Raw genomic sequence first — 55,114 nt, 5'->3', positions numbered from 1 at the left:
GCCGGCTGGCATCGCTGCTCAAGGAACTGGAGGCGGCCGGCGTCAAGTGCGACGAGGAAGTCCTGGCGGCCGATCGCTTCGATCCGAAATACCTGAGTAAAATCGTTGACTAATTTGATCCGGGTTCTATATAGTTGACCGCAACAGTAGGTTATTTGTCAGGAGTACGGAATGCGCCTCACCACCAAAGGACGATTCGCGGTCACCGCCATGATGGACCTCGCCCTGCGCGGCGACGACGGACCGGTGGCGCTGGCCGGCGTCAGCGAGCGGCAGAAGATTTCCCTGTCCTATCTCGAACAACTGTTCGGCAAGCTGCGCCGCTTCAAGCTGGTCGATAGCGTGCGCGGGCCGGGCGGCGGCTACTGCATCGCGCGGCCGCTGGCCATGGTCACGGTGGCCGACATCATCCGCGCCGTCGACGAGCCGCTCGACGCGACCCAGTGCGGCGGCCGCGAGAACTGCCAGGACGAGCATCGCTGCATGACGCACGACCTGTGGTCGACCCTGAATGCCAAGATGTACGACTACCTTTCTTCGGTTTCGCTCGCCGACCTCGTCGCCCGCCAGCGGGAGAAGGAAGCGCAGAATGGTGCCGCAACGGTTCTCGAAGACCGGCGGGCCGGCCCGCATCCGCGGCCGCGCAACACGCGCGACAAGGTGGCCGCCGTCGTCTGAGCTGCGCCATGTTCCAGCCCGCCTATCTCGATCACAACGCCACGACGCCGCTCGACCCGACGGTGCTGGCGACCATGCTGCCGTGGCTGGAAAGCCGCTACGGCAACGCCTCGAGCCGCCACGAGTACGGGCGCGCAGCGCGCCGGGCGATCGACGAGGCGCGGCAGCAGGTGGCGGCGGCGGTCAATGCGCACCCGACCGAGGTGGTATTCACCAGCGGCGGCAGCGAGGCCAACAATCTCTTTCTCAAGGGCGCCGCGGCTACCCTCAAGCCGGGCCTGCTGGCGGTCAGCGCCGTCGAGCACCCGTGCATCCTCAAGCCGGCGGCCCAGTTGGCGCGCAGCGGCTGGCAGGTGCGGACGGTTGCGGTCGACGCTGCCGGAAGGGCCGATTTCGCGGATTTCGCCGAAGTTGTCGCGGCGCACCCGAAGCTGCTGTCGATCATGCTGGCCAACAACGAAACCGGCGTCGTGCAGGACGTTCCGGCGCTGGCGACGGCTGCCCGGGCGACCGGCGGCTGGTTCCACAGCGACGCCGTGCAGGCGCTGGGCAAGCTGCCGCTCGATTTCCGGGCGCTGAATGCGGCCGGCGTCCATGCCATCACCGTTTCCGCGCACAAGGCCTACGGGCCGAAGGGTGCCGCGGCGCTCGTGGTCGACAAGCGGGTCGAACTGCAGCCGCTGATTGCCGGCGGCGGGCATGAGCGCGGCCTGCGCTCGGGCACCGAAAACGTGCCGGCCATCGTCGGCTTCGGCGTGGCGGCGGAACTTGCCGCCCGGCGCGTTGCCGAACTGCCGCATCGCCTGAGGGCGCTGCAGCAGCGTCTGGAAAGCGGGCTGGCGGGGCAGGGGGTGAGGATTTTCGGGGCCGGCGCCGAGCGCCTGCCCAACACGACCTACTTCGCCCTGCTGGATATCGATGGCGAAACGCTGGTCGGCAAGCTGGATCGCGCAGGCTTCGCGGTGGCCAGCGGTGCGGCGTGTTCGAGCGCCAACCCCGAGCCGTCGCATGTGTTGCGGGCCATGGGCGTGGTGCCGGAAGTGGCGCGCGGTGCGGTGCGGGTCAGCCTCGGCGCCGGCAACACGGAAGCCGACATCGACGAATTCATCAATGCCCTGCGGGTTACGGTCGGACGCCTGCAGGGACTGACGGCGGTGGCCGTCTGAAACAATCCGATAGCATCAACATTTAAGCGAGAAACGAGATGAAACTCCCCATCTACCTGGACTATTCGGCAACCACCCCGGTCGATCCGCGCGTCGCGGAAAAAATGATTCCCTACCTGTGCGAGCTGTTCGGCAATCCGGCCTCGCGTTCGCACAGCTTCGGCTGGGTCGCCGACGCGGCGGTCGAGGAGGCGCGCGAGCAGGTCGCTGAACTGGTCAATGCCGATCCCAAGGAAATCGTCTGGACCTCCGGCGCCACCGAGTCCAACAATCTCGCCATCAAGGGCGCCGCCAACTTCTACGCCGGCACCAAGGGCAAGCACATCATCACGGTCAAGACCGAGCACAAGGCCGTGCTTGATACCGTGCGCGAAATGGAGCGCCAAGGGTTCGAGGCGACCTATCTCGACGTCCAGGACAACGGCCTGCTCGACCTGGAAGTCTTCAAGGCGGCCATCCGTCCCGATACCGTGCTGGCCTCGGTGATGTTCGTCAATAACGAAATCGGCGTCATCCAGCCGATCGCCGAGCTGGGCGAAATCTGCCGCGACAAGGGCATCATCTTCCACGTCGATGCGGCGCAGGCCACCGGCAAGGTCGACATCGACTTGAGCAAGCTCAAGGTCGACCTGATGAGCTTCTCGGCGCACAAGACCTACGGCCCGAAGGGCATCGGCGCGCTCTACGTGCGCCGCAAGCCGCGCGTCCGCCTCGAGGCGCAGATGCACGGTGGCGGCCACGAGCGCGGCTTCCGCTCCGGCACGCTGGCGACGCACCAGATCGTCGGCATGGGCGAGGCCTTCCGCATCGCCAAGGAAGAAATGGCCGAAGAAAACAAGCGTATCAAGGCCTTGCGTGACAAACTTCTGAATGGACTTCAGGATATCGAGGCGACCTATGTCAATGGTGACCTGACCCATCGCGTGGCGCACAATCTCAACATCAGCTTCGCCTACGTCGAGGGTGAATCGATGATCATGGCGATCAAGGATCTGGCGGTGTCGTCCGGCTCGGCCTGCACCTCGGCCAGCCTGGAGCCGTCCTACGTGCTGCGCGCCCTGGGGCGGGACGACGAATTGGCGCACAGTTCGATCCGCTTCAGCATCGGCCGCTTCACGACGGAGGAGGAAATCGATTATGCAATCAAATTGTTGCATGCGAAAGTTGGCAAGTTGCGCGAACTTTCGCCGCTGTGGGAAATGGTGCAGGAAGGCGTCGATCTCAGTACCGTCCAATGGGCTGCGCACTAAGGAAATTCAAGGAGAAACAACATGAGCTATAGCGTAAAAGTCATTGATCATTATGAAAACCCGCGCAACGTCGGTTCCTTCGGCAAGGAAGACGACGGCGTTGGTACCGGCATGGTTGGCGCCCCCGCTTGCGGCGACGTGATGAAGCTGCAGATCAAGGTGAACAAGTCCGGTGTGATCGAGGATGCCAAGTTCAAGACCTATGGTTGCGGCTCGGCCATCGCCTCGTCGTCGCTGGTGACCGAATGGGTCAAGGGCAAGACGGTCGATCAGGCCCTGAGCATCAAAAATACGGAAATCGCCGAGGAACTGGCGCTGCCGCCGGTTAAAATTCACTGTTCGATTCTGGCCGAGGACGCCATCAAGGCGGCCGTGGCCGACTACAAGAAGAAGCACGGAGAATGAGCATGGGCGTTACCTTGAGCGACAAGGCGGCGAAGCACGTCGCCAACTACCTGACCAAGCGTGGCAAGGGCATCGGCCTGCGCCTCGGCGTACGGACCAGCGGCTGTTCCGGCATGGCCTACAAGCTGGAGTTTGTCGACGAGGTGAGCCCCGAGGATCTGGTGTTCGAGAGTAACGGCGTCAAGGTCTTCGTCGACGCCAAGAGCCTGCCCTATCTCGACGGGATGGAACTCGATTTCGCCCGCGAAGGCCTGAACGAAGGTTTCAAGTTCAACAACCCGAACGTGAAAGACCAGTGCGGCTGCGGCGAATCGTTTAACGTCTGATGGATCTCCGGGCCGACCACTTCGCCTTGTTCGGATTGAACCGTGGCTTCCGGCTCGATCTCTCCGACCTCGATTCCCGCTACCGCGACATCCAGGCGCGGGTGCATCCCGACCGCTTCGCCGATGCCGGCGAAGCCGAACGCCGGGTGTCGATGCAATGGGCGACGCATGCCAACGAGGCCTACCAGACGCTGAAGAAGCCGCTGGAACGGGCGAAATATCTGCTGCACCTGGCCGGGCACGACATCCAGGCGGAAAGCAACACTGCCATGCCGGCCGATTTCCTGATGGAGCAGATGGAATGGCGGGAAGCGGTGATGGATGCTCGCAACGGCGGCGACCATCACGAACTCGAACATCTGCACAACCGCCTGCGCGGCGACATCAACGGTCGCTACGCCGAACTCGGCGAACTGCTCGATGACGCTGGCGACCACGCGCAGGCGACCGATCGCGTCCGCCGCCTGATGTTCCTCGAAAAACTCCTGCACGAAATCGACGACGCGCTGGCGTCGCTGGAAGAATAAAAATGGCCTTGTTTCAAATTGCCGAGCCGGGCGAGTCGGCGGCACCCCACGAGCACAAGCTGGCGATCGGCATCGACCTCGGCACCACCAATTCGCTGGTCGCCACCGTGCGCAGCGGCATCGCGGTCTGCCTGAACGACGAGCAGGGGCGGCCGCTGCTGCCGTCGATCGTCCGCTACCGCGCCGACGGCACCGTCGACGTGGGCTACGACGCGCAGACCCGGCAGGCGGTGGACCCGCGCAACACCATCGTTTCGGTCAAGCGCTTCATGGGGCGCGGGCTGAAGGATATTTCGCACGTCGAATCGATGCCCTACGACTTCGTCGAGGCGCCGGGCATGGTCAAGGTCCGGACCGTGGCCGGGGTGAAAAGCCCGGTCGAGGTGTCCGCCGAAATCCTGAAGAGCCTGAAGCTGCGCGGCGAATCGGCGCTCGGCGGCGACCTCGTCGGCGCCGTCATCACCGTGCCCGCCTATTTCGACGACGCGCAGCGCCAGGCCACCAAGGATGCCGCCCGGCTGGCCGGCCTCAACGTCCTGCGCCTGCTCAACGAACCGACCGCTGCCGCCATCGCCTACGGGCTGGACAACGCGGCGGAGGGCGTCTATGCGGTCTACGACCTGGGCGGCGGCACTTTCGACATTTCCATTCTCAAGCTGACCAAGGGTGTCTTCGAAGTGATGTCCACCGGCGGCGATTCGGCGCTCGGCGGCGACGACTTCGACCACCGCATCTTCTGCTGGGTCATCGAGCAAGCCAGGCTGCAGCCGCTGTCGCCGGAGGACGGACGGCTGCTGATGATGCGCTGCCGCGAGGCCAAGGAATTCCTGACCAACAATCCGGAAGCGCCGATCACCGCCCGTCTGTCCACCGGCGAAATGGTCGATCTCAAGCTCGATGTCGCCACTTTTGCCGGCATCACCCAGACGCTCATTTCGAAGACCATCCAGCCGGTCAAGAAGGCCTTGCGCGACGCCGGCCTGCGCGCCGAGGACGTCAAGGGCGTCGTCATGGTCGGCGGCGCGACGCGCATGCCGCAGGTGCAGAAGGCGGTCGGCGATTTCTTCCGCCAGGAACCGCTGACCAACCTCGACCCGGACAAGGTGGTCGCACTCGGCGCCGCCACCCAGGCCAACCTGCTGGTCGGCAACAAGACCGGCAAGGACGACTGGCTGCTGCTCGACGTCATTCCGCTGTCGCTCGGACTGGAAACCATGGGCGGCCTGACCGAGAAGGTCATCCCGCGCAACGCGACGATCCCGACCGCGCGCGCCCAGGAATTCACCACCTTCAAGGACGGCCAGACGGCGATGGCGATCCACGTCGTCCAGGGCGAACGCGAGTTGGTGTCCGACTGCCGTTCGCTGGCGCGCTTCGAGCTGCGCGGCATTCCGCCGATGGTGGCCGGTGCCGCGCGCATCCGCGTCACCTTCCAGGTCGATGCCGACGGCCTGCTGTCGGTGGCGGCGCGCGAGCAGACCACCGGCGTCGAGGCCAGCGTTACCGTCAAGCCGTCCTACGGCCTGTCCGACGACGAAATCGCCGGCATGCTCAAGGATTCGATGGAACACGCCCGGGACGACGCGATGAACCGGGCGCTCAAGGAAGCGCAGGTCGAGGCGCTGCGCATGATCGAGGCGACCGAGGCGGCGCTCAAGGAAGATCCGCACCTGCTCAGCGAAGCCGAAATGGCGAAGATCGTCGCCACCATCGGCAAACTGCGCGAAACGATGGCCGGCGACAACCGCCGCCTGATCAACATCGCCATGGATGACCTCGGCTACGAAACGCAGGCTTTCGCCCATCGCCGCATGGACCAGAGCATCAAGAAAGTGCTGTCGGGCCGCAAGGTCGACGACATCAAGATGGGAGAAGAGGCATGACGCAAATCATCGTGCTGCCGCACGTGGAGAACTGTCCTGACGGCGCCGTGATCGAGGCGGAAGAGGGCAAGTCGATCTGCGAAAACCTGCTGGAAAACGGCATCGAGCTCGAACACGCCTGCGAGATGTCCTGCGCCTGCACGACCTGCCATGTCATCGTGCGCGAGGGCTTCAATTCGCTCGACCCCGCCGAAGACGAGGAAGAGGACCTGCTCGACAAGGCCTGGGGGCTGGAGCCGAACTCCCGTCTCGGCTGCCAGGCCCTGGTGCGGTCGACCCCGCTGGTGGTCGAAATTCCGAAGTACAGCATCAACATGGCGAAGGAGGGCCACCGCAAATGAAATGGACCGACATCAACGACATCGCCATCGAACTGAGCGATGCGCGCCCGGATACCGATCCGCTCAAGGTCAACTTCGTAGACCTGCGCGACTGGGTGATGGCACTGCCGGACTTCGACGACGACCCCAAGCACTGCGGCGAGAAGATCCTGGAAGCCATCCAGCAGGCCTGGATCGACGAGGTTTCGTGACGAGCGGCGTATGAAAACCCGCGATTTTCCCGGGCGCGGCAGCCAGCTCAACGTTCTCGGCGGCCCGTTGCTGACCTGCTCCGACCGCCCGCTGACCGGCTTTTTCCGCGACGGCTGCTGCAATACAGCGGATGAGGATTTCGGCAGCCATACCGTCTGCGTGGTGCTGACCGCCGAGTTCCTGGAGTTTTCAAAGGCGCGCGGCAACGATCTGTCGACGCCGCGCCCTGAATTCGACTTCCCCGGCCTGCAGCCCGGCCAGCGCTGGTGCCTGTGCGCGGCGCGCTGGCTGGAAGCCTACAAGGCTGGCAAGGCGCCGCAGGTGTCGCTCAACGCCACCAACCAGTTGGCGCTGGAAATCGTGCCGCTGGAAGCGCTCAAGCAGTTCGCCGTCGACCTGCACTGAAGCCGCTACCGCCTGCTGCGGTCGACCGCTGAAAAACGGCGATTTTCAGTCGAACAGGTTGAGCAGCGAATCCAGTCCGCCGAAATTGATCGCGACATCTGCCTTGGCGCGGGTCGCCGGCTTGGCGCGGAAGGCGACCGAAAGCCCGGCCTGGGCCATCATCAGCAGGTCGTTGGCGCCGTCGCCGCAGGCAATGACCTGATTTTTGTGCAAACCCAGCTCGTCGGTCAGGCGGGCCAGGTGATGGGCCTTGGCGGCGGCATCGACGATGTCGCCGACGACGCGGCCGGTCAGCTTGCCGCCGGAGATTTCCAGTTCGTTCGAGGTGGCGAAGTCGAAGCCGAGCTCGATGCGCAGGCGCTCGGTGAAATAGGTGAAGCCGCCGGACAGGATGGCGGTGCGCAGGCCGGCATTTTGCGCCGCTTCCAGCAACTCGCGGGCGCCCGGCGAAAGCAGCAGGCGCTCGCCATAGACGCGCGCCAGCACCCGGGCATCGAGCCCGCCGAGCAGGCCCAGCCGGCGGCGCAGGCTTTCGCGGTAGTCGATCTCGCCGCGCATCGCGGCTTCGGTCACGGCCGAGACTTCGGTCTTCTTGCCGGCGAAATCAGCCAGCTCGTCGATACATTCGATGGTGATCAGCGTCGAATCCATGTCGAAGGCGATCAGGCCGAAATCCGAAAGTTTCCTGCCGGCTTCGACGAAGGCCCAGTCGAGCCTTTCGGCGTCGATCAGCGGGATCAGCGCGTCGAATTCCGGCGTGCGAACGGCATCGGCGACGCGTACGACCTGCGGCGGGCAGGGCGTTGCGGTCGACGCGCCGGTGGCGGCCAGAATGCGTTCGAGCAGGAAGGTGGGCAGCGCGCCGCCCTGGATGACCAGATTCATTGCCGGGGAATCAGCCCAGCCGTTCCGGCAGCACGTCGCGCAGCAGCACGGCGGCGTCGCGAATCATCTTTTCGGTGGTTTCCCAGTCGACGCAGCCGTCGGTGACCGAGCAGCCGTACTTTAGCTGGCTGAGGTCGGCCGGAATGGGCTGATTGCCGGCTTCGATGTTGGATTCGATCATGACGCCGAGCAGCGACTTGTTGCCGTTGCGGATTTGGTTGACCACGTCGGCCATGACCAGGGGTTGCAGTTCCGGTTTCTTTGAACTGTTGGCGTGCGAGCAGTCGACGACCAGGTTGGCCGGCAGCTTGGCTTTGACCATGGCCTGTTCGGCGACGGCGACTGAAACTGTGTCGTAGTTCGGCTTGCCGTCGCCGCCGCGCAGCACGACGTGGCCGTAAGCGTTGCCGGCGGTGCGCACGATGGCGACGCGGCCGTCGTTGTTGAGACCGAGGAACGAGTGCGGACGCGAGGCCGACAGGACGGCATTGGTGGCAACCGTCAGGTCGCCGCTGGTGGCGTTCTTGAAGCCGACCGGGGTGGACAGACCGGAGGACATTTCGCGATGCGTCTGCGATTCGGTGGTGCGAGCGCCGATGGCGGTCCAGGTGATCAGGTCGCCGTAGTACTGCGGGCCGTATGGGTCGAGCGCCTCGGTACCGGCAGGCAGGCCGAGTTCGTTGACCTGGAGCAGGAACTCACGGGCTTTCTCCATGCCGATATTGACCTGGAAGGAATCGTCCATGAACGGATCGTTGATATAACCCTTCCAGCCGACGGTGGTCCGGGGTTTCTCGAAATAGACGCGCATGATGATCTGTAGCGTGTCGCCAACTTCGTCGGCCAGCTTTTTCAGGCGACGGGCATAGTCGAGGCCGGCCACCGGGTCGTGGATCGAGCAGGGGCCGACGACGACGAACAGGCGGTGGTCCTTGCGGTCGAGGACCTTGCGCAGCAGGTTGCGCTCATGGCTTACCGTCCTGGCGGCCTTTTCGGAGAGCGGCAGGCGGCCATGCACCTCGGCCGGGGTCGGCATGGCGTCGAACGCGGTTACGTTGATGTTTTCGAGTTTCTGGGTCATTTGGTCAGCTCGCGAATCATGTCCTTCACTGCGGCGACCTTGTCGTTCAGGGTCGGGCAATGGCGTAAAAGTGAAATTTTATCCTGTCCGGCCAGCTTATAGCTGCGGTTCTTCTGAATCAAATTGATGATCCTGATCGGCTCGATAGGCGGATTCTTCGCGAACTCGGGGCCGAACTGCAGGGAGATCTGGTCGTTGGTGGCATCCAGCTTCTGCACCAACAGCGGCTTGACCAGCAGGCGCAGGCGATGCGTGGCGAGCAGCGATTGCGCCTGCAGGGGCGGTTCGCCGAAACGGTCGATCAGTTCTTCCTGCAAGGCGTCGATGTCTTCGGCGCTTTCGCAGTTGGCGAGGCGCTTGTAGAGGGTCAGGCGTTCGTGGACGTCCGGGCAATAGCCGTCGGGCAGCAGGGCCGGCGTGCGCAGGTTGATTTCGGTGCCGATGCCGAGCGGCTGCGTGAGGTCGCCGGCTTCGAGGTGCTTGCCCTGCTTGAGCGCGGCCACCGCCCGGTTGAGCATGTCTGTGAACAGGTTGAAGCCGACTTCCTGCATCTCGCCCGACTGGTTGTCGCCCAGCACTTCGCCGGCGCCGCGGATTTCCAGGTCGTGCATGGCGAGGAAGAAGCCGGAGCCGAGCTCTTCCATCATCTGGATCGCTTCCAGGCGCTGTTTCGCCTGCTTGGTCATCGCCTTCTCGTCCTGCACCAGCAGGTAGGCGTAGGCCTGGTGGTGCGAACGGCCGACACGGCCGCGCAGCTGATGCAACTGGGCGAGGCCGAATTTCTCGGAACGGTTGATCAGGATGGTGTTGGCGTGCGGGTTGTCGATGCCGGTTTCGATGATGGTCGTGCACAGCAGCAGGTTGGCGCGCTGGCCGGTGAAGTCGCGCATGACGCGCTCCAGCTCGCGCTCGTTCATCTGGCCGTGGCCGATGACGATACGCGCTTCCGGCACCAGTTTTTCGAGCTTTTCACGCATGTTGTCGATCGTGTCGACCTCGTTGTGCAGGAAATACACCTGGCCGCCGCGCTTGAGTTCGCGCAGCACGGCTTCGCGGATGATGCCGTCGGAGAAACGGGAAACGAAGGTCTTGATCGCCAGGCGTTTCTGCGGCGCGGTGGCGATCACCGAGAAGTCGCGCAGGCCTTCCATGCTCATCGCCAGCGTGCGCGGGATCGGCGTCGCGGTCAGGGTCAGCACGTCGACCTCGGCGCGCATCGATTTGAGCGTCTCCTTCTGCCGGACGCCGAAGCGGTGTTCCTCGTCGATGACGACGAGGCCGAGACGGTTGAACTTCACATCCTTGCCGATCAGCTTGTGCGTGCCGATGATGATGTCGATCTTGCCTTCGGCCAGTTCCTGCAGGGCCTGCGCCGACTCCTTGGCGGTCTTGAAGCGGGAAATTTCGGCGATCTTGACCGGCCAGTCGGCGAAGCGGTCGGCGAAGGTCTGGTAATGCTGTTCGCAGAGCAGGGTGGTCGGGCACAGCACGGCCACCTGCTTGCCGCCAGCCACCGCACAGAAGGCGGCGCGCAGCGCGACTTCGGTCTTGCCGAAGCCGACGTCGCCGCACACCAGCCGATCCATCGGCTTGCCCGAGCGCATGTCTTCGATAACGGCGGCGATGGCCTGCGCCTGGTCGTTGGTTTCCTCGAAGCCGAAACCGTCGGCGAAGGCCTCGTAGTCGCTTTCCTTGAAGGCGAAGGCGTGGCCCTGGCGGGCGGCGCGCGCGGCGTACAGCGCGAGCAGTTCGGCGGCGGTGTCGCGCGCCTGCTCGGCCGCCTTGCGCTTGGCCTTTTCCCATTGCCCGGAGCCGAGCGTGTGCAGCGGTGCGGCATCCGGATCGGCGCCGGAGTAGCGCGAGATGACGTGCAGTTGCGCCACCGGCACGAATAGCTTGGCGTCGTTGGCGTAATGCAGTTCGAGGAATTCCTGCTCGCCGAGGCCGAGATCCATGCGCACCAGGCCGCGATAGCGCCCGATGCCGTGGCTTTCATGCACCACCGGGTCGCCGACCTTGAGTTCGGTGAGATCCTTCAGCCAGTTGTCGAAGGTGGCCTTTTTGGCCGCCTCGCGCCGGGTGCGGCGCGGCGTGCCGGCGAACAGTTCGGTTTCGGTGATGAAAGCCAGATCGTCCAGCGCGAAACCGCCGTGCAGCGGGCCGATGCCGAGCGCCAGCCTGGCATCGCTCGCCAGAAAGCCGGCCAGATCGACGCTGGCGACGGGTTTCAGGCCGTGTTCGGCGAACATTGCGGCCAGCGTTTCGCGGCGGCCGGCGGTTTCGGCCACCAGCAGGACGCGGCCCGGGAAGCCGGCGAGGTGGTTTTTCAGCGCGCCGAGCGGGTCGTCGCTCCTGCGGTCGACGGCGATATTGGGCAGTTTTCCGGTCGCTTCACCATTTTTGCCCGCCATGGCCAGTCGACCGTAACCCTTGGCGGCCGTGAAAAACGCTTCGTCGGTCAGGAACAGCTCTTCCGGTGCCAGTAGCGGCCGCGCCTTGTCGCCCTGCAGCAAGTTGTAGCGCGAGCGGGTGTCGGCCCAGAAGGCGGCGATGGCAGCCGGCGCGTCGCCGTGGGTGACGAAGACCGCGTCGTTCGGCAGGTAGTCGAAAATGCTCGCCGTTTCGTCGAAGAACAGCGGCAGGTAATACTCGATGCCGACGCTGGCGATGCCGGTCGAAATGTCCTTGTAGATGCCCGATTTCGCCGGATCGCCCTCGAATCGTTCGCGGAAGGCCTGGCGAAAATGCGTCCGCCCCTTGTCGTCCATCGGAAACTCGCGCGCCGGCAGCAGGCGCACCTCCGGCACCGGGTAAACGGTGCGCTGGGTATCGACGTCGAAGGTCTTGATGCTCTCGATCTCGTCGTCGAACAAGTCGAGCCGGTAGGGCAATTGCGACCCCATCGGGAAGAGGTCGATCAGCCCGCCGCGGACCGAGTATTCGCCGGGCGACACCACCTGCGTGACGTGGGCGTAGCCGGCCAGCGTCACCTGGCTGCGGAACTTCTCGGCGTCGAGCTTCTGGCCCTTTTTGAACTCGAAGGTGTAGGCCGCCATGAATTCCGGCGGCGCCAGCCGATTGACTGCGGTCGACGCCGGCACGAGGAGGATTTCCACCTCGCCCTGCAGCGCGGCCCACAGCGTGGCCAGGCGCTCGGAAACCAGATCCTGATGCGGCGAAAAGTGATCGTAGGGTAGCGTTTCCCAGTCCGGCAGCAGACGCACCTTGAGGCCGGGCGCAAACCACGGGATTTCATCCAGCAGCCGCTGCGCGTCGGAGGCGCTGGCGGTGACGACGGCCAGCGTGCGCCCCTTGTTCCGGCCGGCCAGTTCGGCCAGCGCCAGCGCATCGGCGGACCCGGCCAGAGATGGCAGGTCGATGCGGGCACCGGGCTTGGGCAGGGCAGGGAGGGAAAGCAGGGTGCGGGGCAGTGACACGGCGGGGAGGAAGCGAGGTGGGGCGACGATTATAGCCGCTTCGCGCCGGTTGCCCGAGGCACGCCCTTGCAGGCCGGAGACCGCGATGAAATACTTGAACGGGTATCCGGCTCATGAATTCTGGCATTGCGCATGAACGACCTGCTTTCCTATCGCTTACTCGCTGATGCCGTGCTCGCGCTGCACGTCGCCATCGTCGTGTTCGTGGTCGGCGGCCTCGTTCTCGTCATCGTCGGCAACCTGTTTGGCTGGCGCTGGGTCAACGCCCCGTGGTTCAGGCGTGTCCATCTCGCCACCATCGCCGTCGTCGTCGCCGAGGCCTGGCTGGGCGCGACCTGTCCGCTGACAACGCTCGAAATGTGGCTGCGCGCCCAGGCGCGGGCAACGACCTACGAAGGCAGTTTCATTGAATACTGGCTGCAATGTCTGCTCTATTACGACGCCCCGGCCTGGGCGTTCGTCGTGGCCTACACGTTGTTCGGGCTGCTGGTGGCGGCCGCGTGGTGGCGCTTCCCGCCGCGCCGGCGCCGTCATCGGGATTAAAGGGGTTTGGCTCGGATCAAGTGTTGCCCTGTCGCGGTCGACACCCAAAATATGGCAAAAACCGCTTCCTGTTTTGGCAACAGTCAAGCCGCCTGAGCCAGACCAAAATGCACTTCGACGTCAAAAGGACGAGTTCTGATCGTTTTCGGAAGCGCGGCGAAGGCGGCTCAGACCGCCTTTGTTCGCTCTTGGGTCGCCAACGCCGGAAAAGTCCATCCCCGGCCGGTTCATCATGGCTAAAATCTGCCAATCCGATGGCGGATCGGCTCCAAAGTCAAACAAGGAGAATCCCTTGAAAATCCACTGTTTGTTCCCCGCGCTGCCTGTCTTTTGTTTAGTTGTCGGGCTGGTCGCCAGTCCGACTGTCACAGCGGCGGATGTGCCGTTGGTCGTGCCGGCGGAAAGCACGATTCCCGCCGGCCCGGAGGGGGATGCCATTCGTTTGGGCAGGCAGTTGATGAACGACACGCGCAAGCAGTTGCCACGCAACGTGGGCAATGGGCTGAACTGTTCGAGTTGCCATATCGCCGGGGGAACGCAGGCGAATGCCGGCCCGTATGTCGGGCTGACGGCGCTTTTCCCGATGTACAACGCGCGCGATGGCCGGGTGATTTCCTTGCAGACGCGGATCAACGATTGTTTCGAGCGCTCGATGAACGGCCATCCGCTGGCCTGGGATGCGAAGGAAATGAATGCGATGCTGATGTACATCCGCTGGCTGTCCACCGGTGTGCCGGTCGGCAGTCAGGTGGCCGGGCGCGGCATGGGGCAGGTGGATCCTTCGCTGAAACCGGATCGGGCGCGCGGGGCGACGATCTACGTAGCGAAATGCGCCAGTTGTCACGGCCTGCAAGGGGCGGGCACACCGGATGGCAGCGGTGGCTATGTATTCCCGCCCGTTTGGGGCAAGCAGTCGTACAACACGGGCGCCGGCATGGCACGAACCGAAACGGCGGCGGCTTTCATCAAAAGCAAGATGCCGATGGGCCAGCCGGATTCCTTGAGCGATCAGGATGCCATCGACGTGGCCGATTATGTGGCGCATCAGCCACGGCCGGTGTTTGCCGGGGGCAAGCCGGACGCGCAAGCCAAGCGCCGCTGATTGCCGGGAGCGTAGGGATGCTCACGGCAACTGGAGGGCAGGCCCTGTGTATTCCGCAATCAGGACAATGTCGCTGGCTGCAACGGCGGAAAATGCGCTACTGGATAGCGCAAAAACGAGCACGGCGAAGTCAAACCATCGTTTCATAACGCCTCCGTTTTGCGATAGCCGGATCATTTTGGGTAGCATCGGGTTGCACCCTGTCGCGGTCGACCACAGAAAAAGGGCAAAAACCAAAACCGCGCCTTATGCGCCCAGATGCACCGGAATCCGCCGCGGCCCGAGGGCATGGCCGTCGCGCCCGAGCACCTTGCCGAAGCGGCCGGCGATGGCGGTCTGGCAGTGCGGGCAGCGGCCCTCGGGGTCGAGGTCGTAGCGGCGGATGTCGTACCAGTCGCGAACGATCAGCGCGGCCTTGCAGTTCGGGCAGAAGGTGGTGCCGCCTTCGCTGTCGTGGACGTTGCCGGTGAAGACGTGGTGGAGGCCGGCGTCGAGAGCGATGCGGCGGGCTTGGGTGAGGGTGGCGGGTGGCGTCGGCGGCAGGTCGTCCATCTTCCAGTCGGGGTGGAAGGCGGTGAAGTGGAGCGGCACGTCGGGGCCGAGTTCCTTGTAGACCCAGGTGGCCAGTTCGTTGATCTCAGGCGCGCCGTCGTTCTGGCCGGGGATCAGCAGGGTGGTGATCTCCAGCCAGCAGTCGGTTTCGTGATGGATGTAGGCGAGCGTGTCGAGCACCGGCTGCAGGTGGCCGACGCAGAGCTTGTGGTAGAACTCCTCGGTGAAGGCCTTGAGGTCGACGTTGGCGGCGTCCATGACGGCGAACAGTTCGCGCGCCGGTTCGCGGTAGATGTAGCCGGCGGTGACGGCGACGTTGCGGATGCCCTGTTCGCGGCAGGCGAGCGCGGTGTCGATGGCGTATTCGGCGAAGATGACCGGGTCGTTGTAGGTGTAGGCGACGGCGTCGGCGCCGTAGCGTTTGGCGGCGGCGGCGATGGCTTGCGGGCTGGCCTCGTCCATCAGGCGGTCCATGTCCTTCGACTTGGAAATATCCCAGTTCTGGCAGAAACGGCAGGCGAGGTTGCAGCCGGCGGTGCCGAAGGAGAGGATGCTGCTGCCGGGGTAGAAATGGTTGAGCGGCTTCTTCTCGATGGGGTCGATGCAGAAGCCCGATGAGCGGCCGTAGGTGGTGAGCTGCATGGCGCCATTGACCATCTGGCGCACGAAGCAGGCGCCGCGCTGGCCTTCGTGCAGCTTGCAGTCGCGCGGGCAGAGGTCGCATTGCACGCGGCCGTCGGGCAGGGCGTGCCACCAGCGACCGGGGTGGAGGGTTTCGCTCGCGGTCATGGCGCCGCCTCCTTCCATTTCCTGACGGTGTAGCGTTCGAGGCGGACATCAGGCCCCCAGTAGCCGGCCTGCAGCCCCGCCTTCTGCTTTAGACGGGCCATGAATCCGGCGGGTTCAGGCAATTGTTCCCAGACTTGCGGCAGAAAGGTGGCGCGCCGGTTGCCGGCCAGGAAAATCACGCCGTCGATGTTCGGGCGCAGCCGGGCGAGGGCGTCGGCCTCGTCGCGAAATACCAGCGGTTCCGGCGGTGTCAGCAGCGAGACCTCGACGCGGGTGAGCGGCCATTCGTCGGCGCTCAGCGGTTCGAAGCGCGGGTCGCGGAAGGCGGCGCTGCGGGCGTTTTCCTGGACGTCCTGCATCAGCGGGCGCCAGGCTTCGAGGCTGCCGATGCAGCCGCGCAGGTCGCCGTGTTGGGTAAGGGTGACGAAGGTGGCGCCCATTTTTGCCAGTTCCGGCAGGTCGACCGCAACCGGCGCGGCGGGCAGGCCGAAGCGGGCGGCGATGGCGTTGCGGGCCAGCGTCAGCAGGGTGGTGCCGAGGTCAGGCATCGCTCGCCTCCGTGAAGCTGAAAGCGGCGTAACCGACAACGCGTTGTTTGTCGCCGGCGGTGTCGCCCGAATTGCAGCGGTGGATCAGGTGCGGCACCAGGCCGCGCTGGCGGGCGGCGAGCAGCAGGCCGTTGACCGGGTAGGCGCCGCAGGCCTGTTCGGGGCGGATGTGGGTGTCGAGTTGCAGGATGTGGGCGCAGGTGTCGCGGTCGACCTGGTTGGCGGCGGCGTAGGTGAGGAAGTGCGATAGATCGGAACTGATGACGATCAGCGTTTCCGGCCCGCCCCACAGTAGGTCGAGCACTTCGGCGACGGCCTGCGGGGCGGCGTGGCCGACGGCGAGCGGGACCAGCGTGAAGTCGTCGAGCGCGCGCTGCAGGAAGGGCAGGTGGACTTCCAGCGAATGTTCGTCGGCGTGCACCCGGTCGCTGAAGACGATCTGCGGCAGCCTGGCCAGCGCGGCGATCGCCGGCCGGTCGAGCGGGACGCTGCCGAGCGGCGTCGCGAAGGCATCGGTTTCGGGCAGCGCGAGGCCGTCGACCGCGACGCGATGCGTCGGGCCGAGCAGGACGACGCGGCGGATGCTGTTCCGCCACGGCGCCAGCGCCGCGTAGGCCATGGCGGCGGTGGAACCGGAATAAATATAGCCGGCATGGGGCACGATCAGCGCCTTCGGCTGCGCCATGTCGGCGGCGGGCGCCGCGGCCAGCAGGCGGTCGACGGTGGCGGACAGGACGCCCGGGCTGCCCGGGTAAAAGGCGCCGGCGACGGCTGGGGGACGGGTCGGGATCATGATCGACTCCTTAGACGAGCAACAGTCCGAGTGCCATGCCGCCGCCGATGGCGAGCAGGCCGGGCAGGGTATGGCGCGCCAGTCGGCCGCCGCCGATGCTGACGACCAACCCGATCTTGAACATCAGGTTGGACATCAGCGCCAGCGTCACGGCGATGACGGCCTCGCCGCGCGGGACTGTTTCGAGGTTGTAGAGGCGCAGCGTGGACAGCACGCTGGCGTCGGCGTCGGTCAGGCCGGAGGCCAGCGCGACGATGTAGAGCCCCTTGTTGCCGGCGATGTCCTGCAGCCAGGCCGAAGCGAGCAGGACGATGGCGTAGAGCAGGCCGAACGAGACGGCGATGCGCAGTTCGGTCGGGTTCTTGACTTCCGGCATCGGCAGTTCGCCGGCGGCGCTGAGGATCTTCCAGCCGTAGAGCGCCATTGCCACGCCGGGCACGATGCCGCAGGCGAAGACGGTTGCGATCGGGGCGACCAGCGTCGGCGCGACGACGCCGGCGACCAGCCCGAGGCGGATCATCACCATGACGTTGGCGATCAGGATGACGATGCCGGCCATGCGCACCAGGTCGGGATGGTCGCTGGCGTGGCGCGAGAACATCATGGTCGTTGCGGTCGACGACGCCAGACCGCCGAAAATGCCGAGCACCGCCGCGCCATGGCGGGCGCCGATGATGCGCAGCGCCATGTAGCCGGCCAGCGCGAGGCCGGAGATCAGCACCACCATCCACCAGATCTGGCGTGGATTGATCGCGTTGAAGGGACCGAAATCCTGGCTCGGCAGGATCGGCAGGATGACCAGCGAGAGCACCGCGAACTGCAGGGTCGAGTTGATGTCGCGCGGCGTCATGCGGTCGCTGATGTTGCGCAACTCGGCCTTGAAATAGAGCAGCACGGTGGTCGTGATGGCCAGCATGACGGCCAGCGTCGCGTAGCCGAACCAGACCGCGGCGCCCAGGCCGTAGGTGACGATGATCGCCGCCTCGGACGTGAAACCGCGGTACTGCTCTTCCTGGCGCGACGAGAAGTTGGAGGCGACCATGGCCAGCGAGATGACCAGCAGGCCGGTGACCAGCGCCCACGGGCCGCCAGTCTTCTCGCCGAGCAGCGCGAACAGGCAGCCGAGCATGGCGACCAGCGCGAAGGTCCGCAGCCCGGCCGCCGAATCCGGCCGCCGCTCGCGCTCCATGCCGACCAGCAGGCCGATGCCCAGGGCGGTGCCAAAGGCCTGAACCGGCTCGGCCAGCTCGGGAACCAGGAAGCTCATGCGTTCTCTCTCTCCAGGCTTTATTCAGTAAAATTAAGCCATGCCACGCCATTACGCAATCGTTCCCGCCGCCGGCAGCGGCTCGCGCTTCGGCGCCGAGAAGCCGAAACAGTACCTGAGCCTGCTCGGCCGGCCGCTGATCTTCCATACCCTGGCGGCGCTGGTCGCCTGCCCGGACATCGACCGCGTGTGGGTGGTCCTGGCGCCGGACGACGCCGAGTGGGGAACCTACGACTGGTCGGAACTCGGCCCCAAGCTGGAAACCGTCCGCTGCGGCGGCCCGACGCGCGCCGACAGCGTGAGCAACGGCCTGCAGGCAGCGGCGATGGTCGCCGCCGACGACGACTGGATCCTGGTGCATGACGCCGCGCGGCCCTGCCTCAGCGGCGACATGCTCGCCGCGCTGTTCGCCGACCTGGCGGACGATCCGGTCGGCGGCATCCTCGCCGTGCCGGTCGCCGACACGCTCAAGCGCGCCGACGCCGAACAGCGCGTCGCCGCCACCGAGCCGCGCGACGGACTGTGGCAGGCGCAGACGCCGCAGATGTTCCGCTACCGCCTGCTGTGCGAGGCGCTGGAAAAATGCCGCGCGGTGACCGACGAAGCCGGCGCCGTCGAGGCGCTCGGCCGCCAGCCGCGCCTGGTGCGCTGCGACGCGACCAATCTCAAGGTAACCTATCCGGCCGACCTGGTCCTGGCGGCGATGATACTCAGGGGGCGCAAATGAATTTCCGGGTCGGGCAGGGCTACGACGTGCATCGGCTGGTCGCCGGCCGCAAGCTGATTCTCGGCGGCGTGGAAATCCCGCATGAAACGGGGCTGCTCGGCCATTCCGATGCCGACGCCCTGCTGCACGCCATCACCGACGCGCTGCTCGGCGCCGTCGCGCTCGGCGACATCGGCCGCCATTTTCCGGACACCGACCCGCGCTACCAGGGCGCCGACAGCCGCGTCCTGCTGCGCGCCGCCGTCGCCCTGCTGGCCGAATGCGGCTGGCGCCCGGTCAATGTCGACGCGACGCTGATCGCCCAGCAGCCCAAGCTGGCGCCGCACGCGGCGGCGATGGTGGCGAACGTCGCGGTCGACCTCGGGATTGCCCCTGATTGCGTGAACATCAAGGGCAAGACCAACGAGAAGCTCGGCTACCTCGGCCGCCAGGAGGCGATCGAGGCGCAGGCTGTGGTCCTGGTCGAGCGTGCCGACTGACAGGCCGACTGCTGCGCGGCCGGCGACGGCGCGCGTCTTCTTCGCCCTGTGGCCGCCGCCGGCGGTCGCCGACCAACTGGCGGCGCTCGCCGCAGACCACGCGAACCGCGCCGGCGGACGGGCGACGCGGCGCGAAACGATCCACCTGACGCTCGCCTTCCTCGGCGACGTTGCGCTCGAACGCCTGCCGGCGCTGAACCAGGCCGCGGCCAGCGTGCGCGCCGAGGCCTTCGACCTGACGCTCGACCGGCTCGGCATCTGGCACCACAACCGCATCTTCTGGGTGGGTTGCGCGGCGCCCGCCGGGCTGTCGGCACTGGTTTTGGCACTGCGGGAAGCGTTGACCGCAGCCGGCTTCAAGCTGGCCGACGGCGACCGCAAGTTCAGCCCGCACGTCACGCTGGCACGCAAGGTCGCGCTGCCCGACGCACCCCTGCCGGCGTTCGCGCCGCTCGCCTGGCGCTGCGCGAACTTCGTTCTGGTGCGTTCGAGCGTGTCCGGGCAGAGTTCGAGCTACCGGACGATCGGCGAATTCCGTCTCGGCAACGAGTTCAGCTAATTCCGGATGCCGATCACCAGGCGCGCCAGCAGGCCGCCGCCGGGATTGGGCAGCAGGTCGAGGCGACCGTCGTGCAGGCGGGCGATGCGCTCGACGATGGCCAGCCCGAGGCCGGTGCCGCTGGCGTTGCTGCGGGCGCTGTCGAGCCGGGTGAACGGGCGCTTCAGGCGATCGGTTTCGCCGACCGGGATGCCGGGGCCGCGGTCGCGAACCTCGATCCAGATTTCGTTCGCTTGACGGAGGGCGGCGAGGGACGGCTCGCCGCCGCCGTATTTCCAGGCGTTGTCGATCAGGTTGCCGATGGCGCGGGTCAGGGCGCGCGGGCGCAGCGGCAGCACCGGCAGGCGGTCGGCGGCGAACTTCAGCGGGCGGCCGAGCTGGCGCTGTCGTTCGTCGATGCCGGCCAGCAGTTCGCCGAGGTCGGTGTCGACCGGGTCCTCGCCGAAATTGGTGCGGGCGTAGTCCATGAACTGCGCGATGACCCCCTCCATCTGCTCGATGTCGGCGACGACGGCCTGACGCGCCGCATCGTCGGCGACGCTCATTTCGGCTTCCAGGCGCAGGCGGGTGAGCGGGGTGCGCAGGTCGTGCGAAATGCCGGCGAGCACCTCCGAACGCTCCCTTTCGTTGCGCTCGAGATCGCTGGCCATGGTGTTGAAAGCGCCGGCCAGCAGCCGCATTTCCTCGGCGCCGGTCTCCGGGAGCGGTTCCGGCCGGTGGCCGCGGCCGACGGCCTTGGCCGAGCGCGCCATGGCCTTGAGCGGGCGGCTGATGCGCGAGGCGATCAGCCAGGCGACGGCAAGCGCAAGAACCAGCGCCAGCAGGCCCCACAGCAGCCACTGGCCGGCGATGCTGCGCATCGCCCGCTCGCGCGGCAGGATCAGCCAGTATTCGTCGTCCTCGCGGTCGTCGAGGCGGAAGCTGACCCAGAAGCCGGCGACACCGTCCACCTCGGCGGCGATCCGCGTATGCGGCCCGAGGCGGGCGGCCAGCTCGCGCTGGATCAGTTGGTTGAAGCGCGAATCGGGCATCGGCTCGATGCGGTCTTCGGTCTCGGCCGGCAACAGGCGGATGCCTTCGCGGGTCGACAGTTCGTTGAACAGTTCGAGGCGCTTTTCGGGTGCTGCGGCGAAAAGGGCGGCGCGGATCAGGTTGACCGCGGAAGCCGCCAGCTGCGCCGTTTCACGTGCGCGCGGCTCGGCCTCGATGTAGCGGAAAACGCTCAGCCAGGCGGTGGTGGTCAGGACGACGAGGGCTGCCAGCAACAGGAAGGTGCGGGCCAGCAGCGTGCGGGGAATCATTGCCGCTCGGCACCATCCGGCACGAAGACGTAACCGAAACCCCAGACGGTCTGGATGTAGCGCGGCTGGGCTGGGTCGCTCTCGATCAGCTTGCGCAGGCGCGAGACCTGGACGTCGATGGCGCGGTCGAACGGCCCCTGTTCGCGGCCGCGGGCCAGCGCCATCAGCTTGTCGCGCGACAGCGGCTGGCGCGGGTGCTGGAGCAGCACCTTGAGGACGGCGAATTCGCCGGTGGTCAGCGGCAGTTGTTCGTCGCCGCGCTTCAGGCTGCGCGCCGCGAGATCGACCTCGACGCTGCCGAAGCGGATCGTTTCCTCCTCGGCTTCCGGCGCGCCGGGCGGCGGCGCGCTCTGGCGACGCAGCACGGCATGGATGCGGGCGAGCAGTTCGCGCGGGTTGAAGGGCTTGGGCAGGTAGTCGTCGGCGCCCATTTCGAGGCCGACGATGCGGTCGACCTCCTCGCCCTTGGCCGTCAGCATGATGATCGGCGTCGTGTCGCCGGTGCCGCGCAGGCGGCGGCAGATCGACAGGCCGTCCTCGCCGGGCAGCATCAGGTCGAGGACGATCAGGTCGAAATGGTCGCGTGCGCGCGTGCGATCCATTTGCGGCGCATCGCCGACGGCCTTGACCTCGAAACCCTGTTCGCTCAGGTAGCGGACCAGCAGGTCGCGCAGGCGGCTGTCGTCGTCGACGACCAGCAGGCGGTGTTGTCTGTCGTTCATGGGGCGAAGGATAATCCGGCGGTTGCGGGGGGACAGGGGGGCAATGGTAACAAGCTTTTTCGCCGCCGGCGGGCGAAACAAGTTGTTACAAAGCGCCGGGGCGCCGTTGCAGGGCGTTCCCGCAAAGCAGGGCACAATGCCTCCATGCTCCATGAAAGGATGTCGAACATGTTCAGGTGGCGAATCGCCGCTCGTCTGCTGGTCGCACTGACTGCCCTGACGGCCTTAGCCGGCAGCGCGTCGGCGCAGATGCCGCCCGACCAGCGCCGGCAGATGCGCCAGGAAATGCGCGACTACTGGCGGCAGGCGCCGCCGGACGACCGCCAGCGCTACCGCGAGAGTCGCCGCGACGGCTGGCAGGGAATGCCGCAGGACGACCGCCAGCGCATGCGCGACGAAATGCGCGGCCGGCGCGACAGCTATGGCCCCCCGCGCGGCGGCAATCCGTATGGGGGAGGCAACCCCTATGGCGGGGGCAATCCCTACGGAGGCGGGAATCCTTATGGTGGTGGCGGCGGCCAGCACGGCGGGCGCCGCTGAACGCCGCATGCCTGGCTACCGGGCCGCTCCGGTAAAATGCCGGGCATGAAATTACTGGCCCTTGAAACTTCCACCGATTCCGGTTCCTGCGCCCTGTTGCTGGACGGCGACGTCAGCGAGCGCTGCTGCCCGCCCGGGCGCCCGCATTCCGAAACCCTGCTGCCGCTGGTGCGCGAGTTGATGGCAACGCATGGCGTCGCCTTCGGCCAACTCGACGCCATCGCCTTCGGTGCCGGCCCCGGCGCCTTCACCGGCCTGCGCGTGGCGTGCGGCGTGGCGCAGGGGCTGGCGGTCGCCGCCGACCGGCCGGTGGTACCGGTCTGCGGGCTCGAAGCGATGGCGGCCACGGTAGGCGCGCCCAGGGTCTTCAGCCTGCTCGACGCACGCATGGGCGAGGTCTATGCGGCGGCCTACGAGCGCCGCCCGACCGGCCTCGAACTGCAGGGCGAAATCAGCCTCGGCGCGCCGGAGACGCTGGCATTGCCGTCGGGCGCGGGTTGGGTCGCCTGCGGCAATGCGCTGGCGGCCTATCCCGTGCTCGCCGGGCGCCTGCGGGATGCCGGCTACGCCCTGCAACCGGCGGTGCTGCCGCAGGCCGCCGCGATCGCCCGCCTAGCGGCCGGACATCTGGCGCACGGCGCCGCGATCGACCCGGCGCTGGCGGCGCCACTGTACGTCCGCAACAAGGTGGCCAAGACGATCAGCGAGCGCCTCGGCGAAGGCGGCAAGGCGTGAGCGTCGCGCCGCCGGTGCATGCGCCGATGACGACGGACGACCTCGATGCCGTGACGGCGCTCGAAGCCTCGCTGCAGGCATTCCCGTGGTCGCGCGGCAATTTCGCCGACTCGCTGCTGGCCGGGCACGACGTTCGGGTCTGCCGCTCGGGCAGCGACCTGATCGGCTTCGCCGTCGTCATGCCGGTGCTCGACGAGGCGCATCTGCTCAATATCGGCGTCGATCGCCGCTATCAGGGTCAGGGACATGGCGCCCGCCTGCTGCAGCGGGTGATCGACGATGCGCGGGCCGGCGGGGCGCAGCGCCTGCTGCTGGAGGTCCGGTGCTCGAACCGGCAGGCGATCGCCTTCTACCAGCGCTTCGGCTTCGCCCGGATCGGGCTGCGGCGCGGCTATTATCCGGCTACCGCTGGGCGCGAGGATGCGCTGGTTTTCGACAAGGAACTGCAATGAGCCTGACCCGCGAACAGATGCTGGCCGAAATGGGCATTGCGCCGATCTGGCGCCTGCGCGAGGCGGAAACCGTCGCCCCGGCCGCTGAAGCCGTGGAGACGACGCCCCGCCCGCCGGAAGTCGTGGCGCCGGCTGCCGTCGCCGCGCCATCGGCATCGGTTGCGGTCGACGCCCTGGAATGGCCGGAATTGGCCGCGCGGGTCGCCGCCTGCCAGGCCTGTCCGCTTTGCGAGCAGCGCAAGCAGGCGGTGCTCGGCGTCGGCGACCTGCATCCGGACTGGCTGTTCGTCGGCGAGGGCCCGGGCGCCGAGGAAGACGTCAAGGGCGAGCCCTTCGTCGGCCAGGCCGGCAAGCTGCTCGACAACATGCTGGCGGCGCTCGACCTGGCGCGCGGCAACAGGGTTTACATCGGCAATGCCGTCAAATGCCGGCCGCCCGGCAACCGCACGCCGGAAGCCGCCGAGATGGCCGCCTGCCGGCCCTGGCTGGAGCGCCAGATCGCGCTGCTGCGGCCGAAGATTATCGTCCTGCTCGGCAAGGCGGCGGTGCATGCATTGCTGCACGAGGACAAGTCGCTGGCCTCGCTGCGCGGCCGGCGTTTCGAGTACCAGGGCATCCCGGTGGTCGTCACCTACCACCCGGCCTACCTGCTGCGCAACCTGCCGGAAAAGGCCAAGGCCTGGGAAGACCTGCTGTTCGCCCGGCGCTGCCTGCGCGAGGCGACGGCAGCCGGCAGCCGGTTGCCGTTTTAGGCCGGCAGCTCAGTGGTGCGCGCTGTCGTCGAGATGGCGGACGTCGTCCTGTTCGCGCTGGTTGGCGAAGTGGCGCCGGCGGATCAGGTACATCAGGCCGCTGACGCATAGGCCGAACAGGGTGACGACGACGTAGATCGAGACGTCGTTCTTGATCATGACGTAGTAAAGCCCGGTCATGACCAGAATGGACAGGTTTTCGTTGAAGTTCTGGACGGCGATCGAATGCCCGGCGCCCATCAGGATATGGCCGCGGTGCTGGAGCAGGGCGTTCATCGGCACGACGAAGAAGCCCGACAGGGCACCGATGACGATCAGCAGCGGCACGGCCAGCCGGATGTCATGCACGAAATTCATGACCAGCACGATGATGCCCATGGCGATGCCGAGCGGAATGACGCGCACCGACTTGCGCAGGGTGATGAACTTGGCCGCGGCGACCGCGCCGAGGGCCACACCGACCGCGACGACACCCTGCAGCATCGACGATTTGGAGAGGTCGAGCCCGAGCGATACCTCGGACCACTTGATGACGATGAATTGCAGCGTGGCGCCGGCGCCCCAGAACAGCGTGGTGACCGCGAGCGAAATCTGCCCCAGTTTGTCGCGCCAGAGCAGGGTCAGGCAGTGGTTGAACTCGTGGACGAGGTAGATCGGGTTCTTCTTCAGCGGCTTGTGGTCGACCCCGGTATCCGGGATGTAGAGATTGAAGAGGGAGGCGATGAGATAGAGGAGGCCGATGATGGCGATGGCCATTTCCCCGGTCGTGTCGATGCCGGTATCTATCACCGGGAAGTCGAAGGAAAGGAGGCCGCCGGCGATGTCCGGCCTGATCAGCATGCCGCCGACCACCACGCCGAGGATGATGGCACCGACCGTCAGGCCCTCGATCCAGCCGTTGGCGACGACCAGCAGGCGGTGCGGTAGGTATTCAGTCAGGATGCCGTACTTGGCCGGCGAATAGGCGGCGGCGCCGAGGCCGACCACGGCGTAGGCGAGCAGCGGATGGACCATGAAGAACATCATCGCGCAGCCGACGATCTTGATCGCGTTGCTGATGAACATGACGCGCCACTTGGGCATCGAGTCGGCGAAGGCACCGACGAAGGCGGCGAGCACGACGTAGGAGACGGTGAAGAAGGTCTTGAGCAGCGGCTCGTATTCGGCAGGTGCCTGCATCTCGCGCAGGGCGGCGATGGCGGCTATCAACAGGGCGTTGTCGGCCAGCGCGGAAAAAAACTGCGCCGCCATGATGATGTAGAAGCCGAAGGGCACTTGGGCTGTTGTCTCGTTATAACTTTGGCCGCAGGTTATACCACGGAATTGTGACGGCGCAAGCGCGCCCCTGTCGCGGTCGACGGCCGGAAACAGGCGATTTTGCCGGTTCCGGACGGACGGCCGGTGGCCAGCGGCGCACCGAATGTGATTGAATGGCAGGGACGATCGACAAGGAGAAAAACGATGGCGGACCGGCGCCTGCAGGTCTTTCATGCCGTTGCCAGACATCTCAGCTTCACGCGGGCGGCCGAAGCGCTGTTCATGACGCAGCCGGCGGTCACCTTCCAGATCCGCCAGTTGGAGGAGCAGTACGCCACCCGCCTGTTCGAGCGCCGGCACGGCAGCATATCGCTGACGCCGGCCGGTGAGTTGGTGCTGTCCTACGCCGAGCGGATCCTCGCTCTCGGTGACGAGATGGACATCCGGCTCGCGGAAATGACCGGCGAGATGCGCGGGCAGTTCCTGATCGGTGCACCGGCGACGGTTGCCGAATGGCTGTTGCCGCCGCTGCTCAGCGAGTTCAACGCGCAATACCCGCAGGTCAGGGTGCGCCTGATCGTCGCCAATTCCGAAAGCATCGCCAGCCGTGTTGCCGAACGCACCCTCGATCTCGGGCTGACCGAGGCACCGGCGAAATTGCCCGGCCTGAGCGGCGAAGTCTGCCGCGAGGACGAGCTGGCGGTGATCTGCGCCCCGGAATACCCGCTGGCCGGCCTGCCGCAGGTCGGCGCGAAAGCACTGGTCGATTACGAATACATAGCGCGCGAACCGGGTTCGGGAACGCGCGAAATCACCGATGCCTGGTTCCGCGCCAACCGGGTTCCCGTCGAGGAGCTCAAGATGCTGATGGAACTGGGCAGTCCGGAAGCGCTCAAGGGCGTCGTGGCGACCGGGCTCGGCTTCGCCATCGTTGCGCGCGAGGCGGTCGCCCGGGAAACGCGGTGCGGGACGCTGGTTGCCGTGCCGCTGAAGCCGCCGCTGCGGCGCAGCCTCTACCTGATGCAGCGCGACGATCGCTTCAGCTCGCGCCTGGTCACCACCTTCGTGCAATTTGCCCGGCAGAAACTGAGAGAATCGGCACCATGACGACTTCGCGCCCTATTCGCGCCCGCATTTTTCGCGCTGCCTTGCAGCACAACTATCGTGTGGCCCGCCGCCTGGCACCGGCCGCCCGGGCATGGGCGGTGATCAAGGCCAACGCCTACGGCCACGGCCAGTGGCGGGCGGTGGATGCGCTGCGCGAGGAAGCCGACGGCTTCGCCGTCCTCGAGTGCGAAAACGCCGCCGCCCTGCGCGAGGCCGGCATCACCCAGCCGATCCTGCTGCTCGAGGGCATCTTCAGTGCCCGCGATGCGCGGGCGGTCGGCGAATACGGGCTGACCACGGTCGTCCATTGCCTCGAACAGCTGGCGTTGCTGCTCGACTCGGTCAAGCCGGGGATACCGCTGGCGATCTGCCTCAAGCTCAATACCGGCATGAACCGCCTGGGGCTGAATGCGGTCGACCTGCGCCGGGCGCGCGAAATCCTGGCCCCGCTTCCCAACGTCGATCTGACGCTGATGACGCATTTCGCCGAGGCCGATGGCGAACGCGGGGTGGCGGAGCAACTGGCCCGCTTCCGGAAAATGGCCGGCGACTGGCGGGGGGCGGTGAGCCTCGCCAATTCGGCGGCCATTCTGCGCCACCCGCAGACGCATGGCGACTGGGTGCGGCCCGGCATCATGCTCTACGGCGCCAGTCCGTTCGCCGACCAGAGCGCCGCGGAGCTCGGGCTGCAGCCGGCGATGGCGCTCGAAAGCGAGATTATCGCCGTCCAGCAGCTGACGCCCGGCGACCGCGTCGGCTACGGCGGCACCTTCGTCGCCGCGCAGCCGATGCGCATCGGCGTCGTCGCCTGCGGCTACGCCGACGGTTACCCGCGCCACGCGCCGAGCGGCACGCCGATCGCCGTCATGGGGCAGCGGACGCGCACCATCGGGCGGGTGTCGATGGACATGCTGGCCTGCGATCTGACGGCGATTCCCGAAGCCGGCCTCGGCGCACCGGTCACGCTGTGGGGGAACGGGCTGGCCGGGCAGGTGCCGGCCGACGACGTCGCCGCCGCGGCCGGTACCATCGCCTACGAACTCTTCTGCGCGCTGGCGCCGCGGGTACCGGTCGATTTTGTCGATTAGGCGCGCCGGCGGCGTGGTGTATCCTCCGCGCATCATGGCAAAAGCAAAGTCGATCTACAGTTGCACCGAGTGCGGGGCGACGAGCCCGAAATGGCAGGGGCAATGCCCCGGCTGCGGGGAATGGAACACCCTGGTCGAGAGCGTGGCCGAAAAGGCGAGCGGCCACCGTTTCGAATCGCTGGCGCCGGTGGCGCGTCTGCGCAATCTCTCGGAAATCGAGGCGCGCGAAACCGAGCGCATCCCGACCGGCATCGCCGAGTTCGACCGGGCGCTGGGCGGCGGGCTGGTTCCCGGCGGCGTCGTGCTGATCGGCGGCGATCCCGGCATCGGCAAGAGCACGCTGCTGCTGCAGGCGCTTTCCGTGCTGTCGTCGGCCTGCAAGGTGCTCTACGTCAGCGGCGAGGAATCGGGCGAGCAGGTGGCGCTGCGGGCGCGCCGGCTGGGGCTCGATACCCGCGCGCTGCAACTGATGGCCGAAATCAACCTGGAGCGGATTCTCGCCACCCTGCAGGGCGAAGCCCCCCAGGTGGCAGTCATCGACTCGATCCAGACGCTGTGGTCGGACCAGCTTTCCAGCGCCCCCGGCTCGGTCGCCCAGGTGCGTGAATGCGCCGCCCAGCTGACGCGGCTGGCCAAGCAGAGCGGCATCACCATCGTCCTCGTCGGCCACGTGACCAAGGACGGCGCGCTGGCCGGCCCGCGCGTGCTCGAACACATCGTCGACACCGTGCTCTACTTCGAGGGCGACACGCATTCCAGCTTCCGGCTGGTGCGGGCGGTCAAGAATCGCTTCGGCGCGGTCAACGAACTAGGCGTCTTCGCCATGACCGACAAGGGGCTGAAGGGCGTCAACAACCCGTCGGCGCTGTTCCTGTCGCAGCATGGCCAAGACGTTGCCGGTTCCTGCGTGATGGTGACGCAGGAAGGCACGCGGCCGCTGCTGGTCGAAATCCAGGCGCTGGTCGACGCCGCGCACGGCAATCCGCGCCGCCTGACCGTCGGCCTCGATGCGCAGCGCCTGGCAATGCTGCTGGCGGTGCTGCATCGCCATGCCGGCATCGTCTGCTTCGATCAGGATGTCTTCGTCAATGCCGTCGGCGGCGTCAGGATCGGTGAACCGGCAGCCGACCTCGCAGTCCTGCTGTCGATCATGTCATCATTGAAAAACAAACCGTTGCCGTCGAAACTTATAGTGTTTGGTGAGGTTGGACTGGCCGGCGAAGTGCGCCCGGCGCCGCGTGGGCAGGAGCGTCTGAAGGAAGCCGCCAAGCTCGGCTTTACGCGGGCGCTGATTCCCGAGGCGAATCGCCCGAAGCAAGCGATCGCCGGCATGGAGGTCATCGCCGTCAGGCGCGTGGAAGAGGCGGTGGCCAGGATACGCGAGATCGAATAAGCTGCGCCGAACCGATATCTCCGACATGTTCAATCTAGCCCGCTATTTCTCGATCCTCAGCCTGATCCTGATCGGCTTGGCCGCCGGCCTGCTTGGCCTGCTGTACCGCGAGGTTTCGGTCCACCAGATGACCTCGCTGGCCGAAGACCGCAACGTCGCCCTGGCGCAGGTCCTGAAAAACGTGCTCGGCGCGCCGCTGAACGGCCTGATGGCGGCCTCGGTCGGCCAGGACGCCTCGATGCTGCAGGAATCGGACGAGTCGCAGGCGATGCAGCGTGGCGTGAAGGCGCTGATGGGCGGCACGGCGGTAGTCAAGATCAAGATCTATAACCGCCTCGGCGTGACCATCTTCTCGACCGACCCGTCGCAGGTCGGCGAGAGCAGCCTCGCCAACCCCGGATTCAAGGCCGCGCTCGGCGGGCAGGTCGTCAGCGACCTGACGCGCCGCGACACCCTGGACACCTTCGAGGGGGTTCGTTCCGGTATCGACCTGCTGGCCACCTATATCCCGATTGCCGGCGACGCCAAGGCGATCGAGGGCGTCCTGGAGCTCTATCAGGATGTTTCCCCGTTCATGGCGTCGCTGCAGCGGATGCTGTGGATCGTCACGACGGTCGTCGCCGCGGTGTTTGCGCTGCTCTACCTGATGCAGTTGCTCGTCGTCCGTCGCGCCCAGGGTATCCTGCACGATCAGGCGGAGCGCATCGAGGCGGCGCGCAGCACGCTGGAAATTCAGGTCGACGCGCGAACCACGGAGTTGCGGCGCTCCAACCGCCAGCTGGAAGACGAGGTTGCCGAGCGGCGCCAGGCCGAGAGCAAGCTGAATTATCTCGCCTACCACGACCCGTTGACCGGGCTGGCCAACCGCCGTTATTTCCTCGAGCGCCTGGAAGCCAGCCTGAGCGACGCCGTCGCCAAAGAGGGCCGGGTGGCGGTGCTCTTCATCGATCTCGACCAGTTCAAGCAGGTCAATGATTCGCTCGGGCACGGCGTCGGGGACGAGTTGCTGGTCTCGGTGTCGGCTGCGCTGTGCGAGCATGTCCGTCTGATTGACATGATCGCCCGCCTGGGCGGTGACGAGTTCATCTGCGTGATGGAAGCGGTGCGCAGCGAAGACGAGGTCGCCATGCTCGCGCAGGAGGTGATCGCCGCCTTCGATGCGCCTTTCCGCATCGGTGGCCACGATCTTTTCCTGACCGCCTCGGTCGGCATCAGCATCTTTCCGAACGACGGCACCTCGGTCGGCGAACTGCTGCGCAACGCCGACACGGCGATGTACCGCGCCAAGGCGCTGGGGCGCGGCCATTACCATTTCTATACCCCGGAAATGACGCGCGACGCGCAGGAGCGGATCCAGATCGAGATGCTGCTGCGCCGGGCGCTGGACAGCAGCGAACTGTCGGTCCATCTGCAGCCGCAGGTCGAGGCCCGCAGTGGGCGCCTGGTCGGCGCCGAGGCGCTGGTCCGCTGGGAAAGCCCGGAGCTCGGCAACGTGCCGCCGGCGCGCTTCATTCCGCTGGCCGAGGATTCCGGCATCATCATCGCACTCGGCACCTGGGCGCTGCGTGAAACCTGCCGCCAGGTCATGCGCTGGCAGGCGAGCGGCTTCGAGTTGCCGCAGGTTTCGGTGAACCTGTCGGTCAAGCAGCTCGAACGCCCGGAATTCGTTGGGACCCTGCTCGAAATTCTCGACGAAACCGGCATCGAACCGGGGCGGCTCAAGCTGGAAATCACCGAATCGGTAGTCATGGCCGTGGACGACGCCTTTTCGTTGCTCGACCGCCTGCGCCGCATCGGCATCAGCCTGGCGCTCGACGACTTCGGCACCGGCTATTCCTCGCTCTCCTACCTGAAGATGCTGCCGGTCCAGCAGCTCAAGATCGACCGCTCCTTCGTCGTCGGCATCGGCACCAACCCCGAGGACGAGGCGATCATTCGCTCGGTCATGGCGCTGGCCCAGAGCCTCGATTTCGAGGTCGTCGCCGAGGGCGTCGAGACCGCCGAGCAGGCGGCCTTCCTCAGTGAATCGGGGTGCCACCAGCTGCAGGGCTTCCTGCACGGATCGGCCGTGGCGCCTGCCGAATTCCGGGCGCGCTGGGCCAGCCTGCCGCGATGAACGGCCTCGCCTGGCGCCTCCTGGGCCGGGAGCTGCGGTCCGGGGAATTGCGCCTGCTGCTCGCCGCACTCGTGGTCGCCGTGGCTGCGGTCACAGCGGTCGGCTTCTTTGCCGATCGCGTGCGGCTGGCGCTGGAGCAGGAGGCGCACCAGCTGCTCGGCGGCGATCTGCTGCTGGTCGCCGATCATCCGTGGCCGGCGACGATCCGCGACGAGGCGGTCCGGCTCGGCCTTCAGACCGCGGACACGGCGATCTTCCCGAGCATGGTGCTGGGCGGCGGGCATGCCCAGTTGGCCGACATCAAGGCGGTCAGCAGCAGCTACCCGCTGCGCGGGCGGTTGGGCACGGCGAACGGCACCACCGACAAGGGACCGCGGCCGGGCGGCGTCTGGCTCGACGAACGGCTCGCCAGCGCCCTGCAGGCCGGGCCCGGGCAGGGCGTGCAGCTGGGGCAGAGCGGCCTGCCGGTGGAGGCAATTTTGACCCTTGAACCGGATCGCGGGATCAATTTCTTCACCCTGGCGCCGCGCCTGATGATGCATCTCGACGATCTGCCGGCGACCGGCCTAGTGCAGCCGGGTTCGCGCCTGACCTATCGTTTCCTGGTCGCCGGCGAGGCGGCCGCCGTCGCCGGGTTCCGCAAGTGGGTCGAGCCGCGTCTGGGCCGCGGTGAACGCCTCGAGGATGCCAGCAATGCGCGCCCCGAGATCCGCACCGTCATCGACCGCGCGCAACGCTTTCTCGGCCTCGCCACGCTGTTGACCGTGGTGCTGGCGGCCGTCGCCGTCGCCCTCGCGGCACGCCGCTACATGCAGCGTCATCTCGACGCCTGCGCCGTGATGCGTTGCCTTGGCATCACGCAGTCCGGCCTGATCCGTCTGCACGCCGGGCTGTTCGTCTGGCTGGCGCTGCTTTCCGCGCTGCTCGGCTGCCTGCTCGGGTTCGCCGCGCACTTCGTGCTGGTCGCCTGGCTGGCCGACCTGCTCGCGCTGCGCCTGCCGGCGGCCGGCTGGCGGCCGCTGGCCGAAGGCGGGGCGGTGGCTGCGGTGTTGCTGTTCGGCTTCGCCTTTCCGCCGCTGCTGCAGCTGAGCAAGGTGCCGACCCTGCGCGTGCTGCGCCGGGAACTGGGGCCGCCCAAGCCTTCGCTCCTCGGCGGCTATGCGCTCGGCATCGCTGCGCTGGCCGGGCTGTTGCTGCTGGTGGCTGGCGATTTGCGGCTCGGCGCCTACGCCATCGGCGGCTTTGCCGGCGCGCTCGCGGCCTTCTGGCTGCTCGCCCGGCTGGCCTTGCGCCTGGTGGCCGGTTTGCGCCGCGGCGGCATCGGCTGGCGCCAGGGGTTGGCCAGCCTGGAGCGGCACGCGGCTGCCAATACCTTGCAGATCGTCGCCCTAGCGCTCGGCCTGATGGCCATGCTGCTGCTGACGGTGACCCGGGGCGAATTGCTGGCGGCATGGCAGAAGGCGACGCCGGCCGACGCGCCGAACCGCTTCATCATCAACATCCAGCCCGAGCAGCGCCAGCCGGTGGCCGAAGCGCTCGCCGCCGCCGGTATCGTGGCCGAACTGTCACCGATGGTGCGCGGACGCTTGATGCGGATCGACGGGCATCCGGTCAGCGCCGCCAGCTATCCGGATGACGAACGCGCCCAGCGCCTGATCGAGCGGGAATTCAACCTTTCCTGGCGCGCCGATGCGCCGCCCGGCAACCGGATCACGGCCGGCCGCTGGTTCGCGACGGAGGATGCCGGCAAGGGGCTGGCGTCGGTCGAGGAAGGGCTGGCGAAAACACTCGGCATCAGGACCGGCGACGAGCTGGCCTTCGTCATCGCCGGGCAGGAAACGCGGGTCCGCGTCAGCAGCCTGCGCAAGCTGGACTGGGATTCGATGCGCGTCAATTTCTTCGTCCTGACGCCGCCCGGCGTGCTCGACGGCGCACCGGCCAGCTACATCACCAGCTTCCACCTGGCGGCGGACCAGGCGGCGCTGGCCCAGGACCTGGTCGCCCGTTTCCCCAACCTGACGCTGATCGACGTCGCCGCCATCCTGGCGCAGATCCAGGCCATCATGGGGCAGGTGGCGCGGGCGGTGCAGTTCATCTTCCTGTTCACGCTGCTGGCCGGCGCGGTCGTGCTGGTCTCCGCGCTGCTCACGGCCTTCGACGAGCGGCGCTACGAACTGTCGGTGATGCGGGCGCTCGGTGCCGGGCGCGCCCAGTTGCGCCAGTCGCTGCTCGCCGAACTGGCGGTGGTCGGGGCGATCGCCGGGCTGATCGCCGCCGCCGGCGCGGCGGTAGTCGGCCAGTTGCTGGCGCGCAACGTGTTCCAGCTGGAGATGCCCCTGGATGTCTGGCTCTTCCCGCTGGCGACGCTGGCCGGCGCGCTGCTGGCGGTGGGCATCGGCTGGCTGGCGGTACGTCGCCTGCTGGCGACGCCGCCGTTGCTGGCCCTACGCGCCGGCGCCTGAAACGTTGCCGGCGGGCAGAGATGCCCACGGTAGAATCTGTGGTTTTCAGTCCGACCGAGGAAATGCCGGTGAAAAGTACAACAATCCGGGTGGCGCTCGTGCTTGCCTGCCTCAGCTTCAACGCGCCGGCGGCCGACGACATCGCGGCGGGAACGATCAAGACCAGCAAGGGCGACGTGACCGTCGAGCATGCCGGGAGGCGCTTGCCGGGCGTGGTCGGGACGCCGGTGTTCGCTGCCGACAAGGTGCGCACCGGGGCTGACGGCGCGGTCGGCGTGACCTTGCGCGACAACACGCTGCTGTCCGCCGGCCCGAATTCGCTGTTCGTGGTGGACAAGTTCGAGTTCGACAGCACGACCAACGCCGGCGCCGTATCGGTCGGCATCCGCAAGGGAACGCTCGCCGTCTCCACCGGCAAGATCGCAAAGGAGACGCCGGAGTCGATCGACTTCCGGACGCCGACTTCGGTGATCGGTGTCCGCGGCACCGAGTTCGTCGTCGAAGCGGGGCGCAGCAATGAGGATTGACCATCCCGGATGGCCGCTGATCGTTGCTGCCGGCGTGCTGCTCGGCGGCTGCGTCAGCGAGCGCGTGGTCCTGCTGCCGGCGCCGGATGGCCGGCCGACGGCCGTCATCGTCCGCGATGCGCAAGGCGAAACACTGCTCGACAAGCCGTTCGCCGCTGTTCAGCGGCGGGCCGGCAGCGCCAGCGCATACAAGTCGTCGGCGGCGGAGGTCGAGGAGAAGTTCGGCGCCGCACTGGCGGCGCAGCCGAAGCGGCCGCGCAGCTTCACGCTTTACTTCGCGGGCGGGGCCGAGGCACTGACGCCCGAGTCGGATGCCGAACTGACTGCCATCAAACACGAAATCGCCAGCCGGCCGGCCGCCGAGGTGACGGTCATCGGGCATACCGACACGGTGGGCGGGCTGGAGGCGAACGACAAGCTGTCGCTCAGGCGCGCGGCAACGGTGCGCGAAATCCTGATCGCCGCCGGCGTGCCCGGCGAGAAGATCGAAACGGCCGGACGCGGCGAGCGCGAGCCGCTGGTGAAGACCGGCGACGAAGTTGCCGAAGCCAAAAACCGGCGGGTCGAAATCAGCATCAGGTAGGCGGTCGACCGCACCAGACGGCAAGCAGCAGGGTCAAGTCGTCGAACGGCGCCTGGCCGGCTTCGAAGCGACGGACGGCATCGCGGATCGCCGTCGCCCGCTCCGCCAGTGGCGCCCGCGAACTGCCGGCGAGCAGCGCGGCGGCGAGGCGGCCGGTGCCGAACATCTCCCGCCCGTCGCTGGCTTCGCTGATCCCGTCGGTAAACAGGCAGAGCAGGTCGCCCGGCAGCAGTTGCAGGCGGGCGCTGGCGAACGGGTAATTGGCCAGCGCGCAGAGCGGCGGACCGGCGATGCGCGCGATGTCGAGCGGCCGCACGGCGCCCTGGCTCAGCAGCAGCGGCGCGTCGTGGCCGGCGCAGACGAATTCGAGCAGCCCGCTGTCGGCATCGAGAATGCCGATGAAGGTCGTCACGAACTGGAATTCCGGGTTGTCGCGATTCAGTTCGCGTTGCAGGTCGCAGACGGCCTGGCCGAGATCGTCATGACGCCGCGTCAGGGTGCCGGCCAGGGTCTTCGAAATGGCCATGAACAGGCTGGCCGGAATGCCCTTGCCGGAAACGTCGCCGATGGCCAGGCACAGGCGGCGTTCGTCGAGCATGAAGCAGTCGTAGTAATCGCCACCGATGGCGCGCGCCGGTTCGAGCAGCGCGGCGACGGCGAAGCGAGTTTCGCCGGCGAAACGACTCGACGGGTCGGGCAGCAGTCCCATCTGGATGCGGCGCGCGGCATCGAGTTCGCCGTCGATCCGCGCGGCGGCCTCGCGGCTCGCCTGCAACTGGGCTTCGGCCTGGCGCCGCCGGGCGTCGGCGGCTATCAGGGTGGCGCTCAGGAGGGAAATGAAGACCGGGGCCAGCAGCGGCACGAGCGACAGTCCGTCGAACAGCCAGCGGCCGGCGGCGAAGGCGAAATGGCCGGCAGCCAGCAGCAGCCCGATCAGCGCGACGAAGGCCAGGGTGGCGTAGCGCGGACGGAGGACGGGCACCGCGACGATCAGCAGCAGGCCGCCAAGCAGCAGGGCGGCCATTTCGACCTGCGGCATCCAGGCCGGGCGGCGCAGCGCGGTGCCGGCCAGCAAGCTTTCGATGATCTGGGCATGGATGTCGACGCCGGGAAGCAGTTCGCCGAGCGGGGTGACGGTGGCGTCCTGCAGGCCGGTGCTGTTGAAGCCGATCAGCACGAAGCGCGACGTGAACGTCTCCGGCGGGTAGGCGCCGGCCAGCACGTCGGCGGCCGAGAGGTAGTAACTGGCCTTCGAACGCCCGTAGTGGAGGAGCAGTTCGCCGTTGCCCTGGGTCGGCAGCGCATAGTCGCCGACGCGGATGCCCTGCATGCCGTGCGGCCCGGCTTCGATAGCCACCTGTCCGCCGGCGCCGAGCGCGACGCGCACCATTTCCAGCGGCAGCGAGAGGAAGGGCTGGTCGCCGACCAGCGCCAGCGTCGGCACCCGCCGCAGCACACCGCGCTCGGCGGTGGACCGCATGCCGTCCAGCGTGGCGTTGACCAGCCCGGCGCCGGCGGCGCTGCCTTCCAGCAGGGTCAGGCTGGCGATCGCGGCGGGGAAGCGCGTCAGGGCCGCGAGCATCGCCGGGTCGCCGGCGGCCAGCGCCGGCAGCGGTCTGGACGGCTGGCGCGAACCCGGCAGCGCATTGGCGACGCCGATCACCGCCAGCACCGTCGGACCGCCGGCCAGCGCCGCGGCAAGCTGTTCGTCCGGCCCGGGCAGGCCGGCAAAAGTGGCGGGCGGCAGGGTGGGAAAGCGCTCGGCGAGCGCCGGCGGGGCGAAGCGGTCGCGTTCGGCGAAAACGATGTCGATCCCCAGCGCGTGCGGCCGGCCGGCCAGGATCCGGCTCGTCAGGTCGGCCATCAGGTCGCGCGACCACGGCCACTGGCCATGCCTGAGCAGGCTCGCGCTGTCGATGCCGACGACGATTACCGGCTCGCCGTCGCGGGTGCGCGGCATCTGGCGCTGGTAGCGGTCGAACTGGGCGTTGCGCAGGGGGGGCAGGGGTGTCGCATCGAAATTCGCCAGCGCCAGAACGGCGAGCGCGAGGAAGAGCAGGGGCAGGGCGCGCCCACGCCCGGCCTGGAGCAGGGCGAGAAGGAGGTGTCTCGGTTGGCTCGGAATCTGGCGCTCCCTTGTCCCGTGCGGGATTACCGCCGGCGATGCGATGCGGCCGATTATGCCACGCATGGCGCGGCCGACGGCTCAGGTAAAATAGGCCATGGATTCAATTCAGCAAGCTACCCGGCCGCTTTTCGGCTACCGCAAGTTCTGGGCGCAGCGTTTCGGCCCGGCGCCCTTCCTGCCCATGTCGCGCGCCGAAATGGAGGCCCTGGGCTGGGATTCGTGTGACGTCGTCCTTGTCACCGGCGACGCCTACATCGACCACCCGAGCTTTGGCATGGCGCTGATTGGGCGGCTCCTCGAAGCGCAGGGTTTCCGCGTCGGCATCATCTGTCAGCCGGACTGGAATTCGGCGGCCGACTTCAAGCGGCTCGGCAAGCCCAACCTGTTCTTCGGCGTCACGGCCGGCAACATGGATTCGATGGTCAACCGCTATACCTCCGACCGCAAGATCCGCTCCGACGACGCCTACACGCCCAATGCCGAACCGAACAAGCGCCCGGACCGCGCCGTTACCGTCTATGCCCAGCGCTGCCGCGAGGCCTATCCCGGCAGCAACGTGGTGATCGGTTCGATCGAGGCCAGCCTGCGCCGCATCGCCCATTACGATTACTGGTCGGACAAGGTGCGGCGCTCGGTGCTGCCTGATTCGAAGGCTGATTTGCTGGTTTTCGGCAATGCCGAACGGGCCATCGTCGAACTGGCGCATCGTCTGGCCAAGGGTGAAAAGATCGCCGAGATCCGCGACCTGCGGGGCACAGCCTTCATGGTGCCGGCCGGCTGGCTGCCTTCCGATGAATGGGAAGCGATGGATTCGACCTCGGTCGACACACCGGGGCCGCTGGTCAAACACGCCGACCCCTACGCCATGGAAATGGGCACTTCCGGGCCGTCGACCGCAACCGCCCCCGGCGAGCATGCGGTACGCATCGTTTCCCGTGCCGAACGTCTCGCCGCGCGCAAGGACAAGCGTGCCCACACCGTCGTCCGCCTGCCGTCCTACGAACAGGTCAGCAACGACCCGGTGCTCTACGCCCACGCCTCGCGCACGTTCCACCTCGAATCCAACCCCGGTAATGCGCGGGCGCTGGTCCAGGCACACGGCGAGCGCGACGTCTGGCTGAACCCGCCGCCGATCCCACTGACCACCGAGGAACTCGACAAGGTCTACGAACTGCCCTACGCCCGCCGGCCGCATCCGGCCTACGGCGAAGCCAAGATTCCGGCCTGGGAAATGATCCGCTTCTCGGTCAACATCATGCGCGGCTGCTTCGGCGGCTGCACCTTCTGCTCGATCACCGAGCACGAAGGGCGCATCATCCAGAGCCGCTCGGAAGACTCGGTGCTGCGCGAGATCGAGGAGATGCGCGACAAGACGCCGGGCTTCACCGGCATCGTCTCCGACCTCGGCGGGCCGACCGCCAACATGTATCACCTGAAGTGCAAGGACGAGAAGATCGAGTCGGCCTGCCGCCGCCTGTCCTGCGTCTATCCGGACATCTGCGAAAACCTCGGCACCGACCATTCACAGCTGATCTCGCTCTACCGCAAGGCGCGCACCTTGAAGGGCGTCAAGAAGGTGCTGATCGGCTCCGGCTTGCGTTACGACCTCGCCGTCCGTTCGCCCGAATACATCAAGGAACTGGTGACGCACCACGTCGGCGGCTACCTGAAGATTGCCCCCGAACACACCGAGGAAGGCCCGCTGTCGAAGATGATGAAGCCGGGCATGGGCGCCTACGACCGCTTCAAGCAGTTGTTCGACCGCTTCTCGCGCGAAGCCGGCAAGGAACAGTACCTGATTCCCTACTTCATCGCCGCCCATCCCGGAACCAGTGACGAGGACATGCTCAACCTCGCGCTGTGGCTGAAGAAGAACAATTTCCGCCTCGACCAGGTGCAGACCTTCCTGCCGACGCCGATGGCGCTGGCGACGACCATGTACCACAGCGAGCGCAACCCGCTCAAGAAGCTGCACCGGCAGGGCGGCGAAGTCGTCGGCACCGTGCGCAACGGTCGCCAGCGCAAGCTGCACAAGGCCTTCCTGCGCTACCACGATCCCGCCAACTGGCCGTTGTTGCGCGAGGCGCTCAAGGAAATGGGGCGCGCCGACCTGATCGGCAACGGCAAGAAGCAGCTGATCCCGGCCTGGCAACCGGCCGGCACCGGCCCCGCCCGCAAAAGCCCCCCGATCCGCCGAACTGCCCCGGAAAAGCGCCCGGTGCGCGAGCACCGGCAGCGGCTGTCGGGAAAATAATTCCAATTGGGTTTGACGCCATCCCCCAACCTGATGATACTTGCGCAAAAAATCCGTTCAAGGCAATGCGCGAACATCCGGCACCCGCACACGCCGCATTCGCTCCATTGGCTGACGACGCATGATGCCGGGAGTGGGGATGCGAAACGAGCGAGACGACAACAGACGTGGACATGATCGCCGGGTAGGCGAGCGAAGGCGCAACGGCGGTCACCGGATCGATATCGGTCTGCTGCGTGGTACGCAACACCTGCCGACCTGGGAGGACCAGCGCTCGCAATACCTGACCCGCCTCCTCTTTTGCTGTCTGGCCGTGGCCTATTTCAATGTCGGCGGCGAAGCCCAGATCCGCCCGTGGGCCAGCCTGTGGCTGGTCAATGTCGTCATGTCGCTGTACGCCGTCGAAATTCTCGGCTTCATGTGGCATGCCCAGCGCCAGCCGCACGTCCCCTGGCGGCGGCGCCTGACCATGTGGATCGACATCGCGGCGGCCAGTTTCTCCGCCCTGGCCGATGCCACGCTCAGTACGCCGGCCTTCCTCGTCTTCCTGATGGTCATCCTCGGCAACGGCATGCGCTACGGCCTCAGGAGCTTCGGCGAAGCCGCCATCGGCAGTTTTGCAGCGTCGATCGTGATCGTCTGGCTGCGCCTGCCGGACTACCTTGCCATGTTCTCGGTGAGCGCCATTTTCTTCCTCGTCTTCTGCGCCATCATCGTCCTTTACGCGTATTCATTGACCGCCAAGATCGAACGGGTACGGGACAAGCTGGCCCACGAGCGAAACATCGATGCGCTGACCGGCGTGCTGAACCGGCGGGCCCTCAACGAGCGCGTGACGCAACTTTGCCAGTCGTCAACGGGGCACGAACGCGAGGCAGTCGTCCTGTTCGCCGATCTCGACGGTTTCAAGAACGTCAATGACACGCATGGCCACCATGTCGGCGATCGCGTCCTGGTCGCCGTCGCCGAACGCATTCGCGAAAGCGTCCGCAGTCTCGACGTCGTGGCGCGCTACGGCGGCGACGAATTCCTGCTGATCCTGCCCAACGCCTCGCCCGACGGCGGCGAGGTTGTCGCCCAGCGCATTCGGCGCGCGATCAACGAATGGGCACAGTCCAACCGGATCGATTTCAATGTCTCGATCGGCATCGGGCACTATCCGTCGCACGGCGCCGATCTCGAATCTGTCATCGCCTCGGTCGACAAGGCGATGTACCGCAGCAAGATCGAGCACGGCGGCGGCGGGATACTGCATGTCGGCTGCGATCCGGTCCCGGCCTGAGCCTGGGCGCCGCTACCGGCACTCGGCAAGCCGGATGGCCTCGGGTAGACTTCCGCTTTCACCTTCATGAGTTTTCACCATGACCGCACCGGCTGCCACAACGACCACCTATGAAAAGATCGGCGGCGATGCCGCCGTCGGCAAACTCTGCGACCGTTTTTACGAACTGATGGACACCGTGCCGCAGTTCGCCGAACTGCGCGCCATGCACCCGGAAAGCCTGCAGGGCTCGCGCGACAAGCTGTACATGTTCCTTTCCGGCTGGTTCGGTGGTCCCGACCTGTTTGTCGAGAAATTCGGCCACCCGCGCCTGCGCGCGCGCCACATGCCATTCGAGATCGGCACCCGCGAGCGCGACCAATGGGTCGCCTGCATGGTGCTGGCGATGGAGGATGTCGGTATCGAGAAGGAAATTCGCGCAAAGCTGCTCGAAAATTTTTTCAACACCGCCGATTTCATGCGCAATCGCGCGGGCTGACGGAGAAATCTGCCGGCTGGCAGTTCATCCGGCCGCCTCGCTCTCGACCAGGCGGGCGAGCAGGGCCAGGGAATCCTGCCAGCCGAGGTAGCACATTTCAGCCGGAATGACCGCCGGTATGCCTTCCTGGACGATATTGACCTCGGTGCCGCACGAGACCGGGTTCAGGGTCACGGTGGTTTTCATCACGCCCGGCAGGTTGGGATCGTCGAAGGTATCGGTGTAGCTAAGTCGCTCATTCGCCAACAGTTCGACGAAATCGCCGCCGAAGGCATGCGTCGTGCCGGTAGCGAAATTGGTGAACGACATCCGGTAGCTGCCGCCGACGCGGGCATCCATGTGATGGACGCGACCCGTGAAACCGTCCGGCGGCAGCCATTTGTTCATGGCGTCGGGGTCGAGAAAGGCACGGTAGATGCGTTCGGCGGGGGCGCGCAGCACGCGGTGAAAACGGACAGTGTTTCCGGGCATGGCAGTCTCCTCTCGGGGCGGCGGCGAGCGTTCGGAAAGTTCCCGGCATCGGCGCCTCGCCGCTGGGCGCCCCGCCAGTTTAACGAACACTGGCGCCGCACGGCCTTTTTTCCGCCCGGCGGCAGTTGCGCCGGGAAAAGAAAAATCGCCGCTTTCGGCGAATCGGGATGTTGCGGCGCAGCATGCAGTGGTAGAATCACGCCTTTGATTTTTCAGGCCTTCTCCATGTCCGCTCGTCCGATCCGCAACATCGCCATCATCGCCCACGTCGACCACGGCAAGACCACGCTGGTCGACCAGCTGCTCCGCCAGTCCGGTACCTTCGCCGCGCACCAGCAACTGGTCGAGTGCGTCATGGACTCCAACGATCTGGAAAAGGAGCGTGGCATCACGATCCTCTCCAAGAACACCGCGGTCGAATACGAAGGCATCCACATCAATATCGTCGACACCCCGGGCCACGCGGACTTCGGCGGCGAGGTCGAGCGCGTGCTGGGCATGGTCGATGGCGTCGTGCTGCTGGTCGATGCCGCCGAAGGCCCGATGCCGCAGACCCGTTTCGTGACCAAGAAGGCGCTGGCCCAGGGCCTGCGTCCGATCGTGCTGGTCAACAAGGTCGACCGCGACGGCGCCGATCCGGACAACGCCGTCAATCTGACTTTCGACCTGTTCGACAAGCTGGGCGCCACCGACGAGCAGCTCGATTTCCCGATCGTCTACGCCTCCGGCCTCAACGGCTGGGCGGCGATGGAGCTCGACCAGCCACGCGAAAACATGAAGCCGCTGTTCGACACCATCCTGCGCCATGTCCCGGCACCGGATGCCGACATCGACGCGCCGCTGCAGCTGCAGATCACCGCGCTGGACTACTCGTCCTACGTCGGCCGCATCGGCGTCGGCAAGATCATCCGCGGCCGCGTCAAGACCGGCCAGAACGTGCTGGTAATGTTCGGCACCGAGGAAGAGGCGGCCGAACACGACCGCACCCCGATCAAGGCCAAGATCGGCCAGGTCTTCGGCTACAAGGGCCTGAACAAGGTCGAGATGGAGGAAGGCCTGGCCGGCGACATCGTCCAGATCACCGGCATCGAGGACCTCGTGCTGGGCTGCACGGTGACCGACCCGGAACAGCCGGAATCGCTGCCGCTCCTGAAGATCGACGAGCCGACGCTGTCGATGCAGTTCATGGTCAACACCAGCCCGCTGGCCGGCACCGAAGGCAAGTTCGTCACCAGCCGCCAGATCCGCGACCGCCTGCACAAGGAACTGCTGACCAACATGGCGCTGCGCGTGCATGACACGCCGAACGGCGACGTCTTCGACGTGGCCGGCCGTGGCGAACTGCATCTCGGCATTCTGCTCGAGAACATGCGCCGCGAAGGCTACGAGCTGGCCGTCGGCCGGCCGCGCGTCGTCAAGAAGATCATCGACGGCGTCGAGTGCGAGCCGTACGAGCAACTGACCGTCGACGTCGAGGAGGACACCCAGGGCGGCGTCATGGAAAGCCTGGGCCTGCGCAAGGGCGAACTGCAGGACATGGTGCCGGACGGCCGCGGTCGCGTCCGCATCGAGTATCGCATCCCGGCCCGCGGCCTGATCGGCTTCCAGGGCGAATTCATGAACCTGACGCGCGGCAACGGCCTGATGAGCCACGTCTTCGACGACTATGCTCCGGTCAAGGAAGGTTCCGTCGCCGAGCGCCGCAACGGCGTGCTGGTCTCGCAGGACAATGGCGAAGCCGTGGCCTACGCGCTGTGGAAGCTGCAGGATCGCGGCCGCATGTTCGTCAGCCCGGGCGAGAAACTGTACGAGGGCATGATCATCGGCATCCACAGTCGTGAGAACGACCTGGTCGTGAACCCGATCAAGGGCAAGCAGCTGACCAACGTCCGCGCTTCCGGCACCGACGAAGCGGTGCGTCTGGTGCCGCCGGTTCAGCTGAGCCTGGAAGCCGCCGTCGAGTTCATTGCCGAAGACGAACTGGTCGAACTGACGCCGAAATCGATTCGCCTGCGCAAGCGCCACCTGACAGAAATCGAGCGCAAGCGCGCGCTACGTGGCTTGTAACGGGCGTTCCGGACGGAATGGGAAAGGCGGCCTGCGGGCCGCCTTTCTTTTGGCCGATTGTTGCGTTCGACCGCCGGAAAAGGGCAAAAATCAGCCGCCGGTCATCGACATGAAGCGCACGACCTGCGGCGCCTCCATCTGCTGCGTGAAGTCGTGGCCGTAGGGCTTGATGCCCATGCTGTCCATGATCGCCTGGCGCAACGGCGCCGCCTCGCCCGGATGCTCGCGCAGGATGGGCAGCAGGTGCATCGCGTCGTTCTGCCCGAGGCACGGGTAGAGCTCGCCCTTGGCGGTGATCCGTACGCGGTTGCAGCTGTCGCAGAAATTGTGGCTGTGCGGCGAGATGAAGCCGACCCGCGATTCCGAGCCGGGAATCCGCCAGTAGCGCGCCGGGCCGCCCGACGACTCGGTCGACGGGATCAGTTCGAAACGGCTGGCGAGCCGCTCGCGGGTTTCCTCGGAAGAAATGTAGGTGTTGCTGCGCCCGTGGATTTCGCCGAGCGGCATTTCCTCGATGAAGGAGATGTCGAGTTCATGGTCGAGGGCAAACTGGACGAGATCGCCGAATTCGTCATCGTTGATGCCGCGCATCATGACCGTATTGAGCTTGGTGCGCCGGAACCCCGCGGCCCCGGCCGCCGCGATGCCGTTGAGCACCTTGGAGAGGTCGCCGATGCGGGTGATGGCCTTGAAGCGGTCGGCCTTGAGCGTGTCGAGGCTGATGTTGATGCGCCTGACGCCGGCCGACTTGAGTGCGGGCGCGAAACGGTCGAGCTGCGAGCCGTTGGTGGTGATGACCAGGTTGTCGAGGCCGGGCAGGGCGCCGAGGCGCTCGATCAGCCACATCGCCTCCTTGCGCACCAGCGGTTCGCCGCCGGTGATGCGCAGCTTGCTGACGCCGAGACCGACGAAGACCGACGCTACCTGCAGGCATTCCTCGAGGCTCATGACCTCATGGCGTGGCAGGAAGGTCATTTCCTCGGCCATGCAGTAGGTGCAGCGGAAATCGCAGCGGTCGGTGATCGACAGACGCACGTAGGTGATGCGGCGGCCATATTTATCGACCAGCGTGCCAGCCGGATGGGAACGCCGCGCAACGTCGCTTGTCGGAATGAAGTCGTTCAGTCCGTTTGGTGTCGTTTCGGGCCTCAGGGTCTCGTTTTGCATGGTTTGCCAGACGTCAGGTTCGGCCTCACAATGAAACCGGCAGTAGTGTCAGGCCGCCGATTATGGGTATTCGTACATTCACAAACAAGTGGAGGCATCAAAAATGCAAAAGTTCATTCTCGTTGGCGCGCTGGCGTGCAGCGGCGTACTCGCCGGCTGCATGGGCGGCATGGGCACCTCCTCGGCCGACCGTGCCGAGGCGCAGCTGGCCCCGACCCAGGGCAACAAGGTCAGCGGCACGGTCACTTTCGTGCAATCGGGCGACAAGTTGAAGGTGTTCACCGAGGCGAGCGGACTGACGCCGGGTCTTCATGGTTTCCACATCCACGAAAAGGGCGATTGCAGCGCGCCCGACGGCACCAGCGCCGGTGGTCATTTCAATCCGACGGGCAAGCCCCATGGCAACCCCGAACGCGGCGAGCATCACCTCGGCGACATGGTGCAGCTGGTTGCCGACGACAAGGGGAATGCCCGCCAGGTGTCCTACCTCGAGGGGCCGACACTCGCTGACGGGCCGAACAGCATCATCGGGCGCAGCGTGATCGTTCACGCCGCGCTGGACGACTACAAGACGCAGCCGACCGGCAATTCCGGTGGTCGCCAGGCCTGCGGGGTCATCGTCAGGAAATAGCCGTTTTTGCGGCGTCGACCGCAACAGGCGACGGATCGGGCAATTTCCGGTCCGTTTTCAGTTGGCGGCGTGCCGCGACTGCTGCCAGGCCAGCACCGCCTGCCCGGAATAGGCGAGGATCGCCTGGTATTGCTCGGCGGGAAGATTCTGGCGCAACGCCGCGAACAGTTGCCCGGTGGTTTCCTGCGCCAGGCTGCTGGCCGAGGGGTCACTCAGCAGGCGGATCTGGATGCTGGCCAGCGTATCCGCCAGCAGGCGCCAGCCGAGCAGCGGCAGGCGGCCGGCCAGCGCCAGCAGCATGCTGCCCAGGGCCTGCGCGATGCGCTGTGCATCCTGGTCGTCGTCGCAGGCGGTCATCGCGTGCCACAGCGCCAGGTGAATGTTGCGCCGCAATTCAATCCGAAAATCGACGGCGTCGGTTTCGACCCGCTCGATCTGCTCGAAATAGCGCTGGAAACGGGCGTCGTCGGCGCTGTCGAGGGCAGTACGCAAGGCGCCGAGCAGGGCGCTCAGGGCGGGGATCGCGGTGAGGCCGAAGGCCTGGCTGTAGGCCAGGCCCCACTGGTCGAGGCCGCTGGTCAGCAGCACCATGCGTAGCGCCGCAGCGTCGGCGCCATCGCCCGCTGCGCACCAGTTGCGGCAACGGGTTTCGATATCGGCCAGCGCCGGGCCGATTTTCTCGCCCTCGGCATCGGCCGTCAGGCGGAAGATGGTGGCGAAGGCATCCTGGGCCATGCGCGCCGCCTGGCGCTGGGTGTCGGGAGAGGCCAGCGCGGCGAGCTGGTCGGCGGGAATTTCGGTGGTCGTGGTCATTTGTGAGCCTGGCGGCTGCCGTTTTCGGCAAAAGGGTGACAAAATACCCCGATTCCGGATTTTCAAGAAGCGAGAAGGCGGCCATGGCCGTGCGAACCATCCTGCGCATGGGCGATGCCCGACTGTTGCAGCCGGCGGCGCCGGTCGACGCGTTTGCGACCGCCGAACTGCGGGCGCTGATCGCTGACCTGCGCGACACGATGCAGGCAGCCGGTGGTGTCGGGCTGGCCGCGCCGCAGATCGGCGTCGGCCTGCAGGTGGTCATCTTCGGCTTCCAGCACAGCCTGCGCTATCCGGAAGCCGAAGCGGTCCCGGAAACGGTCCTGGTCAATCCGCTGATTACGCCGCTCGACGACGAGACCGAGGACGATTGGGAAGGCTGCCTGTCGGTGCCGGGGCTGCGCGGGTGGGTGCCGCGTCATCGCCATATCCGCTATCGCGGCCGGGACGAGAACGGCGAGCCGATCGACCGCCTGGTGAAAGGCTTCCACGCCCGCGTCGTGCAGCACGAATGCGACCATCTGGTTGGCAAGCTGTATCCGATGCGGGTTCGCGATTTCACGCAATTCGGCTTTACGGATGTGCTGTTTCCCGGCGTCACCTGACGTTTTTGCCCCTGAAAATTAAAAAATTGTTGCAGTGCAACATTGCGCTTGACAACGTAAAACAGCGATGTAGAATGAAGTTGTGTTGCAACGCAGCATTCGATGCAGCGGGCACGAAACCTTTATTCAAGCATGACCTTCAAGGAGAACTTCACCATGATCACCAAGCCCCAGGAATTCGCCAAAGCCGGTTTCGATTCGGTTTCCTTCTTCGCCAACACCGCCTTCGACAGCATCGAGCGTCTGGCCGCCCTCAACCTGAACGCCAGCCGTTCGCTGGTCGAAGCCTCCTTCGCCAACGCCAACGCCCTGTTCGGCGTCAAGGACGTCCAGTCCTTCCTGAAGCTGCAACAGGAACTCGCCGCGCCGGCGATCGAGAAGGGTCTCGACTACTCGCGCAGCGTCTACGCGATCACCGCCGAAACCAAGGACAAGGTCGCCAAGCAGGTTGAAGCCCAGGTTGCCGACACCAACGCCAAGGTTTCCGGTCTGGTCGAGAAGGCCCTGGCCTCCGCGCCGGCTGGTTCCGAAGTGGCTGTCGCCGCTGTCAAGACCGCCATCAAGTCCGCCAACGAAGCCTACGAAGGCCTGAACAAGGCTGCCAAGCAGGCTGCCGAAGTCGCCGAAGCCAGCGTCACCGCCGCGACCGAAGCCACCCTGAAGGCCGCCAACGTCACCGCTCCGAAGGCTGCCAAGAAGTAAGGCGGCCTGAGTTTCTGCCGCCTCGCGGCAGGCGAACCGGAGCCAGTCCCCGGCAGCAAAAAGCCATTGCTTAGCAATGGCTTTTTTATTTTTTATCAATCAACTACGATTGATTGATAATGTATTACATCATGTTTGTTTCGGTGCTGCGACACCGCTATCACCAGAGCGAAGCGCGACACCGTGTTCCACCGGCAGGCCGGTCTGTTGCCAAAGCAGCATGCCGCCGCGCAGGTTCGCAACGCGAGCGAAGCCGGCCTGGCGGAGGATCACCGTCGCCTGGCCGGAGCGCATGCCGGCATGGCAGACCGGGATCACCGGCTTGTCCTGCGGGACTTCCGCCAGGCGGTCCTTGAGTTCATTGAGCGGAATGAGCTGGGCGCCGGCGATGTGGCCCAGCCTTTCGTCCAGTTCCCCGCGCTGGCGCACGTCGAGGATGTGCAGGTCGGCGCGGTGTTCGGCGACCCACTCCGGGTCGATTTCGAGCAGGCCCGCGTAACTCTGTCGTACCGGCCCCCACTCGGCGGGGCGCGGCACCTTGCCGTCGGCGGGTTGCCCGGAACGCATGTTGGCGGGCACGGCGACGGCGATCTGCTTGGGATGCGGGAGATTCAGGTTCTCCATGAAACCGACGAAGTCGCGCTCGTCGGCCTGGCCGCCGATGCGCGGATTGAAGGCCTTTTCCTCGCCGACCGACGACACCGTGCGCCCGTTGTAGTCGTGGGCGGGAAAGATCAGGCAGTCGTCGGGTAGGCTGAAGATCCGCCCGGTGATCGAGCGGAACAGGGTGGCGGCATTGCCCTGCTGGAAATCGCAGCGGCCGGCGCTGCGGATCAGCAGGCAGTCGCCGGTAAAGGCCAGGCGCCGGTCGCCGGTCACGAAAGTCAGGCAGCCGTCGGTGTGGCCGGGCGTGGCACGCACGTCGAGAGACGAATTCCCGAATGCCACCCGGTCGCCGTCGTCGAGCCGCAGGTCGGCGCCCTGCAGGGCATCGCCGTAGCGCCGGGAGATGCCGATCCGGCAGCCCGTCGCCTGCTGCATGAGCCAGGCGCCGGTCACGTGGTCGGCATGGCAATGCGTATCGAGCGCCGCGACCAGCTGCAGCCCGAGTTCCTCGACCAGCGCGCGGTCGCGGAGATGCTGCTCGAAGACAGGGTCGATGATGACCGCCTGCCGGCTCTGCCGGTCGCCCAGCAGGTAGGTGTAGGTCGACGAGGGCGCATCGAAGAGCTGACGGAAGATCAGGTTGCCGAACATGCGTTTCTCCGTGAGCGATCAGGTAGCTGCAGACAATTTATGGCACCGGCGCGGCCCCGGCAAGAGTTTTCTCCGGTGGCCAGCAGTGGCCGGCAGGGTATGGCGCGCCGGGAGGACGGCGACGGCCAGCGGCTGATTCCCCGCGCGCGAACCTTATTTGCGGCTCGTCTTCAACGGCTTGCCCTTGCCGCCGCGGTTGCCGCGGCAGTTTTCCAGGCGTTCGCCCCTGAGCTTGCCGGCAGCGCCGTCGATGACCGGCAGGATTTCCTCCAGTGCCGTCTTGCCGGGTGCCGCATCGATCAGCTTGAGGCCGCGCCCCTTGGGCAGCAGGCGGATTTCGCCGATGGCGAAGACGAGCCCGCGTCCATCTCGGGTGATGCAGGCGATCTCGCCCTCGGGCGCCGGCGCGAAGACCACCGGCACTTCGCCCTCGGGCAGCGTCATGAAGGCCTTGCCGGCCTTGCCGCGCGACAGGAAATCCTCGCCCTGGCAGCGGAAGCCGTAGCCGCCGCTGGCGGCGACCAGGTAGAGCTTCTCGCCTTGCACCGCCAGCGCCAGGCACGGCTTGCCGCCACCGACGAAATCGACCAGCGAGGTGGCCGGGACGCCATCGCCCTTGCCGCCGGGGATGTCCGAGGCCGGGATCGAATAGGCACGGCCCCCGGTATCGAGGAGGATCAGGTGGTCGACCGTGCGGCAGGGCAGGCAGGCGAGCAGGCTGTCGCCGGAGCGGAAGGTCAGCTGCGCCGGTTCGACATTATGGCCGGTGCGCGAGCGCAGCCAGCCGTGCTTCGAGACGACCAGGGTCGTCGGCTCGTCGACGATGGAGACCGTCTTGGCATCCGACATGGTGACCTTGGCATCGGCTTCGATCAGGGTGCGGCGCTCGTCGCCGTATTTCTTCGCGTCAGCTTCGATTTCGCCGGCGACGCAGGCGCGCAGGGCGGCTTCCGAATCGAGCAGGTGGTTGAGTCCCTTGGCTTCTTCCCGCAACCTGCCCAGTTCCTCGCCGATCTTGATGCCTTCCAGCCGCGCCAGCTGGCGCAGGCGGATTTCGAGGATGTCCTCGGCCTGGATCTCGGAGAGATTGAAGTGCGCCATCAGGTCGGCTCTGGGGTCGTCCGACTCGCGGATGACCCTGATGACGCGGTCGATGTCGAGCAGGATGGCCTGCCGGCCTTCGAGGATGTGGATGCGTTTCTCGGCGGCGGTCAGACGATGGCGCGTGCGACGTTCGACGGTGGACAGGCGGAAGCGGCACCATTCCTCGATGATGCTGTACAGCGACGCCTGCCTCGGCGCGCCGGCAACGCCGAGGACGGTCAGGTTGACCGGGGCGTTGGTTTCGAGGCTGGTGTGGGCGAGCAGCAGGCGCACCAGGTCGTCCTGGCCCTGGCGCGAGCTGGCCGGTTCGATGACCAGGCGAACGGCGTGCTCCTTGCCCGACTCGTCGCGCACGCCGCTTTCCGAAATGGCCGACAGGAAGGCCGCCTTCAGGTTGAGCTGCTCCGGAGTGAATACCTTCTTGCCGGCCTTTTCCTTGGCCACCGGGTTCGAGCAGGCCTCGATTTCCGACATCACGGTGGCCGTCGACACGCCCGGCGGCAGTTCGGTGATGACCAGCTTCCACTGGCCGCGCGCCAGGTTTTCGATCTTCCACTTGGCGCGCACGCGCAGGCTACCGCGCCCGGTGCGGTAGGTGGCGGCGATTTCCTCGGGCGACGAGATGATCTGCGCGCCGCCCGGGTAGTCGGGGCCGGGAATCAGTTCCAGCAGCTGATCTTCGCTGAAATCGGGGTCCTTTATCAGGTTGACCGCAGCAGACGCCACTTCGCGCAGGTTGTGGGCCGGGATTTCGGTCGCCATACCCACGGCGATGCCGGAAGCGCCATTCAGCAGGCAGAAGGGCAGGCGGGCCGGCAGCAGCGCCGGTTCATCGTTGGCGCCGTCGTAGTTGGGCTTCCAGTCGACCGTGCCTTCATCGATTTCGGCGAGCAGCAGCTCGGCGATCGGCGTCAGGCGGGCCTCGGTGTAGCGCATCGCCGCCGCGTTGTCGCCGTCGCGCGAGCCGAAATTGCCCTGGCCGTCGACGATCGGGTAACGCAGGCTCCAGTCCTGCGCCATGCGCACCATCGCGTCATAGACCGACGAATCGCCGTGCGGGTGGTATTTGCCGATCACGTCGCCGACGACGCGTGCCGACTTCACGTGGCGCGGGCTCTTGTACAGGCCCATGCGGTGCATGGCGTAGAGAATGCGGCGCTGCACCGGCTTCTGGCCGTCCGCCGCCGAGGGCAGGGCGCGGCCGGTGACGACGCTCATCGCGTATTCGAGATAGCGGCGGGCAGCATAGTCGGCGGGCGAGGGGATGTCGTCGGCCGGGCCGGAAGCGGCGGGTGGGACGTTCGGTGGGAGATTGGGCGGCACCGGCTCGGCGGGTCGGTTTTGCGGGGCGTTGGGGTCGAAGAGTTTCAACTGGTCGTTCATGGCTTTGCAGTCTGCATCGGGCAGCCGGGATGTTACTCGATTTGTGGCGGCCGGGCCGGGCTTCCCGGCTGGATAATCGACTGCCGAGGCCGGGCGGGATTCGGCTGAAAGGGCGGATTACTGTGGTCGACCGCAGCAATCCGGGCAAATCAGCCGGCGGCGAAGCCGCGCGCCAGTTCCCGGGTGACTTCGGCAGCCGGCACGGGACGGCAGGAGACGGCGTTCTGGCCGCACCACAGCGGGGTGAAGTCGGTACGCCCCTGCTTTTCCGCAGCAGCGCGCAGCGGCGCGACGGCGGCTGCCGCCAGCGGGAAGGCGGGTGCGGCCGGGTTCAACGGCCCCTGTTCGCGCATCAGCCGATTGACGATGCCGCGCGCCGGGCGGCCGGAGAACAGGTTGGTCAGTGCCGTGTGCGCTACTGCGTCGGTTTGCAGCGCGGCGCGGTGCAGGGCGCCGGTCGTCGCCTCCGGGCACAGCAGATAGGCGGTGCCGGCCTGGACGGCGGCGGCGCCCAGGGCGCGGGCCGCCGCGGCACCCGCAGCATCGGCGATGCCGCCGGTAGCGACGACCGGGCAGGCGACGGCGGTGACGATCTGCGGCAGCAGGGCGATGGTGCCGACCTGCGTCGTCAGGTCATCGCCGAGGAAAATGCCGCGATGTCCGCCGGCTTCGAGCCCCTGCGCGATGACCGCATCGGCGCCGTGCGCAGCCAGCCAGCGCGCTTCGGCGACGGTAGTTGCCGACGACATCACGAAGGCGCCGGTCGCCTTGACGCGTGCGAGCAGGTGTTCCGCCGGCAAGCCGAAATGGAAGCTGACGACGGGGGGACGGAATTCCTCGACCAAGGCCGCCGCCTCGTCGTTGAACGGCAGGCGTCCCGGGCCGGCCGGAATCGCCTCGGGATCGATGCCGAATTCCCGGTAATACGGCGCCAGCCGCTGGCGCCAGGCGGTCTCGCGGGCGGGATCGGGGAGCGGCGGCGGGGTGTGGGCGAAGAAATTGACGTTCCACGGCCGGTCCGTTCCGGCCCTCAGCGCCGCCAGTTCGCGGCGCAGCTCGCCCATCGGCAGCATCGCCGCCGGCAGCGAACCAAGGCCGCCGGCGGCGCAGACGGCGAGCGCCAGCGCGCTACCCTGGACGCCGGCCATCGGCGCCTGGATGACCGGCAGCAACAGGCCAGCTTCGGCGAGAAAACTCATGGGGACTCCGTGTCGTCGAGAAGACGTTCGCATTCTGCCAGCAGCGACCGGGCCAGCTCGGAATGGTAGTTGGGGTCGAGCGCTTCCATCATTTCATGGGCGGCATACAGACCGGCTTCGCGCGACAGCGTTCCGGCCATCTGCCTGGCGAACTGGTCGCTCAGCGCCGCCAGCCGCCGGCGCTCGGCGAGCGGCAATGCGCTTTTGGAGCGGGCCAGCCAGTCGGCGGCCAGGCTGGCGCCCTGGGCGTCGCTCAGCCACTGCCCGTGTTCATACCAGGTGGAGAGGCGGTGGGCGGCGAGCGCGAACAACAGGGCGATGTTGATACCGCGCGGGGTCGGCGGCGTGTCGTCGCGTATCCGCATGTCAGGTGTGCCGCGCAGCAAGCGCCCGGGCGATGAAATGCCGCCCGACCCGCGGCTTCGGCACGCGGTCGTCGAACCAGGCGCGGGGATCGGTGTCCAGCCCGATGCCGTGCATGTAGTTGTAGAGCGCCTTGTTCAGCGCCTTGCCGAGGCGGTCGTGGTCGACGCCGGTGGGGTCGATGAAGTCGACGTCGTTCCTGGCGAACTTGCCGGGCGGCAGCGGCTGCAGGCGGATGCCGTATTCCGCCGGGTGGAGGCCGATCGGCGAATGCACGGTGCACGCGAAGCGGTGGAAGAAGCCGGACTGGATGCAGTTTTCGGCAAAAAGCTGGCGGACGTATTCGAGCGCATCGACGGTGTCCTGCACCGTCTGCGTCGGGAAGCCGTACATCAGGTAGGCGTGAACCAATACTCCGGCTTGGCTGAAGGCGCGCGTGACGCGGGCGACCTGCTCGACCGAGACGCCTTTCTTCATCAGCGCCAGCAGGCGGTCGGAGGCAACTTCGAGACCGCCGGAAACGGCGATGCAGCCACTGTCGGCCAGTTGCAGGCAAAGCTCGGGGGTGAAGGATTTTTCGAAGCGGATGTTGCCCCACCACGAAATCGCCAGGTTGCGCCGCTGCAGTTCCTCGGCCAGGGCGCGCAGGGCCTTGGGCGGCGCGGCCTCGTCGACGAAATGGAAGCCGCTGTGCCCAGTTTCGTCGACGATGCGCTCGATGCGGTCAACCAGCGTCCGGGCGCTGGCCGCCTCGAAGCGCGAGATGTAGTCGAGGCTGACGTCGCAGAAGCTGCATTTCTTCCAGTAGCAGCCGTGGGCGACGGTGAGCTTGTTCCAGTGGCCGTCCGACCACAGCCGGTGCATGGGGTTGAGCATGTCGAGCAGCGACAGGTAGCGGTCGAGCGGCAGGCCGTCCCAGGTCGGGGTGCCGGTTTCCTCGAACGGAATGTCGGGCTCCTGATTGTTGAAGTAGCGTACAGCGCCCTCGACCCGGGTAAAGGTACGGACCAGGTTGAGGCGCGGCCGTTCTCCCGCCAGGTGCTCGAACAGCGCCAGCAGCGGTTTTTCGCCGTCGTCGAGGGTGAGGTAGTCGAAATGGTCGAAGACGCGCGGCTCGGCCAGTTCGCGCAGCTCGGTATTGACATAGCCGCCGCCGAGCACGGTGACGACCTGCGGATATGTTGCCTTGATCGTCTGCGCGATGCGGAAGGCGGCATAGACCGAGCCGGGGAAGGGCACCGAAATCAGCACGATGTCCGGCCTGCTGCGGTCGACCGCCGAAATGGCCAGATTTTGCAGGGTCGTATCGACCAGCGTCGGCTCCCCCGCCAGGGCCGTGGCCAGCGGGTCGAAGCTCGCCTGGCTGCGGGCCAGCGCTTCGGCATAGCGGACGAACTCGAAGCGGGTGTCGACCGCCTCGCGCAGTACGTCGGCCAGGTCGTTGAGGTAGAGCGTCGCCAGGTGCCGCGCCCGGTCCTGCACGCCGAGCGCACCGAAGGCCCAGGCCAGCGGGTCGCCGCCGTCCTCGCCGACGTAGTTGTCGAGCGCCGCGAAGCGCGGCCCTTCGGGCAGGAAGGCGCGCGAGCCGATGCGGTGGGCGATCGAGCCGTCGCGGCCCTGAAGCAGCGCAATGGCCGGACCGATGGTGGAAAGATAGCGGTCGAACTGGTTGAGGAAGGTCTTGAGCGTGGGTGAGCGCTTTTTGCCGGGAATCGCCTCGGCCGCCGCCCTGAGCTTCGGCAGGCCGGCCGGCGACAGCAGTTCGAGCACCAGCGCCAGCGCCAGGTCGGTCTGTTCGGCATGGAAACCGCGCGAACGCAGGAAACCGGTGAGGTAGGCGGTGGCCGGATAGGGCGTGTTCAATTGCGTCATCGGCGGGATGACGCTGAGGATGCGCGGGCGATGCAGGGCCACGGCCGCCTATCTGCCCAGGCGCTGCTTGATCTGCGGCAGCGCGGCGAGGGCGGCGCGTTCGCCTTCCATCATGGCGTCGTGCCGCGCGGTGAAATCCCAGGACTTGACGTAGGGAAGGTTCGGCCGGATGACGATGTCGGCTTCCTTCAGCTCGTTGCGGGCGATGATGCCGCCCATGACGGTCGTCGTCTGCCAGAGGATGGCGCTCAGGCTGTCGGTCGGCTGGCCTTCGGGGCGCGCCGAGATGTCGACGGCGATGACGAAATCGGCGCCCATTTCCCGCGCCGCCTGTACCGGCACCGGGCTGGTCAGGCCGCCGTCCACGT

General features: G+C 66.6%; 55 protein-coding genes (2 of these 55 only partly in view). 34 read left to right on the top strand and 21 right to left on the bottom strand.

Annotation, left to right across the window (positions count from 1 at the left end; genetic code table 11):
* The 11 genes in view from cysE to GH660_RS10135 are tightly spaced (at most 58 nt apart) and all read left to right on the top strand, a layout consistent with a single transcriptional unit that may run on beyond the window.
* On the top strand, positions 1-113 hold the 3' portion of the coding sequence (cysE, locus tag GH660_RS10185; RefSeq protein WP_153146548.1) for a serine O-acetyltransferase. It extends 643 nt beyond the left edge of the window; only the last 113 of its 756 coding nucleotides appear in the window; its start codon lies beyond the left edge, outside the window; it ends in the stop codon at positions 111-113.
* A 58-nt stretch (positions 114-171) separates the two neighbouring features.
* Positions 172-678: a Fe-S cluster assembly transcriptional regulator IscR gene (gene iscR, locus GH660_RS10180; protein WP_153146547.1), complete on the top strand. Its 507-nt coding sequence runs from the start codon at positions 172-174 to the stop codon at positions 676-678.
* An 8-nt stretch (positions 679-686) separates the two neighbouring features.
* Positions 687-1,844 (top strand): cysteine desulfurase family protein, encoded by a 1,158-nt coding sequence (locus GH660_RS10175; RefSeq protein ID WP_153146546.1) that lies wholly within the window; start codon positions 687-689, stop codon positions 1,842-1,844.
* Positions 1,845-1,882: 38 nt separating this feature from the next.
* The gene (locus GH660_RS10170) at positions 1,883-3,094 is read left to right on the top strand and encodes an IscS subfamily cysteine desulfurase (protein WP_153146545.1); all 1,212 of its coding nucleotides are present in this window, start codon (positions 1,883-1,885) and stop codon (positions 3,092-3,094) included.
* Positions 3,095-3,115: 21 nt separating this feature from the next.
* Positions 3,116-3,499: a Fe-S cluster assembly scaffold IscU gene (gene iscU / locus GH660_RS10165; protein WP_153146544.1), complete on the top strand. Its 384-nt coding sequence runs from the start codon at positions 3,116-3,118 to the stop codon at positions 3,497-3,499.
* A gap of 2 nt (positions 3,500-3,501) precedes the next feature.
* Positions 3,502-3,825, top strand: coding sequence for an iron-sulfur cluster assembly protein IscA (gene iscA / locus GH660_RS10160; protein ID WP_153146543.1), 324 nt, complete (start codon positions 3,502-3,504; stop codon positions 3,823-3,825).
* Entirely contained in the window at positions 3,825-4,352 is a 528-nt protein-coding gene (hscB, locus tag GH660_RS10155) for a Fe-S protein assembly co-chaperone HscB (protein WP_153146542.1), read from the top strand. Before iscA ends, hscB begins: the two co-directional genes overlap by 1 nt.
* A 2-nt stretch (positions 4,353-4,354) precedes the next feature.
* Complete coding sequence (gene hscA / locus GH660_RS10150) at positions 4,355-6,235, top strand: Fe-S protein assembly chaperone HscA (RefSeq protein ID WP_153146541.1); 1,881 nt, start codon at positions 4,355-4,357, stop codon at positions 6,233-6,235.
* Positions 6,232-6,576: an ISC system 2Fe-2S type ferredoxin gene (gene fdx / locus GH660_RS10145; RefSeq protein ID WP_153146540.1), complete on the top strand. Its 345-nt coding sequence runs from the start codon at positions 6,232-6,234 to the stop codon at positions 6,574-6,576. Before hscA ends, fdx begins: the two co-directional genes overlap by 4 nt.
* Positions 6,573-6,767, top strand: a complete 195-nt coding sequence (iscX, locus tag GH660_RS10140; RefSeq protein ID WP_153146539.1) for a Fe-S cluster assembly protein IscX — start codon at positions 6,573-6,575, stop codon at positions 6,765-6,767. Before fdx ends, iscX begins: the two co-directional genes overlap by 4 nt.
* A 10-nt stretch (positions 6,768-6,777) precedes the next feature.
* A complete protein-coding gene (locus GH660_RS10135; RefSeq protein ID WP_153146538.1) occupies positions 6,778-7,173 on the top strand; it encodes a DUF2237 family protein in 396 nt (131 codons plus the stop codon).
* Positions 7,174-7,218: 45 nt separating this feature from the next.
* Here GH660_RS10135 and serB read toward each other — a convergent pair whose 3' ends face one another.
* From serB to mfd, 3 genes are read right to left on the bottom strand one after another with little or no spacing between them, the layout of a single operon-like run.
* Complete coding sequence (gene serB / locus GH660_RS10130; protein WP_153146537.1) at positions 7,219-8,058, bottom strand: phosphoserine phosphatase SerB; 840 nt, start codon at positions 8,056-8,058, stop codon at positions 7,219-7,221.
* A gap of 10 nt (positions 8,059-8,068) precedes the next feature.
* A complete protein-coding gene (locus GH660_RS10125; RefSeq protein ID WP_153146536.1) occupies positions 8,069-9,139 on the bottom strand; it encodes a 3-deoxy-7-phosphoheptulonate synthase in 1,071 nt (356 codons plus the stop codon).
* Positions 9,136-12,576, bottom strand: a complete 3,441-nt coding sequence (mfd, locus tag GH660_RS10120; protein ID WP_153146535.1) for a transcription-repair coupling factor — start codon at positions 12,574-12,576, stop codon at positions 9,136-9,138. Before mfd ends, GH660_RS10125 begins: the two co-directional genes overlap by 4 nt.
* Positions 12,577-12,708: 132 nt before the next feature.
* On the opposite strand from mfd, the gene GH660_RS10115 reads away from it, so the two are divergent.
* The gene (locus tag GH660_RS10115; protein ID WP_153146534.1) at positions 12,709-13,119 is read left to right on the top strand and encodes a DUF2784 domain-containing protein; all 411 of its coding nucleotides are present in this window, start codon (positions 12,709-12,711) and stop codon (positions 13,117-13,119) included.
* A 120-nt stretch (positions 13,120-13,239) separates the two neighbouring features.
* Here GH660_RS10115 and GH660_RS18015 read toward each other — a convergent pair whose 3' ends face one another.
* Complete coding sequence (locus GH660_RS18015; RefSeq protein WP_228276447.1) at positions 13,240-13,587, bottom strand: hypothetical protein; 348 nt, start codon at positions 13,585-13,587, stop codon at positions 13,240-13,242.
* Here GH660_RS18015 and GH660_RS10110 point away from each other — a divergent pair.
* The gene (locus GH660_RS10110) at positions 13,577-14,221 is read left to right on the top strand and encodes a c-type cytochrome (protein WP_228276446.1); all 645 of its coding nucleotides are present in this window, start codon (positions 13,577-13,579) and stop codon (positions 14,219-14,221) included. The two genes, GH660_RS18015 and GH660_RS10110, sit on opposite strands and share 11 nt — an antisense overlap.
* Before the next feature lie 246 nt (positions 14,222-14,467).
* Here the strand turns inward: GH660_RS10110 and amrS are convergent, their stop codons facing one another.
* From amrS to GH660_RS10090, 4 genes are read right to left on the bottom strand one after another with little or no spacing between them, the layout of a single operon-like run.
* Positions 14,468-15,562, bottom strand: a complete 1,095-nt coding sequence (amrS, locus tag GH660_RS10105; RefSeq protein ID WP_194266285.1) for an AmmeMemoRadiSam system radical SAM enzyme — start codon at positions 15,560-15,562, stop codon at positions 14,468-14,470.
* Positions 15,559-16,110 (bottom strand): AmmeMemoRadiSam system protein A, encoded by a 552-nt coding sequence (amrA, locus tag GH660_RS10100; RefSeq protein ID WP_153146531.1) that lies wholly within the window; start codon positions 16,108-16,110, stop codon positions 15,559-15,561. Before amrA ends, amrS begins: the two co-directional genes overlap by 4 nt.
* Positions 16,103-16,903, bottom strand: a complete 801-nt coding sequence (gene amrB / locus GH660_RS10095; RefSeq protein WP_153146530.1) for an AmmeMemoRadiSam system protein B — start codon at positions 16,901-16,903, stop codon at positions 16,103-16,105. Before amrB ends, amrA begins: the two co-directional genes overlap by 8 nt.
* 10 nt (positions 16,904-16,913) lie before the next feature.
* Positions 16,914-18,170, bottom strand: a complete 1,257-nt coding sequence (locus tag GH660_RS10090; RefSeq protein WP_153146529.1) for an MgtC/SapB family protein — start codon at positions 18,168-18,170, stop codon at positions 16,914-16,916.
* A gap of 40 nt (positions 18,171-18,210) precedes the next feature.
* Between GH660_RS10090 and ispD the strand changes: the two genes are divergently transcribed.
* Genes ispD through thpR form a run of 3 tightly spaced genes read left to right on the top strand, consistent with a single transcriptional unit; the run spans position 18,211 to position 19,935 of the window.
* The gene (gene ispD / locus GH660_RS10085) at positions 18,211-18,897 is read left to right on the top strand and encodes a 2-C-methyl-D-erythritol 4-phosphate cytidylyltransferase (protein WP_153146528.1); all 687 of its coding nucleotides are present in this window, start codon (positions 18,211-18,213) and stop codon (positions 18,895-18,897) included.
* Positions 18,894-19,376, top strand: coding sequence for a 2-C-methyl-D-erythritol 2,4-cyclodiphosphate synthase (ispF, locus tag GH660_RS10080; RefSeq protein ID WP_153146527.1), 483 nt, complete (start codon positions 18,894-18,896; stop codon positions 19,374-19,376). The genes ispD and ispF overlap by 4 nt, the downstream gene beginning before the upstream one ends.
* Positions 19,366-19,935, top strand: coding sequence for an RNA 2',3'-cyclic phosphodiesterase (thpR, locus tag GH660_RS10075; RefSeq protein ID WP_153146526.1), 570 nt, complete (start codon positions 19,366-19,368; stop codon positions 19,933-19,935). Before ispF ends, thpR begins: the two co-directional genes overlap by 11 nt.
* On the opposite strand, the gene GH660_RS10070 is transcribed toward thpR, so the two are convergent.
* A complete protein-coding gene (locus GH660_RS10070; RefSeq protein ID WP_228276445.1) occupies positions 19,932-21,236 on the bottom strand; it encodes an ATP-binding protein in 1,305 nt (434 codons plus the stop codon). The two genes, thpR and GH660_RS10070, sit on opposite strands and share 4 nt — an antisense overlap.
* Positions 21,233-21,958 carry a two-component system response regulator OmpR gene (ompR, locus tag GH660_RS10065; RefSeq protein ID WP_153146525.1) on the bottom strand — a complete coding sequence of 242 codons (726 nt, stop codon included), beginning with the start codon at positions 21,956-21,958 and terminating at the stop codon, positions 21,233-21,235. Before ompR ends, GH660_RS10070 begins: the two co-directional genes overlap by 4 nt.
* 168 nt (positions 21,959-22,126) lie before the next feature.
* On the opposite strand from ompR, the gene GH660_RS17900 reads away from it, so the two are divergent.
* From GH660_RS17900 to GH660_RS10045, 4 genes are read left to right on the top strand one after another with little or no spacing between them, the layout of a single operon-like run.
* Positions 22,127-22,498: a hypothetical protein gene (locus GH660_RS17900; protein WP_194266284.1), complete on the top strand. Its 372-nt coding sequence runs from the start codon at positions 22,127-22,129 to the stop codon at positions 22,496-22,498.
* 45 nt (positions 22,499-22,543) lie between these two features.
* A complete protein-coding gene (gene tsaB, locus GH660_RS10055) occupies positions 22,544-23,233 on the top strand; it encodes a tRNA (adenosine(37)-N6)-threonylcarbamoyltransferase complex dimerization subunit type 1 TsaB (RefSeq protein ID WP_153146524.1) in 690 nt (229 codons plus the stop codon).
* Entirely contained in the window at positions 23,230-23,685 is a 456-nt protein-coding gene (gene rimI, locus GH660_RS10050; RefSeq protein WP_368666114.1) for a ribosomal protein S18-alanine N-acetyltransferase, read from the top strand. Before tsaB ends, rimI begins: the two co-directional genes overlap by 4 nt.
* On the top strand, positions 23,682-24,437 hold the full coding sequence (locus tag GH660_RS10045; protein ID WP_153146523.1) for a uracil-DNA glycosylase family protein: 756 nt from the start codon (positions 23,682-23,684) through the stop codon (positions 24,435-24,437). The genes rimI and GH660_RS10045 overlap by 4 nt, the downstream gene beginning before the upstream one ends.
* Before the next feature lie 9 nt (positions 24,438-24,446).
* Here the strand turns inward: GH660_RS10045 and lplT are convergent, their stop codons facing one another.
* Positions 24,447-25,712, bottom strand: a complete 1,266-nt coding sequence (gene lplT, locus GH660_RS10040; protein ID WP_153146522.1) for a lysophospholipid transporter LplT — start codon at positions 25,710-25,712, stop codon at positions 24,447-24,449.
* 186 nt (positions 25,713-25,898) lie between these two features.
* Here lplT and GH660_RS10035 point away from each other — a divergent pair, with 186 nt between their 5' ends.
* From GH660_RS10035 to GH660_RS10005, 7 genes are all read left to right on the top strand, one after another.
* Positions 25,899-26,801, top strand: a complete 903-nt coding sequence (locus GH660_RS10035; RefSeq protein ID WP_153146521.1) for a LysR substrate-binding domain-containing protein — start codon at positions 25,899-25,901, stop codon at positions 26,799-26,801.
* On the top strand, positions 26,798-27,889 hold the full coding sequence (gene alr, locus GH660_RS10030) for an alanine racemase (protein WP_153146520.1): 1,092 nt from the start codon (positions 26,798-26,800) through the stop codon (positions 27,887-27,889). The genes GH660_RS10035 and alr overlap by 4 nt, the downstream gene beginning before the upstream one ends.
* A gap of 34 nt (positions 27,890-27,923) precedes the next feature.
* The gene (gene radA, locus GH660_RS10025; protein ID WP_153146519.1) at positions 27,924-29,282 is read left to right on the top strand and encodes a DNA repair protein RadA; all 1,359 of its coding nucleotides are present in this window, start codon (positions 27,924-27,926) and stop codon (positions 29,280-29,282) included.
* Between the two features lie 25 nt (positions 29,283-29,307).
* Complete coding sequence (locus GH660_RS10020) at positions 29,308-31,398, top strand: bifunctional diguanylate cyclase/phosphodiesterase (protein WP_153146518.1); 2,091 nt, start codon at positions 29,308-29,310, stop codon at positions 31,396-31,398.
* Positions 31,395-33,860, top strand: coding sequence for an ABC transporter permease (locus GH660_RS10015; protein WP_153146517.1), 2,466 nt, complete (start codon positions 31,395-31,397; stop codon positions 33,858-33,860). The genes GH660_RS10020 and GH660_RS10015 overlap by 4 nt, the downstream gene beginning before the upstream one ends.
* Before the next feature lie 68 nt (positions 33,861-33,928).
* On the top strand, positions 33,929-34,387 hold the full coding sequence (locus tag GH660_RS10010) for a FecR domain-containing protein (RefSeq protein ID WP_228276444.1): 459 nt from the start codon (positions 33,929-33,931) through the stop codon (positions 34,385-34,387).
* Complete coding sequence (locus tag GH660_RS10005) at positions 34,377-34,970, top strand: OmpA family protein (RefSeq protein ID WP_153146516.1); 594 nt, start codon at positions 34,377-34,379, stop codon at positions 34,968-34,970. The genes GH660_RS10010 and GH660_RS10005 overlap by 11 nt, the downstream gene beginning before the upstream one ends.
* Here GH660_RS10005 and GH660_RS10000 read toward each other — a convergent pair.
* On the bottom strand, positions 34,963-37,161 hold the full coding sequence (locus tag GH660_RS10000; RefSeq protein ID WP_153146515.1) for a CHASE2 domain-containing protein: 2,199 nt from the start codon (positions 37,159-37,161) through the stop codon (positions 34,963-34,965). The two genes, GH660_RS10005 and GH660_RS10000, sit on opposite strands and share 8 nt — an antisense overlap.
* A 31-nt stretch (positions 37,162-37,192) precedes the next feature.
* On the opposite strand from GH660_RS10000, the gene GH660_RS09995 reads away from it, so the two are divergent.
* From GH660_RS09995 to GH660_RS09985, 3 genes are all read left to right on the top strand, one after another.
* Positions 37,193-39,352, top strand: a complete 2,160-nt coding sequence (locus GH660_RS09995) for a YgiQ family radical SAM protein (RefSeq protein ID WP_153146514.1) — start codon at positions 37,193-37,195, stop codon at positions 39,350-39,352.
* Between the two features lie 139 nt (positions 39,353-39,491).
* Complete coding sequence (locus GH660_RS09990; RefSeq protein WP_194266283.1) at positions 39,492-40,634, top strand: GGDEF domain-containing protein; 1,143 nt, start codon at positions 39,492-39,494, stop codon at positions 40,632-40,634.
* A gap of 79 nt (positions 40,635-40,713) precedes the next feature.
* Positions 40,714-41,112, top strand: a complete 399-nt coding sequence (locus tag GH660_RS09985) for a group II truncated hemoglobin (RefSeq protein WP_153146512.1) — start codon at positions 40,714-40,716, stop codon at positions 41,110-41,112.
* Positions 41,113-41,136: 24 nt separating this feature from the next.
* Here the strand turns inward: GH660_RS09985 and GH660_RS09980 are convergent, their stop codons facing one another.
* Positions 41,137-41,583 carry an SRPBCC family protein gene (locus tag GH660_RS09980; RefSeq protein ID WP_153146511.1) on the bottom strand — a complete coding sequence of 149 codons (447 nt, stop codon included), beginning with the start codon at positions 41,581-41,583 and terminating at the stop codon, positions 41,137-41,139.
* 225 nt (positions 41,584-41,808) lie between these two features.
* Between GH660_RS09980 and typA the strand changes: the two genes are divergently transcribed.
* Entirely contained in the window at positions 41,809-43,650 is a 1,842-nt protein-coding gene (gene typA, locus GH660_RS09975; RefSeq protein WP_153146510.1) for a translational GTPase TypA, read from the top strand.
* Between the two features lie 90 nt (positions 43,651-43,740).
* On the opposite strand, the gene moaA is transcribed toward typA, so the two are convergent.
* Positions 43,741-44,817 carry a GTP 3',8-cyclase MoaA gene (gene moaA / locus GH660_RS09970; RefSeq protein WP_153146509.1) on the bottom strand — a complete coding sequence of 359 codons (1,077 nt, stop codon included), beginning with the start codon at positions 44,815-44,817 and terminating at the stop codon, positions 43,741-43,743.
* A gap of 103 nt (positions 44,818-44,920) precedes the next feature.
* On the opposite strand from moaA, the gene GH660_RS09965 reads away from it, so the two are divergent.
* A complete protein-coding gene (locus GH660_RS09965) occupies positions 44,921-45,448 on the top strand; it encodes a superoxide dismutase family protein (RefSeq protein WP_153146508.1) in 528 nt (175 codons plus the stop codon).
* Between the two features lie 57 nt (positions 45,449-45,505).
* Here the strand turns inward: GH660_RS09965 and GH660_RS09960 are convergent, their stop codons facing one another.
* Positions 45,506-46,261, bottom strand: a complete 756-nt coding sequence (locus GH660_RS09960) for a hypothetical protein (RefSeq protein WP_153146507.1) — start codon at positions 46,259-46,261, stop codon at positions 45,506-45,508.
* A gap of 83 nt (positions 46,262-46,344) precedes the next feature.
* On the opposite strand from GH660_RS09960, the gene def reads away from it, so the two are divergent.
* Complete coding sequence (gene def / locus GH660_RS09955; protein WP_153146506.1) at positions 46,345-46,866, top strand: peptide deformylase; 522 nt, start codon at positions 46,345-46,347, stop codon at positions 46,864-46,866.
* 156 nt (positions 46,867-47,022) lie between these two features.
* A complete protein-coding gene (locus tag GH660_RS09950) occupies positions 47,023-47,568 on the top strand; it encodes a phasin family protein (protein ID WP_153146505.1) in 546 nt (181 codons plus the stop codon).
* Between the two features lie 129 nt (positions 47,569-47,697).
* Here the strand turns inward: GH660_RS09950 and GH660_RS09945 are convergent, their stop codons facing one another.
* The 6 genes from GH660_RS09945 to GH660_RS09920 all read right to left on the bottom strand — a co-directional run.
* Positions 47,698-48,825, bottom strand: a complete 1,128-nt coding sequence (locus GH660_RS09945; protein ID WP_153146504.1) for an MBL fold metallo-hydrolase — start codon at positions 48,823-48,825, stop codon at positions 47,698-47,700.
* A 153-nt stretch (positions 48,826-48,978) separates the two neighbouring features.
* Positions 48,979-51,312 carry a DNA topoisomerase IV subunit A gene (parC, locus tag GH660_RS09940; RefSeq protein ID WP_153146503.1) on the bottom strand — a complete coding sequence of 778 codons (2,334 nt, stop codon included), beginning with the start codon at positions 51,310-51,312 and terminating at the stop codon, positions 48,979-48,981.
* A gap of 149 nt (positions 51,313-51,461) precedes the next feature.
* Positions 51,462-52,511: a nitronate monooxygenase family protein gene (locus GH660_RS09935; protein WP_153146502.1), complete on the bottom strand. Its 1,050-nt coding sequence runs from the start codon at positions 52,509-52,511 to the stop codon at positions 51,462-51,464.
* Positions 52,508-52,876 (bottom strand): hypothetical protein, encoded by a 369-nt coding sequence (locus GH660_RS09930; RefSeq protein WP_153146501.1) that lies wholly within the window; start codon positions 52,874-52,876, stop codon positions 52,508-52,510. The genes GH660_RS09935 and GH660_RS09930 overlap by 4 nt, the downstream gene beginning before the upstream one ends.
* 1 nt (position 52,877) lies before the next feature.
* Positions 52,878-54,746: a radical SAM protein gene (locus GH660_RS09925; protein WP_153146583.1), complete on the bottom strand. Its 1,869-nt coding sequence runs from the start codon at positions 54,744-54,746 to the stop codon at positions 52,878-52,880.
* Between the two features lie 48 nt (positions 54,747-54,794).
* On the bottom strand, positions 54,795-55,114 hold the 3' portion of the coding sequence (locus GH660_RS09920; protein ID WP_153146500.1) for a patatin-like phospholipase family protein. It continues 595 nt past the right edge of the window; only the last 320 of its 915 coding nucleotides appear in the window; the start codon falls outside the window, past its right edge; the stop codon is at positions 54,795-54,797.

This window comes from Dechloromonas sp. H13, assembly GCF_009469615.1.
Taxonomy (GTDB): domain Bacteria; phylum Pseudomonadota; class Gammaproteobacteria; order Burkholderiales; family Rhodocyclaceae; genus Azonexus.
This window is presented reverse-complemented; position numbering and strand designations above follow the sequence as displayed.

What these genes read in the sequence shown, in the direction of transcription:
- iscU (WP_153146544.1), top strand. Translation starts at nt 3,116, where the DNA reads ATGAGCTATAGCGTAAAAGTCATTGATCATTATGAAAACCCGCGCAAC.
- GH660_RS10175 (WP_153146546.1), top strand. Translation starts at nt 687, where the DNA reads ATGTTCCAGCCCGCCTATCTCGATCACAACGCCACGACGCCGCTCGAC.
- alr (WP_153146520.1), top strand. Translation starts at nt 26,798, where the DNA reads ATGACGACTTCGCGCCCTATTCGCGCCCGCATTTTTCGCGCTGCCTTG.
- GH660_RS10090 (WP_153146529.1), bottom strand. Translation starts at nt 18,170, where the DNA reads ATGAGCTTCCTGGTTCCCGAGCTGGCCGAGCCGGTTCAGGCCTTTGGC.
- moaA (WP_153146509.1), bottom strand. Translation starts at nt 44,817, where the DNA reads ATGCAAAACGAGACCCTGAGGCCCGAAACGACACCAAACGGACTGAAC.
- serB (WP_153146537.1), bottom strand. Translation starts at nt 8,058, where the DNA reads ATGAATCTGGTCATCCAGGGCGGCGCGCTGCCCACCTTCCTGCTCGAA.
- radA (WP_153146519.1), top strand. Translation starts at nt 27,924, where the DNA reads ATGGCAAAAGCAAAGTCGATCTACAGTTGCACCGAGTGCGGGGCGACG.
- GH660_RS09935 (WP_153146502.1), bottom strand. Translation starts at nt 52,511, where the DNA reads ATGAGTTTTCTCGCCGAAGCTGGCCTGTTGCTGCCGGTCATCCAGGCG.
- GH660_RS17900 (WP_194266284.1), top strand. Translation starts at nt 22,127, where the DNA reads ATGTTCAGGTGGCGAATCGCCGCTCGTCTGCTGGTCGCACTGACTGCC.
- GH660_RS09995 (WP_153146514.1), top strand. Translation starts at nt 37,193, where the DNA reads ATGGATTCAATTCAGCAAGCTACCCGGCCGCTTTTCGGCTACCGCAAG.
- typA (WP_153146510.1), top strand. Translation starts at nt 41,809, where the DNA reads ATGTCCGCTCGTCCGATCCGCAACATCGCCATCATCGCCCACGTCGAC.
- parC (WP_153146503.1), bottom strand. Translation starts at nt 51,312, where the DNA reads ATGAACGACCAGTTGAAACTCTTCGACCCCAACGCCCCGCAAAACCGA.
- GH660_RS10135 (WP_153146538.1), top strand. Translation starts at nt 6,778, where the DNA reads ATGAAAACCCGCGATTTTCCCGGGCGCGGCAGCCAGCTCAACGTTCTC.
- hscB (WP_153146542.1), top strand. Translation starts at nt 3,825, where the DNA reads ATGGATCTCCGGGCCGACCACTTCGCCTTGTTCGGATTGAACCGTGGC.
- GH660_RS09950 (WP_153146505.1), top strand. Translation starts at nt 47,023, where the DNA reads ATGATCACCAAGCCCCAGGAATTCGCCAAAGCCGGTTTCGATTCGGTT.
- GH660_RS10125 (WP_153146536.1), bottom strand. Translation starts at nt 9,139, where the DNA reads ATGACCCAGAAACTCGAAAACATCAACGTAACCGCGTTCGACGCCATG.
- GH660_RS09945 (WP_153146504.1), bottom strand. Translation starts at nt 48,825, where the DNA reads ATGTTCGGCAACCTGATCTTCCGTCAGCTCTTCGATGCGCCCTCGTCG.
- amrB (WP_153146530.1), bottom strand. Translation starts at nt 16,903, where the DNA reads ATGATCCCGACCCGTCCCCCAGCCGTCGCCGGCGCCTTTTACCCGGGC.
- GH660_RS09925 (WP_153146583.1), bottom strand. Translation starts at nt 54,746, where the DNA reads ATGACGCAATTGAACACGCCCTATCCGGCCACCGCCTACCTCACCGGT.
- GH660_RS09980 (WP_153146511.1), bottom strand. Translation starts at nt 41,583, where the DNA reads ATGCCCGGAAACACTGTCCGTTTTCACCGCGTGCTGCGCGCCCCCGCC.
- hscA (WP_153146541.1), top strand. Translation starts at nt 4,355, where the DNA reads ATGGCCTTGTTTCAAATTGCCGAGCCGGGCGAGTCGGCGGCACCCCAC.
- GH660_RS10015 (WP_153146517.1), top strand. Translation starts at nt 31,395, where the DNA reads ATGAACGGCCTCGCCTGGCGCCTCCTGGGCCGGGAGCTGCGGTCCGGG.
- GH660_RS09930 (WP_153146501.1), bottom strand. Translation starts at nt 52,876, where the DNA reads ATGCGGATACGCGACGACACGCCGCCGACCCCGCGCGGTATCAACATC.
- amrS (WP_194266285.1), bottom strand. Translation starts at nt 15,562, where the DNA reads ATGACCGCGAGCGAAACCCTCCACCCCGGTCGCTGGTGGCACGCCCTG.
- GH660_RS10045 (WP_153146523.1), top strand. Translation starts at nt 23,682, where the DNA reads ATGAGCCTGACCCGCGAACAGATGCTGGCCGAAATGGGCATTGCGCCG.
- GH660_RS10070 (WP_228276445.1), bottom strand. Translation starts at nt 21,236, where the DNA reads ATGATTCCCCGCACGCTGCTGGCCCGCACCTTCCTGTTGCTGGCAGCC.
- def (WP_153146506.1), top strand. Translation starts at nt 46,345, where the DNA reads ATGGCCGTGCGAACCATCCTGCGCATGGGCGATGCCCGACTGTTGCAG.
- tsaB (WP_153146524.1), top strand. Translation starts at nt 22,544, where the DNA reads ATGAAATTACTGGCCCTTGAAACTTCCACCGATTCCGGTTCCTGCGCC.
- GH660_RS09985 (WP_153146512.1), top strand. Translation starts at nt 40,714, where the DNA reads ATGACCGCACCGGCTGCCACAACGACCACCTATGAAAAGATCGGCGGC.
- GH660_RS09990 (WP_194266283.1), top strand. Translation starts at nt 39,492, where the DNA reads ATGCGAAACGAGCGAGACGACAACAGACGTGGACATGATCGCCGGGTA.
- GH660_RS09965 (WP_153146508.1), top strand. Translation starts at nt 44,921, where the DNA reads ATGCAAAAGTTCATTCTCGTTGGCGCGCTGGCGTGCAGCGGCGTACTC.
- iscX (WP_153146539.1), top strand. Translation starts at nt 6,573, where the DNA reads ATGAAATGGACCGACATCAACGACATCGCCATCGAACTGAGCGATGCG.
- GH660_RS10020 (WP_153146518.1), top strand. Translation starts at nt 29,308, where the DNA reads ATGTTCAATCTAGCCCGCTATTTCTCGATCCTCAGCCTGATCCTGATC.
- GH660_RS10110 (WP_228276446.1), top strand. Translation starts at nt 13,577, where the DNA reads ATGAACGACACGCGCAAGCAGTTGCCACGCAACGTGGGCAATGGGCTG.
- GH660_RS10115 (WP_153146534.1), top strand. Translation starts at nt 12,709, where the DNA reads ATGAACGACCTGCTTTCCTATCGCTTACTCGCTGATGCCGTGCTCGCG.
- fdx (WP_153146540.1), top strand. Translation starts at nt 6,232, where the DNA reads ATGACGCAAATCATCGTGCTGCCGCACGTGGAGAACTGTCCTGACGGC.
- iscA (WP_153146543.1), top strand. Translation starts at nt 3,502, where the DNA reads ATGGGCGTTACCTTGAGCGACAAGGCGGCGAAGCACGTCGCCAACTAC.
- iscR (WP_153146547.1), top strand. Translation starts at nt 172, where the DNA reads ATGCGCCTCACCACCAAAGGACGATTCGCGGTCACCGCCATGATGGAC.
- GH660_RS10000 (WP_153146515.1), bottom strand. Translation starts at nt 37,161, where the DNA reads ATGCGTGGCATAATCGGCCGCATCGCATCGCCGGCGGTAATCCCGCAC.
- GH660_RS09960 (WP_153146507.1), bottom strand. Translation starts at nt 46,261, where the DNA reads ATGACCACGACCACCGAAATTCCCGCCGACCAGCTCGCCGCGCTGGCC.
- GH660_RS10170 (WP_153146545.1), top strand. Translation starts at nt 1,883, where the DNA reads ATGAAACTCCCCATCTACCTGGACTATTCGGCAACCACCCCGGTCGAT.
- GH660_RS10005 (WP_153146516.1), top strand. Translation starts at nt 34,377, where the DNA reads ATGAGGATTGACCATCCCGGATGGCCGCTGATCGTTGCTGCCGGCGTG.
- ispD (WP_153146528.1), top strand. Translation starts at nt 18,211, where the DNA reads ATGCCACGCCATTACGCAATCGTTCCCGCCGCCGGCAGCGGCTCGCGC.
- ompR (WP_153146525.1), bottom strand. Translation starts at nt 21,958, where the DNA reads ATGAACGACAGACAACACCGCCTGCTGGTCGTCGACGACGACAGCCGC.
- GH660_RS10035 (WP_153146521.1), top strand. Translation starts at nt 25,899, where the DNA reads ATGGCGGACCGGCGCCTGCAGGTCTTTCATGCCGTTGCCAGACATCTC.
- amrA (WP_153146531.1), bottom strand. Translation starts at nt 16,110, where the DNA reads ATGCCTGACCTCGGCACCACCCTGCTGACGCTGGCCCGCAACGCCATC.
- ispF (WP_153146527.1), top strand. Translation starts at nt 18,894, where the DNA reads ATGAATTTCCGGGTCGGGCAGGGCTACGACGTGCATCGGCTGGTCGCC.